Annotated in this window: 46 protein-coding genes and 2 riboswitches (1 of these 48 running past the window's edge); of the genes, 9 read left to right on the top strand and 37 right to left on the bottom strand. The window is 36.0% G+C overall.

Annotation, left to right across the window (positions count from 1 at the left end):
- Positions 1-103, bottom strand: a riboswitch (M-box (ykoK) riboswitch). This riboswitch is flagged as partial in the annotation.
- A gap of 11 nt (positions 104-114) precedes the next feature.
- The 10 genes from mgtE to rlmD form a co-directional block, all read right to left on the bottom strand.
- On the bottom strand, positions 115-1,482 hold the full coding sequence (gene mgtE / locus OWO01_RS07090; protein ID WP_268779740.1) for a magnesium transporter: 1,368 nt from the start codon (positions 1,480-1,482) through the stop codon (positions 115-117).
- 438 nt (positions 1,483-1,920) lie between these two features.
- Positions 1,921-2,092: riboswitch (M-box (ykoK) riboswitch) on the bottom strand.
- 292 nt (positions 2,093-2,384) lie between these two features.
- A complete protein-coding gene (locus OWO01_RS07085; protein ID WP_268779739.1) occupies positions 2,385-2,735 on the bottom strand; it encodes a hypothetical protein in 351 nt (116 codons plus the stop codon).
- A 596-nt stretch (positions 2,736-3,331) separates the two neighbouring features.
- Positions 3,332-3,874 (bottom strand): hypothetical protein, encoded by a 543-nt coding sequence (locus tag OWO01_RS07080; protein WP_268779738.1) that lies wholly within the window; start codon positions 3,872-3,874, stop codon positions 3,332-3,334.
- 128 nt (positions 3,875-4,002) lie between these two features.
- Entirely contained in the window at positions 4,003-4,320 is a 318-nt protein-coding gene (locus OWO01_RS07075; protein WP_268779737.1) for a hypothetical protein, read from the bottom strand.
- Positions 4,321-4,832: 512 nt separating this feature from the next.
- A complete protein-coding gene (locus OWO01_RS07070; protein WP_268779736.1) occupies positions 4,833-5,726 on the bottom strand; it encodes a DUF1186 domain-containing protein in 894 nt (297 codons plus the stop codon).
- A 24-nt stretch (positions 5,727-5,750) separates the two neighbouring features.
- Positions 5,751-6,203: a restriction endonuclease subunit S gene (locus OWO01_RS07065; RefSeq protein ID WP_268779746.1), complete on the bottom strand. Its 453-nt coding sequence runs from the start codon at positions 6,201-6,203 to the stop codon at positions 5,751-5,753.
- A gap of 33 nt (positions 6,204-6,236) precedes the next feature.
- Complete coding sequence (locus tag OWO01_RS07060) at positions 6,237-6,974, bottom strand: Fic family protein (RefSeq protein WP_272506036.1); 738 nt, start codon at positions 6,972-6,974, stop codon at positions 6,237-6,239.
- Positions 6,975-7,469: 495 nt separating this feature from the next.
- The gene (locus OWO01_RS07055) at positions 7,470-7,772 is read right to left on the bottom strand and encodes a hypothetical protein (protein ID WP_268779735.1); all 303 of its coding nucleotides are present in this window, start codon (positions 7,770-7,772) and stop codon (positions 7,470-7,472) included.
- A 113-nt stretch (positions 7,773-7,885) separates the two neighbouring features.
- On the bottom strand, positions 7,886-8,536 hold the full coding sequence (locus tag OWO01_RS07050) for a hypothetical protein (protein WP_268779734.1): 651 nt from the start codon (positions 8,534-8,536) through the stop codon (positions 7,886-7,888).
- Positions 8,537-8,817: 281 nt separating this feature from the next.
- Entirely contained in the window at positions 8,818-9,993 is a 1,176-nt protein-coding gene (gene rlmD, locus OWO01_RS07045; RefSeq protein ID WP_268779733.1) for a 23S rRNA (uracil(1939)-C(5))-methyltransferase RlmD, read from the bottom strand.
- Between the two features lie 644 nt (positions 9,994-10,637).
- Between rlmD and OWO01_RS07040 the strand changes: the two genes are divergently transcribed.
- On the top strand, positions 10,638-11,024 hold the full coding sequence (locus tag OWO01_RS07040; protein ID WP_268779732.1) for a hypothetical protein: 387 nt from the start codon (positions 10,638-10,640) through the stop codon (positions 11,022-11,024).
- Positions 11,025-11,206: 182 nt separating this feature from the next.
- Here the strand turns inward: OWO01_RS07040 and OWO01_RS07035 are convergent, their stop codons facing one another.
- The 15 genes from OWO01_RS07035 to OWO01_RS06965 all read right to left on the bottom strand — a co-directional run bounded on the left by OWO01_RS07035 (position 11,207) and on the right by OWO01_RS06965 (position 23,028).
- Positions 11,207-12,310 carry an NAD(P)/FAD-dependent oxidoreductase gene (locus tag OWO01_RS07035; RefSeq protein ID WP_268779731.1) on the bottom strand — a complete coding sequence of 368 codons (1,104 nt, stop codon included), beginning with the start codon at positions 12,308-12,310 and terminating at the stop codon, positions 11,207-11,209.
- A gap of 122 nt (positions 12,311-12,432) precedes the next feature.
- Complete coding sequence (locus tag OWO01_RS07030) at positions 12,433-13,461, bottom strand: ornithine cyclodeaminase family protein (protein ID WP_268779730.1); 1,029 nt, start codon at positions 13,459-13,461, stop codon at positions 12,433-12,435.
- 134 nt (positions 13,462-13,595) lie between these two features.
- Positions 13,596-14,198, bottom strand: a complete 603-nt coding sequence (locus OWO01_RS07025; RefSeq protein ID WP_268779729.1) for a TetR/AcrR family transcriptional regulator — start codon at positions 14,196-14,198, stop codon at positions 13,596-13,598.
- Between the two features lie 125 nt (positions 14,199-14,323).
- Positions 14,324-14,818, bottom strand: coding sequence for a DUF3278 domain-containing protein (locus OWO01_RS07020; protein ID WP_268779728.1), 495 nt, complete (start codon positions 14,816-14,818; stop codon positions 14,324-14,326).
- Positions 14,808-15,011 (bottom strand): helix-turn-helix transcriptional regulator, encoded by a 204-nt coding sequence (locus OWO01_RS07015; protein WP_268779727.1) that lies wholly within the window; start codon positions 15,009-15,011, stop codon positions 14,808-14,810. The genes OWO01_RS07020 and OWO01_RS07015 overlap by 11 nt, the downstream gene beginning before the upstream one ends.
- Positions 15,012-15,180: 169 nt before the next feature.
- Complete coding sequence (locus OWO01_RS07010; protein WP_268779726.1) at positions 15,181-16,290, bottom strand: DUF1648 domain-containing protein; 1,110 nt, start codon at positions 16,288-16,290, stop codon at positions 15,181-15,183.
- Between the two features lie 2 nt (positions 16,291-16,292).
- Positions 16,293-16,685, bottom strand: coding sequence for a GntR family transcriptional regulator (locus OWO01_RS07005; RefSeq protein ID WP_268779725.1), 393 nt, complete (start codon positions 16,683-16,685; stop codon positions 16,293-16,295).
- A gap of 363 nt (positions 16,686-17,048) precedes the next feature.
- Positions 17,049-18,656 carry an ABC-2 family transporter permease gene (locus OWO01_RS07000; protein WP_268779724.1) on the bottom strand — a complete coding sequence of 536 codons (1,608 nt, stop codon included), beginning with the start codon at positions 18,654-18,656 and terminating at the stop codon, positions 17,049-17,051.
- The gene (locus tag OWO01_RS06995) at positions 18,649-19,368 is read right to left on the bottom strand and encodes an ABC transporter ATP-binding protein (RefSeq protein WP_268779723.1); all 720 of its coding nucleotides are present in this window, start codon (positions 19,366-19,368) and stop codon (positions 18,649-18,651) included. Before OWO01_RS06995 ends, OWO01_RS07000 begins: the two co-directional genes overlap by 8 nt.
- Positions 19,369-19,984: 616 nt before the next feature.
- Positions 19,985-20,269, bottom strand: a complete 285-nt coding sequence (locus tag OWO01_RS06990) for a ribosomal protein L7/L12 (protein WP_268779722.1) — start codon at positions 20,267-20,269, stop codon at positions 19,985-19,987.
- 117 nt (positions 20,270-20,386) lie between these two features.
- Complete coding sequence (locus OWO01_RS06985; RefSeq protein ID WP_268779721.1) at positions 20,387-21,091, bottom strand: hypothetical protein; 705 nt, start codon at positions 21,089-21,091, stop codon at positions 20,387-20,389.
- Positions 21,092-21,114: 23 nt separating this feature from the next.
- Positions 21,115-21,369, bottom strand: coding sequence for a DUF6199 family natural product biosynthesis protein (locus OWO01_RS06980; protein WP_268779720.1), 255 nt, complete (start codon positions 21,367-21,369; stop codon positions 21,115-21,117).
- Positions 21,333-21,650 carry a hypothetical protein gene (locus OWO01_RS06975; RefSeq protein WP_268779719.1) on the bottom strand — a complete coding sequence of 106 codons (318 nt, stop codon included), beginning with the start codon at positions 21,648-21,650 and terminating at the stop codon, positions 21,333-21,335. Before OWO01_RS06975 ends, OWO01_RS06980 begins: the two co-directional genes overlap by 37 nt.
- Positions 21,651-21,754: 104 nt before the next feature.
- Positions 21,755-22,510, bottom strand: coding sequence for an alpha/beta hydrolase family protein (locus OWO01_RS06970; protein ID WP_268779718.1), 756 nt, complete (start codon positions 22,508-22,510; stop codon positions 21,755-21,757).
- A gap of 35 nt (positions 22,511-22,545) precedes the next feature.
- Complete coding sequence (locus OWO01_RS06965; RefSeq protein ID WP_268779717.1) at positions 22,546-23,028, bottom strand: hypothetical protein; 483 nt, start codon at positions 23,026-23,028, stop codon at positions 22,546-22,548.
- Positions 23,029-23,738: 710 nt separating this feature from the next.
- On the opposite strand from OWO01_RS06965, the gene OWO01_RS06960 reads away from it, so the two are divergent.
- Genes OWO01_RS06960 through OWO01_RS06950 form a run of 3 tightly spaced genes read left to right on the top strand, consistent with a single transcriptional unit; the run spans position 23,739 to position 25,499 of the window.
- Positions 23,739-24,047: a PadR family transcriptional regulator gene (locus tag OWO01_RS06960; protein WP_268779716.1), complete on the top strand. Its 309-nt coding sequence runs from the start codon at positions 23,739-23,741 to the stop codon at positions 24,045-24,047.
- Positions 24,048-24,066: 19 nt separating this feature from the next.
- Positions 24,067-24,711: an ABC transporter ATP-binding protein gene (locus OWO01_RS06955; RefSeq protein ID WP_268779715.1), complete on the top strand. Its 645-nt coding sequence runs from the start codon at positions 24,067-24,069 to the stop codon at positions 24,709-24,711.
- The gene (locus OWO01_RS06950; RefSeq protein ID WP_268779714.1) at positions 24,708-25,499 is read left to right on the top strand and encodes an ABC transporter permease; all 792 of its coding nucleotides are present in this window, start codon (positions 24,708-24,710) and stop codon (positions 25,497-25,499) included. Before OWO01_RS06955 ends, OWO01_RS06950 begins: the two co-directional genes overlap by 4 nt.
- 148 nt (positions 25,500-25,647) lie before the next feature.
- On the opposite strand, the gene OWO01_RS06945 is transcribed toward OWO01_RS06950, so the two are convergent.
- The 3 genes from OWO01_RS06945 to OWO01_RS06935 all read right to left on the bottom strand — a co-directional run bounded on the left by OWO01_RS06945 (position 25,648) and on the right by OWO01_RS06935 (position 28,098).
- On the bottom strand, positions 25,648-26,286 hold the full coding sequence (locus tag OWO01_RS06945) for a manganese efflux pump MntP (protein ID WP_268779744.1): 639 nt from the start codon (positions 26,284-26,286) through the stop codon (positions 25,648-25,650).
- Positions 26,287-26,368: 82 nt separating this feature from the next.
- Positions 26,369-27,310 (bottom strand): SDR family NAD(P)-dependent oxidoreductase, encoded by a 942-nt coding sequence (locus OWO01_RS06940; protein WP_268779713.1) that lies wholly within the window; start codon positions 27,308-27,310, stop codon positions 26,369-26,371.
- Positions 27,311-27,528: 218 nt separating this feature from the next.
- The gene (locus OWO01_RS06935) at positions 27,529-28,098 is read right to left on the bottom strand and encodes a TetR/AcrR family transcriptional regulator (RefSeq protein WP_268779712.1); all 570 of its coding nucleotides are present in this window, start codon (positions 28,096-28,098) and stop codon (positions 27,529-27,531) included.
- 365 nt (positions 28,099-28,463) lie between these two features.
- Here OWO01_RS06935 and OWO01_RS06930 point away from each other — a divergent pair, with 365 nt between their 5' ends.
- Positions 28,464-29,786, top strand: coding sequence for a DUF1576 domain-containing protein (locus tag OWO01_RS06930; protein ID WP_268779711.1), 1,323 nt, complete (start codon positions 28,464-28,466; stop codon positions 29,784-29,786).
- A complete protein-coding gene (locus OWO01_RS06925; protein WP_268779710.1) occupies positions 29,783-30,124 on the top strand; it encodes a hypothetical protein in 342 nt (113 codons plus the stop codon). The genes OWO01_RS06930 and OWO01_RS06925 overlap by 4 nt, the downstream gene beginning before the upstream one ends.
- 167 nt (positions 30,125-30,291) lie before the next feature.
- On the opposite strand, the gene OWO01_RS06920 is transcribed toward OWO01_RS06925, so the two are convergent.
- From OWO01_RS06920 to OWO01_RS06910, 3 genes are all read right to left on the bottom strand, one after another.
- Positions 30,292-31,260: a tRNA dihydrouridine synthase gene (locus tag OWO01_RS06920; RefSeq protein ID WP_268779709.1), complete on the bottom strand. Its 969-nt coding sequence runs from the start codon at positions 31,258-31,260 to the stop codon at positions 30,292-30,294.
- A gap of 518 nt (positions 31,261-31,778) precedes the next feature.
- Positions 31,779-32,405: a response regulator transcription factor gene (locus OWO01_RS06915; protein ID WP_268779708.1), complete on the bottom strand. Its 627-nt coding sequence runs from the start codon at positions 32,403-32,405 to the stop codon at positions 31,779-31,781.
- Positions 32,406-32,451: 46 nt separating this feature from the next.
- On the bottom strand, positions 32,452-33,513 hold the full coding sequence (locus OWO01_RS06910; RefSeq protein WP_268779707.1) for a sensor histidine kinase: 1,062 nt from the start codon (positions 33,511-33,513) through the stop codon (positions 32,452-32,454).
- 168 nt (positions 33,514-33,681) lie between these two features.
- On the opposite strand from OWO01_RS06910, the gene OWO01_RS06905 reads away from it, so the two are divergent.
- The 3 genes from OWO01_RS06905 to OWO01_RS06895 are packed head-to-tail and all read left to right on the top strand — an operon-like array spanning position 33,682 to position 36,893.
- Entirely contained in the window at positions 33,682-34,614 is a 933-nt protein-coding gene (locus OWO01_RS06905) for an ABC transporter ATP-binding protein (RefSeq protein WP_418936206.1), read from the top strand.
- 13 nt (positions 34,615-34,627) lie between these two features.
- Positions 34,628-35,743: an ABC transporter permease gene (locus OWO01_RS06900; protein WP_268779705.1), complete on the top strand. Its 1,116-nt coding sequence runs from the start codon at positions 34,628-34,630 to the stop codon at positions 35,741-35,743.
- The gene (locus OWO01_RS06895) at positions 35,730-36,893 is read left to right on the top strand and encodes an ABC transporter permease (protein ID WP_268779704.1); all 1,164 of its coding nucleotides are present in this window, start codon (positions 35,730-35,732) and stop codon (positions 36,891-36,893) included. The genes OWO01_RS06900 and OWO01_RS06895 overlap by 14 nt, the downstream gene beginning before the upstream one ends.
- A gap of 314 nt (positions 36,894-37,207) precedes the next feature.
- Here OWO01_RS06895 and OWO01_RS06890 read toward each other — a convergent pair whose 3' ends face one another.
- The 6 genes from OWO01_RS06890 to OWO01_RS06865 all read right to left on the bottom strand — a co-directional run.
- Complete coding sequence (locus tag OWO01_RS06890) at positions 37,208-38,611, bottom strand: NAD(P)(+) transhydrogenase (Re/Si-specific) subunit beta (protein WP_268779703.1); 1,404 nt, start codon at positions 38,609-38,611, stop codon at positions 37,208-37,210.
- On the bottom strand, positions 38,604-38,909 hold the full coding sequence (locus OWO01_RS06885; RefSeq protein ID WP_268779702.1) for an NAD(P) transhydrogenase subunit alpha part 2: 306 nt from the start codon (positions 38,907-38,909) through the stop codon (positions 38,604-38,606). The genes OWO01_RS06890 and OWO01_RS06885 overlap by 8 nt, the downstream gene beginning before the upstream one ends.
- Complete coding sequence (locus tag OWO01_RS06880) at positions 38,909-40,039, bottom strand: NAD(P) transhydrogenase subunit alpha (protein WP_268779701.1); 1,131 nt, start codon at positions 40,037-40,039, stop codon at positions 38,909-38,911. Before OWO01_RS06880 ends, OWO01_RS06885 begins: the two co-directional genes overlap by 1 nt.
- A 766-nt stretch (positions 40,040-40,805) precedes the next feature.
- The gene (locus OWO01_RS06875; RefSeq protein ID WP_268779700.1) at positions 40,806-44,264 is read right to left on the bottom strand and encodes a hypothetical protein; all 3,459 of its coding nucleotides are present in this window, start codon (positions 44,262-44,264) and stop codon (positions 40,806-40,808) included.
- A 459-nt stretch (positions 44,265-44,723) separates the two neighbouring features.
- Positions 44,724-45,593 carry a hypothetical protein gene (locus tag OWO01_RS06870; protein WP_268779699.1) on the bottom strand — a complete coding sequence of 290 codons (870 nt, stop codon included), beginning with the start codon at positions 45,591-45,593 and terminating at the stop codon, positions 44,724-44,726.
- 446 nt (positions 45,594-46,039) lie between these two features.
- A protein-coding gene (locus tag OWO01_RS06865) for a flavodoxin domain-containing protein (RefSeq protein WP_268779698.1) crosses the window boundary here: on the bottom strand, positions 46,040-46,405 show its 3' portion. The gene runs 186 nt beyond the window's last position; 366 of the gene's 552 nt are visible here — the last part of the coding sequence; its start codon lies off the right edge, out of view — the gene reads right to left on this strand; its stop codon occupies positions 46,040-46,042.

Genomic DNA, 46,405 nt, shown 5'->3' with positions numbered 1-46,405 from the left:
GCAGATCTTAATCCGATCGTGCCTGTTCTACCCATTGGCGTCTATAGACATTTTTGGACAGTAGCCTATGTTCATTTAGGAGCCTCACCTAACAAGTTGCTCTATTTAGTTAGTTTATAAAAGATATCCTAAAAATTGTGTTACTAAGATAAAGTAAATCAATAACCCTGAAATATCTTTAATCGTGGTAATAATTGGGTCTGCACCCGCTGCTTGATCAATACCAAGTTTAAATAATACAAATGGAATAAAGAATCCTAGAGTTGTTGCCAATGTCATCGTGATTGCCAAAGCTAAACCTACTGCAATCCCCAATTCAGGGAGCCCCTGCCAAGTAGATGCAATTACACCTGTAGCAATACCAACCAAGACACCCATACTCAATCCAACAATTGTTTCTTTTCCTAAATGTCTCATGAATTTCTTCGTGTTAATATTACCAAGGATTAATCCACGGGCAAAAATTGTCGATGACTGTGTACCTGCATTTCCACCCATATCCATAATAACTGGGATAAAGATTGCAACAGCCGCAATGGCTTCAAGTGCTTCCTCAAACGCTTCAATAACTACACCAGCCATTAAACCACCTATCATCGTAATGACTAAGAAAGGTAGTCGTACCTTCCATATTTGAAAGAGCGATCCATTTACTAATCTTTCACTACGATCAGACTCTCGACTATTTAAATCGGCCAAACCAGCTTTATTAAAAATGTCCTCTGTTGTTTCTTCTTCAAGAATATCCATTGCATCATCAAAAGTAATAATTCCAACTAATCGATTTTCTTTGTCTACAACTGGCAAAGCTAATAAATCTAATTCTTGAAGTGTACGAGCTACTTCTTCTTGGTCTGTACCAGTAGATACTTTTATAATCTTCTTATGCATGATCTCTTCCAGTTTTTGCTCTGGAGAAGCCATTACAAGCTCTTTTAAAGATAGTACCCCTTCTAATTTTCTGCTGTCGTCAGTAATGTAGATCGTATAAATTGTTTCTTTGTCTTGCGCATGCGTCCGTAGCTTTTCTACCGCTTCAGCAGCTGTATAATCTCTTTTCAACCTTACATATTCTGTTGTCATAATTCTTCCTGCAGTTTCGTCCTCATAACCCATTAAAAGCGCCGTTTCTTTTCTTTCTTCAGGTGACAAGGAAGCTACTAACTTTTTGGTTACTTTCGCAGGTAATTCATCCAATAACCTTACACGGTCATCTGGAGCTAGTTCGGAGATCATTTCGATCACTTTCTCTTCCGTAAAAGAAGCTAATAGAGTTTGCTGTAAATATAGATCTAACTGTTCAAATACGATTAACGCTTTATCCTTCGATAATAATCGGTAAACAATCGCTTGTTCTTCAACAGATAACTCCCTCATCACATCTAAAATTTCAATCGTTTCTGCTTGGCTTACTAATTTTTTTAACGCATCCATATCCTTATTATCCAGGTGAGTCCAAATGGATCTTTTAAAGTTCTCCATGATAATCCCTCCAACTTGATTGTAGTTTTTAACTTTTTCACTTCTCTTATACATTGCTTACCCGAATATGAACTATCACAATCACCTTCCATCGAACTCACCTCCTCCATTTTTAGCCAAAAAACAAAAGCGCAGAGTGCGAGTTAAAAACGTAGCAACTGGAGCGAATCAATCGAGATAAAGGAATCACGGGAAGCTTGCGAACCGATGATGACTTATCGTAGATTGCCTCGTGAAGTTGCCTAGTTTTTGGCGCTCGGAGCTGGACATGGCTTTATTCTGTTCCGAAAAATTATCCACAGCTAACGAATTTTACAATTCCCTAGACGACAAAAAAACGACTGCTAGGAGTCGTTATAGTCATGCTTCAACAAAGGTATGATTTTTTTCATACCTAAGTCGTCTATAAAAGGTTTACATATCCCTTTACAGATTTCGCCTATAAACTCCTCATCTGGGTTTTAGCACTAAGTGACGTAGATTCAAGAATTGAATCAGCTATCTTAAGCAGACCTTAATCCGATCATGCCTGTTCTACCCATTGGCGTCTCTGGACGTTTTTGGGCAATAGCCTATGTTCACTTAGGAGCCTCTCCTAACAAGTTATTTTGTTTTAAATTCATGTTTCATTATACTTAATCAAATGCCTTTGTCAACAAGAAAAAATTTTGTTGAGGTTTTTATTGTTGAATCTCCTACTCATTCTCGCTACACTAGAGAAAGGAACCTGGAAGGAATAATTGTAAAGTGTATCTATGCTTCATTCAGACCAAAGTCTTTAACCTTTCGTCAAAATTCAAGAATATAACGATGTATTCAATTTGTTTTTTCACAATTCCTCTTCTTTTCACCCGAGAGCAATCGTCAGTTACCTCCAACTTCAAAGATCGAGAGGATATATATTAATTTTGTTTTTTCACCGGGTTTCCTCTTACAATCACTAGCACGAATACAAGTGGGAAAAATGCCCTAACACCAACATAGACGACAACATCTCCGATAACAAAAGTGAGCAACAGAATTATGGAGGAGAACATACAAAGGATCCTTGCGAAAGTGATATTTTTTTTGATGGTTTTATGATAATCATATTTGTTCCAATCAAACAAACGTCCACCCAGAAAAAAACGCTTTGATTTTTCTTCGGGAAGAAATCTAAAAATGATATAGGTAAGGACAGACAACAAAAAAATGATAGACATAAATCCTAGATCAGTTGGTGTTTCCGTGAAGAATTCAACTATTTTATTCATAACAGATCTCCTCAACGTTTACTTATTCAGTGAGGGTTTTCGGTAGTCGTTTGGGAATAAAGAAACATGAGCCACTTCGTACTGACTTTTGTGTTTTGAAGCGGGAGTCTTACGGACGGTTGCTCCGGGATGAACTTAGGCCAACTTATATGGAACGAAGAGCTAAAAATGATCCTACCGCTCCGAGAATAACCCCAAAAACAAATACAGTTATTAAGACCCTCTTATTAATGGAAATAGTAAAAAATTCAACATAGTCTGTGCTTTTTGTACTTTTTGCATCACTCATCAACTAAATCTTCCTTTCTGTTATTTGCTTAAGCATACTAACGCTTGCTCCTCTACCTCTGATCCTCAACTTCTTTCCTTTATCCAAAAATTACACAATACAACTAATTCATTTTATCAAAAAAACAATCGATAATGTATTTTCCGAGAATTCCTTTGATCTTGATAAGTAATACTTTAATCGCGTTTATCCATCATTCAGCACTAAATTGTTGTATCAAATATCTCACTAACTTTATCAGTCTAAAACTTGATCAACACCTTTTTCTTTAAGGTATTTTTCAAATAATTGAACGTTTTCTGGATCTCTAACAAAGTTTAGTTTTTCCATCATTCAGACTCAACTCTATTTTATCTCTCCGAACTCCCATGGAATTAAATTCCGTTAATTTGTATTCACTAAGAGAGTTCATGTTAATTGTTTTATATCCGAAAAACATGTTATCATCGTGAATAATTAATGTTTTATCTTTTAAAATAATAAAACATGTAATTAATACACAAGCCAATAATAGATCTAACAAGTTATAATTACCGGTCATAGCATCATACAGCCATGTGTGATATAGAGCAAGCGATACAATGATCAACCCCATATTTGCGTAACCTTCTATTCTATTTTTAATTTCTTCACCATTTAAAATTTTCACAATGATCCATTTAGTTACAAGATCAGTAATTAACACAGCAATCCCAAATAAATAATAGGAGCTTATGTAAAACAACCATATTACTTCTAGCATCTTATATCCATTGTTATGCAATCGCCTAACAAGAGATGGTTGTAAAATTAATAATAAAATAAAAAGGACAATTGTTGATATTTTTAATTTGGTATTCTTTTTATCCATAACCCACAACTCCTTTGCAAGTGATAAAAAACCGGTCTGCCCCTCCCTTGAACTTTTTTATAGTCACAACTCAACACGCAGCAAGCCTACATCCAGAGTACAGCCATACTGTTCAAAGAATACAAGAGCTATTCTCCGATAGAGATTTTTTCAACATATTCTAAATTAATCAATTCAATTTGCTTACTTTTTTTCTTTACAACCTCGACTTCTAGCCATGTTTCGTTTACGGATAAAATTGTACCCATCGCAAAATGGTCCAAGGTGCTTACACTACAAGAACGTCCTATATGCTTCTTAAGTATCTCATGATTCATTGGTGTCACCCCTTTCTTTTTTCTCATGTTCATTATTTTTTTTACTTTCTTTTTATCATGAAAAAATTGATTTAAAATAGAAAAGAGCAAAGGCAAAAAAACAAGCAACAAAATATACCATTCATTCATGTACTTAGCCTTCTTTCGGTGATTTAAAAGTTTGGACACATAATCATCTTAACATTCATTTCCTCTAATTTACCATATATGAGCCGAAAAATAACTTAATAACATCTCATTTTTTTCGACTTATTTTTTATACTGGAAAACGATATTTACGTTTAACCAGTTGAGTTTAAGATTTTCCCTCAATGATTATTAGTCAAGACCCATCTTGAAGCGCTCGAAGCATTTGCTTCCGTTATTCTCACATAAACAACCCTAATTTTTCTTGTGTTTTGAAACGGTAGGGATACAAACGGTGACTCTTGTGATAAATAGATTTCCTATCATCAATTAGATCTTCAATATCTTTTCCCTCTGATTAATTTCTTTTTGACATAAAAACACCCCTTAAGACAATCATATCCAAAGGGGTAAAACGGTACTACTTTTTTAAAACACTCTTTCTTTTCATGAAAAAGAAAACCAATTTGCATGTTACGAGCACTGATTTTTTAGGCACCTAGAGTTACAGATTATTAAGAAGACCCGCAACATTTCTTATACTTTTTCCCACTACCACAATTACACGGATCATTACGACCAATTTTTAAGTCTTGGACAAATGGCTTATTTCCTGAGGGAATTTTGAGACGCTTCTTAGGAATTTCAGGCAATTTCGAAACCTCAGTTTTGTTCTGATTGAAGATATACCAACTTTGTAATTCTTTAATGGTGTTATCAATATATTTATTATGCACATCACTTCTACTATAGTCCAACCTAACCTTTTTATCTATCAGCATAATAGTTTTTACATCATCAAAATTAATTACACCATAATCTACTAGGCCTTTTTCATAAGCCCATTGAATATCTTCAAGCAAGTCTTCAAAATGCAAATCACACGCAGACACAATCACATCTGCGTACAAATACGGTGTCAGTCTCTTAGTTTTTAGTAATTGACGGTAATAATTAGAGATATCTTCTCGATCCAGCTGGCCTTGCAGTACCAATATCGTTAAAGCAGCCACAGCCTGTCCTCTTGCAAACTCATAGGATTCTTCATTTTCTAACAATTCTTTTAAAGCATCCAAATCGCCATTATAGACAGAAGCAAGTATTCTACCACTGCCTTCTGTTATAAAATCACCAAAAACTAGATTTAAGTCCTCTTCTGACCAATGTAATATTTGAAGCAACTTATGAAACAGTGCTTTTTCTCTAAATTGACCGAGTAGAAAGAACGCATAAATGTGCCCGAAATACCTTGGATTATTAGAAGCAATACTTGGATCTTCTATAAATTGATCAACAACTTGTAATAATTCAGGTATTACTTCTTCTTTATTTTCAATAATTTCTTCTAATTGTTTTTTGGGGAATTTTCCTTTTTCAATGAGACTAATGCTATCGATTACTTCTCTCATAATTACTAAACCCTTTCTTTTGGATTACGTTATTTTTTCTTGTAACACTTCCTTCAACAACGTTAACGCACTTTCTTCTGCTGGATCATTTGTGCCAAGTTCGCCGCGGAAGGCCTTGTTTAGTATGGATTGTTTTAAAATAAAAAGCTGGTTCTCTAAACCACTTATTTCTTTTAATTTTAACTCTCTTATATTCAATTCTTCAAGAATTTCAACAATTCTATCTTGTTCTTCTTTTGGTGGCAATGGAAATGCATAGTTTTCTAAATACGCCTTGGGAACTCGTTGTTGACCAACAGCTCCTGTCATCTCAGCTTTAGCTTGTAATCTGAATTGTTTAGCCCTTAATAGGTAGTAAACAAACTTAGTATTTACTAATGGATTAGCTCGCAGAACATGAAATTCAGTTGAACCAAATGCAAAGCCATTATGTAAATTTTTCGCGATCGCCGTTTTACCATTCTCCATTATACAGATAAACAGAAACCATGAATCCTTATCCTTTAACTTTTAGTCTAATACTGATAGCCAAAGTTTTTCTGACTCTACCACCAGTTCTGATACTAGCTTTATAAATGGATCATAATTCTTGGTTGTATGTGCTAGATCAATAACATCATAATATCTTGCCCGCTCCTCATTTTTTATAATGATTGGAGGGTGTCCATTTTTCATGAGTTCAAAATTCAAAAGCAACCGCGAAGTTCTACCATTTCCATCTATGAATGGGTGAATCTTTACAAACTCCCCATGCAATAATGTTGCCCTCACAACCGGGTGAAACACCTTCCATTCATTTTGATATTCCCCAATAAGTTTTTGCATCAAATCTCCAACTTCATAATGCTTAGGTGGAATATGTTTTGCTCCACTAATTACAACATTTTCATTACGATACTTCCCAGTATTATTATTATCAATTCCCTTTAAAATCAAGGCATGAATGTTTTTGATAAGCCATTCCGAAAGTGATGCTTTATTAGAGATAAGTTCTTCTACAAAGAGTATCGCTTCACGATGGTTAATTGCTTCTAGATGTTCCACCATGCTTTTTCCACCAATGGTAATTCCTTCAAGAACAACTTTGGTCTCTGTTAATGTCAGCGTATTCCCCTCTATGGCATTGCTATTATATGTCCATTCAACAATGAGTTTTTCCTGAAGCGATTTGGCAAGTCCTTTGGAAAAAGGTCTGTGTTTGTCGATTGCTTCCTTTAGTGAATCTATATTACTGAAGTCGAAATCCAATCCAACGTAGTTCTTCTTACTTATTTCCCTTGCATCCGTCGGTTTAACAGCATCTGTAGGGATAGACCAGTTTCGCCCAATTTTCACAGCACCTTCGATACGTCCCTCATTGCAAAGCACACGAATTCGACGATCACTTATTTTCCACTTCTCACTTGCTTCTTTCGAGCTCATATATTTCATAAAAAATCACCCCACAAATATATTATACCGTTATCGGAATAATATCAAGGTTGTTCCGATAACGGCACGATCAAAAATTTGTATTTATTTGTGTGTATCACTTAGAAATTACGGCCTAACTATAGATAAAGTGAAACTTCAATCAGTGGGGGTTTTTAGATATTCCCCCACTGATTGTTAGCCCTAAAGGATGACCTAAAGGCCCTTGAACCATTCGGGGTGCTAGCGTCCGTTACTCCCACTTAAACATCTTGCTTTTCCGTTGTTTTGAAGTGGGAGTCTTACGGACGGTTGCTCCGGGATAAAATGTAATTACTTCTTAATAAGAAGGCATTTTGGTTTTTCATAGCCATTAATGGTATCTAAAAAAGCTAAATCCGCTATGCTTAATTCATTAGCATTTATCGATTTAATACTCGGTGATTCATGTTCATCTAGCCATATGTTCCATATTTCAATCTCATCTGAATTTTTTAGCTGTTCATTCAAGTAATAAATAAGTTGTTTTGCTCTTACTTCTGTATAACGCCACTGTAACTCAAAAAAAAATTGTTTTTTTGAATATTCTTTTGCATATTTAGGAGAGTAATACATATCATGATTAATTTTTTTCATCAAAAATAGGAGCTTCTCTTTCTTTATTAGGATAATAGTATCCACCAGTCATTCCATATTGTAACTCCACTAGCAATGGTCCTCCTATCATTAATCTAACGTACAATTCAGACTTATATTTTCCAGTACACATTATTAGGTAATCTACGCAAATAGCCTTCACTTTTTTGTATTATTTTTCCTGTCTGAATATCTCTAACGATTACATTTTCATGATATTCTGGATTTTCACACCATTCTGATAGATATAACTTATCTTCATCACGAAATAATACCGTCTCTGTTTTTCCAATTGCAATCTTCTTTTTTTCTGGCCAAACAATTTCATAAAAGCCCTCATTTCCACTTCTTCCAAGGGTAAGTGGCGTTGTTTCAAGCATTAAATTATAGCAATCTTCAACTTCTACTAAAGACAACTCAGTAACAATTTCTAATTTTTCATTCTCTGGTATGTATTTTGTAATTCGAATTATCTTTTCCTGAAAATCAACCACTAAAAAATTTAATTCTCCGTTGTTCCATATGGGCTTTTCAACATATACATTCTCTTGAATTTGAAATGGCGAATGTACTTTACCATCAGGATAATGGACTAAGTGGTGAATAATTCCTTTAAATAATCCATCCCTATTAAATATCTCATGAGCATCATATAAATCATTACAGGGATCCGCTTCTTCTCTACAGAAATACCACTCGTTCGTTCCTTCAATTTCTTCTGGATAACTATTTGAAATCCCTTTTATTTTAGTAATATTAATCATTTATTGACGCCCCCTTTATAGTCCTAGTGCCTACTTAACATATAGCAAAATTCTACTTATGATGTGTAGGCGATTTAAAACATCTTATCACATCTATCCTATCTCCTCAACCCTCCTAATTTATCTAACATGTCAACTCGACCCTACGCTAATTTTAGTCTTTGATATGTTCCCTTAAACACTAAAAATAAGGGTTTCTAAGCGTTATCAACTCTAGAAAATCATCTAAGAAAACAAACTATGCTTGGAAACCCTTGATTTATCAATGTTTTTACTACACCTTATTTATCTGTTCTTGACATCAAGGCTATACACTCCACATGACTGGTCCCTGGAAACATATCAACCGGAACGATCCTTTGCACTTGATATCCTTTTTTCACGAGGGATTCAAGGTCACGTTTTAAGGTGACTGGATTACACGAAATATAAACCACTTTTTTCGGATTTATTGATGTTAATGCACGTAAAAACGCTTCCGTACTTCCTGCTCGGGGAGGATCCATGATAACAGCATCAACGGATTGTTTTTCTCTAGCCATTTTTATCATGAAATCTCCAGCATCTTCATTATGAAAATACACATTTTTTACGTTATTTCGTTTTGCATTATTAATCGCATCTTTCACTGCATCACGATTTAATTCTACTCCAATCACTTTCTTAACATGATCACTGGCAATTAGGCCAATTGTTCCTATTCCACAGTAAGCATCGATAATTGTTTCATTGCCTTGAAACGAAGCTAGCTCAATCGCCTTGTTATAAAGGAGATCGGTTTGAACAGGATTTACTTGATAAAAGGACTTAGGTGAAATTCGGAAAACTTTTTCACACAATGTGTCCTCGATAAAACCTTTCCCGTACAGCACTTGTTCTCTTTGTCCTAGAACCATACTTGTTTTCTTATTGTTCACATTCAAAACAACTGTCGTTATTTCAGGATGTTTTTTCATTAGGGCTTTAATAAAATTCTTTCGAGACGGAAACACGTGGGAAGCTAGCACAAGAACAACCATGATTTGCTTACTATTATATCCCGTTCGAATTAGCACGTGGCGCAACAAACCATTTCTTGTATCTTCATTATATGTTCTTATTTTGAAAGATCGAAGCATTTCCCGAATCGACACGATAATGTTGTCGGCCCGTTGATCATGTAACAAACAGCTATCCACAGAAACTACCTTGTGGGTTCCTGCCTGATAGATTCCTGAGATTGCTTTTCCTTTTCGGTCTGTATCAAATGTTGCATGGATTTTATTCCGATAATAATACGGATAATCCATCGCGATGATATCTTTCACTTTGCAGAATTTATTTAAAAGTGTCTCCACTTGCTTTTGCTTCATTTCGATTTGTTTTTGATAACTAAGATGTTGGATTTGACAACCACCGCACTCCTTAACAACTGGACATGAGCGTCGTTCAAATGTTTTACTATTTTCTGTTTGCATGGAAACTCCTTCATATTCATGTATTTACTTATTGTTTTATTATATAGAGCAACGTCGGAAATTTCCAGTTCATCATAAATGAAATTCCATTGAAGAAAAAAAGCGCAGAGCTTGATTAAAAATAGACGGAATGAATGAAACAAAAGGAATAGCTTTTTGCTTGCGAACCGATGATGACTTATCGTAAATTGCTTCGTGAAGTCACCTAGTTTTTCGCGCTCAGAGCTGGAGGTGACAATATCTATTCCGAAAAGTTATATACAATTTTGTGGTTTCCTAACCAATCAAAAAAACCATATCTAGACGATACGGTTTCTTTTTGATATGGAGTTAAAAAAAGCTTAAAATCATATTAGCAATGCTCGAGCCAAAGTCATATCCTATGTTATATATCGTTGTAAACAATGTTGGTAGTACCGAGAATATCTCTGTTACAAAGTATAATCCCACTAATCCAAAGGTAACCTTCCACTGAAAAGGAAGAGTATTCCATTCCTTTTTATAGTCCATGTAAACACCCCACTTCTTAGGAAATACGAACGTCGTTTAATATATACTAATTTTAACATATTTTTCACCAAAAGTAATATTTATCATTGTTTTTTCTAATTTTTAGTACTATATAATGATGAGTAAAAAAATTAATGTGTATTTCTATTCCTCTACTACTGCTTTTGATTTTTGCATTAACTTATCTACCTCAAAAAATTATGAGTATTGACCCTGCAAATGATTCTATGATTACATTTTTCGATGGGAGCACAGGCTTAGAAACACAAATCATCAATCAAGTAGACATTCATCATATTATTAATAATTTAAATGAATTGACTTTCCAGAAAGGCAAACCTTCCTTTCTATATATGGGATATCATTTTCGGATCAACATCTATAATGATAAACATAAATCCATTAAGGAGTTGATAATTGATTCAGACGATACGATAAGATACAAAGGGTTTTTTCGCTATTCTAGAGAACGATCCATTGACTATGATTATGTCGTACAATTGATCGATAGCCAAAAGTGAGTATAAGTGGTTGATAACGATCTCTTCACTTTATGAATACTATGTCTCAACAAAACAAATGCCTCAGAAAACCGTTGGCTTGTCTACGATTTTCTGAGACTTTTTTTATGGTATTGTATATCCACTTGAAGCAATCAAATTCTTTCCACCTTTTATTGCCTTTTGAAGTTGATGCAAAGATTTTATGTGGTCTTTCTATTTTTCATTTTAATATAGGGGCGAAGTAAATAGCTCGCGACTTTTAATGGGTTTATGGTTTTCGTTTGGAACAACTTTTCTCCCCAGTAACCTTGTAATGTATGAACTATTAGATCCAATCCTTTATTAGATAATTGTTCCATCGATCTTCTTAGTACGAGTGAGTCTTGATAGCTTTGACGAAGTGGTTTCATTAAATCCTCATATTTTCCCAAACCACACAAATCATAGGCTGCATAAACTCCACTTAATATAGATGCATACTGCCCAAAGCCCATAAAAGGCAATGTAGTTCCGAAACAATTGCCAACGTAAAAAGTATTTCCTATTCGCGCTGCGTCGCAAATCCCGATTGGATAACGAGTAATTTGAAATTGATCGGTCATTGGTAATTCCTGTTTTAATTGTGAACGCACTTTTTCGTGAAAAAACCCCCATAGATTGTTGAGGTTTACATCCGCATTTGCAGGTAAATCTGGGATAGCGATCGATATATTTGCTTCTTTTTCTGAAAACGGAATAAGAAAGCAATAACCGTAAGGCGCTAGGTCATAATCAAGCCAAGCCATTACACTATATCGATCGAAACAACCTTCAACTGTCGCACCCTTTATAGAAACGGTGAAATCTTCTCGGAAATTTCGTGTCTTCTTTGCATAATCTCCGTCTCCAGTTGCTATGACCACATGTGAATATTTACCAAGCAATTCTTCATATGTTTTTTCTGAATTAAATCTGATTTTTGATTTTGTTTGCTGTTCTAGCTGCTTTTCAAATGAACCTTGTTCCCTACCGCGAATATTCGTGAAACCTAGATGCCCCTCTATGATTGCGCTTTTATTTTTTGAAAAAAGCTCCATTTTTTGAATATTCCCAGCGGGCTTAAGATAAATCCCATATTCTTCTGACAAGGAGGCTATACAATCATGGACTGGTCTTGTAAAAATAGATAGCAGAACCTCTCCATTAACAAAACGATCTCCCACTTCACTTCGTCTTTCAAATATCGTCGGCGTTATGCCATTTTTTTTAAGAGTAATAGCACATGCTAAACCGGAAAGTCCGGCTCCCATGATAGCAATGTCCATTTCGGACTACCTCCTACATTTTTTGTATAGTAAGAGGGTTCCCTTTGGTAATTAAAATACACCATTTACTTTTTAAATGATTGGATATTGCTTTTATGGTATTCAGGTCTAATGCAAATGATCTACAATGGTAAGATTCTCCCTGCCTTTGTCTCTAGTGCACGGTCAAATAACACACGTAGCAACATCATATCCTCTACAGCCATTCCGACATTATTACAAACAATTAATTCTTGATCGGACTCACGACCTGGTTTATGTCCGCCACACACTTCACCAATTTCTCCATATACATTCGGTAAACCATGCGGATAATAATCATAACCTGCTAAAAGTTCATGTTGTGCAATGCTATCTAATGTATATTTATCTGCTCTTTTAACTGTTGCATCTTCTACTAAGGAATGGCAGTCACTTAAGAGAAGCGTTTGTCCTTTTGATACCCACTCGTCCTTGATTTGTGGATTTGGTGTTTCAGGAATGATTGTCGCCGTCGCAACTACCTCACTGCTTTTCACCACTTCCTCTATGCTCTTTGCTTTTACAATTTCACAAGGCACTTGAGGTTGCAAGTCTTTGATTAACGCATCTGTAGCCGCTTCAAACATATCGTAAACATATATCTTCTCTAGATCTGGAAACGTATTGCACACAATTCTCACGTGTTCACGTCCTTGAATTCCGCACCCAATCATACCAAATGTCTTCGTGTTTGATCTTGCCATATACTTTGCAGAAGCAAAAGCAACGCACGGTGTCCGAATTTCTGTTATATACAAACCATCCATAACCGCTAAAGGAACTCCAGATAAATAATCATTATAAATGATAAGCGCATTTGCTTGACGAGTCCCAAAATGTTGACGATTCTCTGGGTAACAAGAACCCCACTTAATCCCAACAGAACTAACCTCCTCAATCGATGCAGGCATTGCATGATAAAACGTATCACGAATGGGGTGTAATGCAATCTTTGCAGGCATATCCGTTTTCTTTTCGCTATATAAAACTAACGCACGTTCCGTTAAATCAAATATTTCTTGGTCAGATAACGGCAAGGCACGGCACTCCGCCTCACTAAGATAAAGCAAGTCTTTTCCGATCGTCATATGCTTACTAATCCAGTCTCTGTATTCTTTTCCGTTTAACATTTTTATCCCCCTCCAAAAATATGACTTAAAGTCATTGACCTATAGTCATATTTTAATATCACTGATCAATTATTTCAATACAAAAAAACACCCCTTCCGCAAATGAAGACGAAGTGAGTGTCGTATACTTGTGTTTATCGGTGAATGATCCCATGAATAAAAACCGACATGTTGGTCAGTGCAAACTCAGAAAAATCTATTTGTTCTGATGAAACACACCAACGATAATCAATACCTACCAGTTGTGTTTTAATCAATTCAACATAATGAGAGAATGGTTTATTGGTGTCTAAATCGCCAATTTTTAACCCAAATTCGACAATCTCATTAACAATTTGATAAAGAACTCGATCGTTGCTTAATACCAATGGTGAATCGTCTAACATACTATTATAATACAAGGCCCAGGGTATTTTTTTACCCATTTTATTGATTTCTTTATAAGCATGTTTAATAAACCCGAGTAAACGCTGCTCAAAAGTAGTGGTATTGTTCACTAGATCATAGGCCTCTTGATAAATTTGATCAAACTTTGTAAACGTATGATAAAGCGCATCTTTCTTTGAATGAAAATAATTATAAAAAGTCCCTTTGGCCGTACCAGCTAGATTGGTAATATCCTCAACAAGAACCTTTTCATAACCTTCTTCATTAAACAATTGGATCGCCGCTTGATATAATGCCTCTTTCGTTTCTATCGCTTTCATCTGTCGGTTTGTTAATTTTTTTTGAACCATAAATGCACGCTTCCTTATCTTATATTTACTTGATGCTTTCTTTTGATAATGAACTCAACCCAAGTGATCGTTACTTGTAACGCATTTTTTAGAAAAAAAGCAAGATCGACTCAGGAAGCTACCAATTAAAAATGTTTCTGTAACTTTGATTTCTTAGTGAAATACATGGTCATACCGAAGATTAATCCAGTAAATAGCCAAGTCAGTATACCCAACCTATCTCCTATTTGGCGATCAGATAAATATGGCAATGCATATTCCATAAACACCAACATAAAAAACGCGTAAAGACCGCCCGCAAAAAAGGATGCTTTTTTCAAATGTCTTTTCTTCTCTTCATATTCTTCTAATGAAGCACAATCTGTTTCATCTAAACGTTTTTTTCTTAACCTAATCGTAATTATTATTGCGTAAACCATATTAATAATGATCAGTGCTATTGTTGCAAACGATAGCGAATTTTGAAATACATCCATAACAAAACTGATAACCATTAATAACGTGGTTAAAAACCATAATAGTATTCCCGAGAAAGCTAATTCCTCATAGATTTGATTCCGTTGATATTCATCTCGATCGTCGAACACACCTATAAAACGATTAAGTATCTTATTCTTCATTGTTATTCTCCTTCCAAAACAAGGTATTCAGATCGGTTTTCAACTCTTTTGCTAGGGAAATACACAAAGCCAAAGAGGGGTTATATTTATCATTTTCAATTAGATTAATCGTTTGTCTTGCTACACCGACCTTTTTAGCGAGTTCAATCTGAGTGAACTTGCAATGTTTTCGATACTCTTTGACTCTGTTCAAATCAAACACCTCATCAATTGTTATCTATAAGTACATTATATATGACAAAATAACTTAATGTCAATTATATGTGACATTATTGTTTAAAGGCTCACCAAAAAAAGTTTTCGGGTTTTCGCACCTAAAAAGTAGCCATTAATTTGTCTCCGTTGTTTTTGCTGAAAACCTGTTAACGAAAAAGAGGAATAAGGGAAACCATAATTATTGCAATCGTCCCTAAGACAAGGACTATTCCTAAAGGACGTCCCCAATTAATGGTCCATCCGATTCCAAACCGTTTTTCGATAAACACAGTAGGATCATGGGGATTGTAATAAAACAACCCCCACTTCCAATGCTGATCATCATCTCTGTCTATGATCTCGTCATCAACTTCTTCTGCCACATCTACTTTTATGCGGTTTCCACTTTGGCCAGTTTTCATTGAAACATAGATTGCTCCGATTACTGGAATAGCGACACCAAAACCATAAATAAGCACGTTAACTGCAGTTGTAGGCGTTATTACCTCTAATACAGTCAATTGTATATAGGCCAAATAAAGATTAAGTACAACATTGGTAATCAATATGTATACGATCCAATATTTCTTTGCTAACTGGTTTTGTATAAAGGAAGCTAAAGGCCTTCTTGCTTGGATGCTAATTTTTGCTTTCTGTAAAATTTTATACACACCATAAAAAGTTATACTAATACCCAGTTGAGTTAAAGGTAGCAAAAAAACATTCCAAAAATTTGTCTGTCGATAGGAAACAGGATTCCCAACAATGTCAAATTGGTGTGGAATTTCTTCAGATAAGCCAGAATATTGAACGAACGTAAATAGGAAAGTAAACAGCATAATAAGCAAGGGGAGACCCCAATAGTACGATAATGAATTTTTTTCTTCCTCTGGTTTCGATGTATTAACTACTACCATCTGTTTTTTATCAATCGTCCATTTCTTTTCAGCCTTCAAAGTCTTTGCTTTCTTATGAACATCCACATAATTTATCCCGAATAAGACAATCAGTACTATTATTCCCATAAGCAATACGTCCATGCTTTGGAACATTATTGCGAAAATATTAATGACAATACTTATAAAAATGGCTGAAATACTACTGTTTCTAATATATCTTTTTCTAATCTCTACCACTTCTTCTCGATCACTTAATTCCTCAGGTATGACTACCCCAAATAGCAGCGTTTTTTTCATAAGAAGAGGCAAGAAAATACCGATCAGAACTAAGGGAATATAAATCGTAATTAAGTATAGTAAAAATACAATGAGAAACATGGTTATTTTTCCTCCCTTATTTTATAACTATCATAATTCTTCTGTATAAAATCGATAAACTCTTCTCTGGATACGCCATTCAAATAGGCCTCTGCTGTTATGTTTTTTAACAAAGTGTCTAATCCGGCAAGATAATCTGGAGATTTATTAGCTTTTAGATCCGGATTTACCATCACCCCACTTTTTCTATGAATGACGACCCAGCCTTCTAATTTGAGCTGATTATACACTTTATTAACCGTATGGAGATTTATCCCTATATCTGATGCCAATTGTCTAACTGATGGCAAGCTTTCTCCTAATGATAACTCTCCTAACGCTATCCCTCTGATAATTTGGTTTTTTACTTGTTGATATATTGGCGTTTCTGAATCAAACTGTATATGTAAAAACACATTATTTCTCCTTCCGAATGTCTGTTATACATAATATATAACAGAATGAATAAAGATACAATTTATCCAGCTATGTTTTCGTTCGTTATCGTACAGCAGGACACGTCAATCGGTAGTTAAAACAATCTCAATATCTCCAACTTATTTTCACCATTTAGGGATTAATAAAAAAACGACAAATGATCACGAATGAAATCATTTGCCGTTTTTTGTTATTATTTTCGGACACTGCTGTAATGATGCATTTTTTGGTATTCAATCGGAAACAACAACTAGAAACATGAAGGATCCAGCTTTTTATCTTCAAACACCCATTCACCCTGAATGGTCACTTTATACATTTTGGTAAAAACAATGATCGTATTATACATCGATTCGATCAAATTTTTTCGTGTAGATTCCAAAAACAATATAATGTGATATGCCATAAAGGACAAGGAAAAATAGTGTGGCGATAGTCACCCATTCATTAGCTGTGAGATGTGGAAATAGCTGATAAATATAGTATCCGCCACCTCCTAAGCCAACCCTAATGAATAATGATATGATCACATTTAAATTATTCTTTACGGCTGCTGTAGGACTGGTCCAATTTAAAGTAGGTCTTTCTATATTAATGACGATATCAATTGTAGATAAGAATAACGTTGCCACAACACTGAAAATTACTGCACGTATTACGATATCCAAACTAACCTGTAAATAGATGCCTCCTGCAATAGCTAACAATACGGTGGCAATAAAAGTAATTAGTAATGTGGCATATATTCTATACTTTAGGTTTTCTCTTGCACTAATCGGTAGGATCCTAGTTTCCCAAAAAGCTTTCCCTTCTCTAGTAATCGATGTAGCAGAAAGGTTTCCGATCATTGCTGGTGCTGTAATGATTCCAATATAAATGTACAAGATATATGGTGATAGCTCTGAAGAATGAAAGAATTCTCGGGAAGCCTCTCCAGTGAAAAGCATAATCATAAATATTAAGATCGGTAAGAACATAATTAAAACGGTATTTATTAAAAATATTGGATTGCTGAGGATGATTTGAATATGCCGCGTAATTAGTTGCGATCCTATCCTTCTTTTCCGAAAAGAAACTGTACCCTTTCGATGTATATCCTCCCCTCCACCCTGTTGGTTAAATGCTAATAACGCTTTTGTATACAAAAGTTGCGAAACCAATTTTAGGGCATAAAGGAACACAAGATTTAATAAAACAAAAAGTCCTCCATCTAGAAGTGAACCTTGAATCATCCTAGTTAGCCATATACTAGGGGGGAAATTTCTACCTAGTTGTCTTAATAAGCCATCCTCTTGAAGCAAGATATGGTAAAATGATTCTATATCCATTTCAGCTCTTGCGATAATTAGCTGTAAAAAGAGAAATACAAAGAGAAAGATCACATTTCCAACGACAACCATAAGGTTTCTTTTTCTTCCTTTCCCGACTAGTGCCATAAAAGGAATAATAATTAAAGTGGTTAAAATCATTGGTAGTAACGGCGAAATAAGCAATGCGATGATTCCCGCAATAAGACTATATAGATCCCATTCTCCAATTGTGCTATAGACAATAACTGATGTACCAAAGAAAAAACACCCAAGAACAAACAGGTACAAATAGACGGTTGCAAGTTTAGAAAATATGATCCCCTCGACCTTTACTGGTAAGGTAGTTAAGAATTGCAAATCCTTTGCGTAAAAGAAAACGGAAATGATCATAGGTATACATGCAAAAAACATCAACACAACCGTTCCTATATACATATAGGTGATTGTTAGTTCTGGAAAACCAATTTGATTAAAACCTTCGTATATGCTATTTACCAATTGATAAGCTGGTAAAATAAATAGAGCTGGTATAAATAAGCTTAGCAACCCCAACCATCGATTTTTCACATTCACATGCTCGATATATTTATTCAAAAAGTCCTTTACTTGTACTTGAGTTAACGTGATAATTTTACGCATCTCTTGTCATCTCCAAAAATACGTTTTCCAATGTTGTATCAGTGCTCTTCTTGATGTTTCCCACTACATCACATGCAATTAGCTTTCCTTTATGAATAATCGCTACTCGATCACATAAATCTTCTACCACTTCTAATCCATGAGATGAGAAAAACACCGTTCCACCTTTATTACAATGCTCCCTCATCAAATCTTTCAGAACTCTCGCCGAATGAGGGTCTAAACCTACCATTGGTTCATCTAAAATGAATAGTTTCGGATTTGATAGCATAGCTCCTGTAATAAGTAGCTTTTGTCGCATCCCGTGAGAATACGAATTAACCTTTTGCGTAAGAGCATCATCTATTTGAAATGCCTTAGAAAATTTCTCTATTCTTTTTTTTCTTTCTCGGATTGAGACATCATACATATCTGCCATAAAATTCAAATAATCAATCCCACTTATTGCATCAAATATCGTTGGTTGGTCCGGAACATAGCTAAAATTTTTTTTGGCATCGACTGGTGCTTTCATAATATCCACTCCATCAATGGAAATGGTTCCTTCGGTCGGCTGAATAATTCCCGTAATCATTTTTAGCGTGGTTGTTTTCCCTGCACCATTAGGGCCAATGAACCCAATTATCTCCCCTTTCTCTACATCTAAGGAAATTTGATTTACTGCTCTTTTTGATCTGTCGTACGTTTTTGATACATTTTTTAAAGCTAACATCATTCCACTCCTCCATTTAGATACATTTTTCCCGCATAAAGTGAAACTTCGAGGCAACGTTTTTTTATTAATCTCCCGCTGCTTGTTCTGTGAAAACTTAGGGGTGCTAGCCTCCGCTACTCCCTCATAAACAACATAGCTTTTCTGTTCTCTTGATGTGTTGATCTTACAGACGATTGATTAACAATTGAACTTCTATTTTATCTGTTATATATATAGTATAACAGATAAAACAGAAGTTCAATACTTTTTTTGGGTATTCAAATGATTACGTGGTACTTCAACATGATATTTCTTTGTTTTCTCATCCATTTCTAGCAAGTGTTTCTTGGGTAGGAAGCGCATTTTCTGTAATTTGTGTATGTCTTTTCCAAAAGAACTTTGGAACCTTTAATAAGTCCTTAAAAACTCCAACTTATTAGGATTTACAAACCAACTATTGTCATGTGGTGTTTAAGCGTGAGAGGTTCCTCCAAGTGAAAACGGCAGTTAACCGATTAAGGTTAACTGCCGTTTTCAACAAGAAGAGATAAGTTCATACCTCTATCAAATGACAATATAGTTTTTTAATTATCGATTAACTATTCAAATAAACATTCCTTTACTTTTTCATTACCTATTCTCTTATAGAAAGATCCAGTGTATCAATATATTCTTTCGATTCCTTTAACCCACACCCTGTAACTTCTCGATATCTTTTCACTGCTTTGATTTTCTTACCCTCTTTAAGTAAATCGATCAGTTCTTCTTCTATACTTTCCAAAATAGGTTCAGTTGCACCGATTTGTTTAGCGATTCTATCCAAAGTATTGTTTGTACGTTTCATCTCATTTCTCAACTGAGTGATTTCAATATAAATTAGAATAACCGCTCCAAAAATGCCTCCAAGAATAAACTCCATAACATCTTTCCTCCCTTACTCTATTAAACAGCAACAGCTCTCCTATACAAGGATACAGTGCTTAATGACAGTTCTACTTCTAATAATCTATTATAATTAATCATTTACGATCAGGTCTTACGGAATGTTCGTAACAATTTTGGGTAAGTACACATGCCACAGATCCATATTTGATCTGCCTTGGTATTTCTTGATCTTTTTAGCTATATTATCTCTATTTTCTATTGTTAATTGTACATTGTTTTCTGCAAGCTTATGATGAATATCGTACTCAAATTCACCTGGCGAATAGGTATCTTCTAGTTTCGGTGAATAAGTTGTAATGCCGTAGCTTATGTAAATTTTCTCGCCGTCATACATCTTCACCCATATATTTGACGTTCCAGTCATGTGACACTGTATAATATCTTCCAACTGATAAGATTTACTTTCCCTAAAAAGTCTATGAGAAACGAAAGTGTATGTAGTGCCATCAGTATAAATCACATCATAATATTGCGGAAGAGTGTTCATTGCCGTAATCACAATAACAACGGCACATAAGTAGATAAATAGAAATCTACTTTTACTTTTACAAGTTTTTCTCTTTCTCCTACTAAAAAGCACGAAAAGAAGTAATGTGATTCCAATGATTAACTTTATGTTTTGGTATATACCCGCGCCAATTAAAGAAGCATACCACACCTCTTCCTTTGGCGAAACTTTCGTTATATTGTTGCTCATGAGCAATAGGATAAGGATAATTTGGAGCACTCTATCCTGAGAAACTTTCTTCCCCACCGTTTTCAACTTGGCTTGAAGGCTATGCAAGATACTTTTCATCATACACCTCGATTAACTTATACTTATAGTAAGACAAACAATCCAACAATCGCAATGACAATACCTCCAACCCGATTCGCAATTAACGCCAGCTCACTAGGTTCAGCATTTCGCACTTTCCAACCGATCTCCATATACCACGCTGCTTGTGGGAATATTGCCCCAAATATTCCAAATAAAATGAGTACTAGTCCTATTGGATTGCTTGAGGAATTATTATTAGATATACCTGCCGCTCCATTTATTTGTTCATATTTACTAATAGCTTCTTCTGCCACTCCCTCTCTTCATGTGTTAAATCCAAAGAACCACCAGCACTACTAGAATTACCAGACCTCTCATAGAAGTAGCTACGACCATTTTCAAACATAACCTCGTATTCGTAACCGTTATGTTGTTCTTGAAATGATACCCTCACTGTCTCTCCATTCGATAATTCAATCGTTTGCTGTGACCTTGCTGATGCATTCATTGGGATAAAAAAACTGAAAGGCAACATTATTACAATTATTAAGATTATCAGACTCGTTAAATCAACCTTATTGTAATCAAAAATCACTGATTGCACTCCTTTCTACCTTTGGATGGATTGATTTGAATATCTCCAATTGAACCATCCACTTTGCCTTATCTTTATTATGGCAATTAGCTATTGATAGATTTTCAAACGTTTGCAATTACAAATTCATAAGTCATCTCTACTATTCTATTCGTACCCTGCTCTGAAAAACCATGACCTTCTCCTGGAAATACAACAATTTTTGAATTTGTGTAGCATTTAGAAGCTTTCTCTCCATATTTAAGTGGCACAATTTCATCTTGATCTCCGTGAAAAATCAATACTTCCTGTTGAAAATCTCCTATCTGTTCGAACACATGATAGTCGTGAATGGTCTCGAAATACTCTCTTCCCAACATTACCCCCCACAAATCAACACTATCAGGAATGCTGTCAATAGAAGGAAAGCGTTCATTCCAGTCATCCGGTATACAAAATGCAGGGTAAAGTAATAAGACCCCTTTTATTTCTCGCTTGTATTCTTCTGCAGCCAGTGCGGTTACGAGGCCACCTTGGCTTGCTCCGAACAGAAAAATATTGTCATGATCAATAGTATCCCACTGTTTTATCGTTTCAATGACAGCACAAAGATCCTCTTTTTCGGTAAATACAGACATCTCAGTCGTCTTAAGATCACTTTTCGAATTTACCGATCCCCCGCAAAAATCAAAACAATAGCTACCCACACCTTTAGTCGCAAGGTATTCACTATGCAGAATAAAATCAGCATTCGTTCCGTTAAAACCATGGCTAAAGATAACAAAAGGGCAGTTTTCCTCACCAATCGGCATATAGGAAACGCCATGAATTTTTCTACCACGATGCTCAATCTTTACAACTTCTTTATTGAATTTCCCCATGTTAAACCCTCCAATATTTTTATTTATGGGTTCTTTTATTTCGAAAATTTACTAACAAGTAGATAAGCAACCTCATATTCTTCTAACTTTTTAATGCGGTGTTCCGAATTTGTATAAAAATCTGGTGAAAATGAACTTACTCCTTCCTCCCACGAATAAGCTATACTCGCTAAAACGATCTCCTCGTTTGTAATGTTTATCTCTTCGCTAATGCTTCCCGCTACCACGAACCGATCATCTGAATCTTTATCTGAAACAAGGTCAGAGGATCTTCCAGACGCTGTTCCTTCATTATCATTAACACCGATAGTAAATACAGTTTGGTTTTCCATTGTTTCTAATTGCGAGGTTGTAAAAATAATTGAACCTTGTTCCATAACTTCCGTCGTAATGTTTCTTCCTTCATCAACCAATTCTCCATATTCATATTTTTCAATCCACAAAGAGACTTGTTTATATTCACTATCAATCGTGAAGTCAAAGACAAAGGATTGATTCGATGTAGTGGAAAGTATCACATTTTCCCTGTCTGTTAATTCGGCTTTTATTATAGTATTTGATTCTGTGTTGCTGCATGCGGTTATAGAAATTGTTATCAAGGTCATTACAGTGATAAAGTGAAACTTCAATCAGTGGGGGTTTTTAGGTATTCACCCACTGATTGTTAGTTGAACCATTCGGGGTGCTAGCGTCCGTTACTCCCTCGTGAACAACTTGATATTCTACTTGTTTTGAAGTGGGAGTCTTACGGACGGTTGCTCCGGGATAAAAATTAGTTTTTTCATTTTATCTCACCCTTCTTCTCATAAGGTGTAGGTAAAGGTATTCACTTTCATAATACCATAAATCTTACATAAAAGTGGAAGAATTATTATATCTTTCAATTTCTATCTTAATCAAAAAAAGCACTTCATATCTTTACCATTCTTAAAGATAAAGTGAAACTTCAATCAGTGGGGGTTTTTAGGTATTCCCCCACTGATTGTTAGCCCTAAAGGATGACCTAAAGGCCTTTGAACCATTCGGAGTGTTGGCGTCCGTTACTCCCACTTAAACAACTTGGTATTCTCATTGTTTTGAAGTGGGAGTCTTACGGACGGTTGCTCCGGGATAAAAAAGCTCACATCAACAACTTGTTAGAAAAATACCTGTATGTTATCATGATATCATAATCCGATATCAACTATCGATATCTATTTTCTAGAATGATATAGCAGAGGTGAATACATTGAAAGACCAAATTTTACGAAAGTTTTTCTTGGGTTTTATTCAAATTCATATCCTTCATCATGCAAAAAAAGAACCTTTCTATGGTGCTTGGATGATCGAAGAATTAAAAGAGCATGGATACAACATGAGTCCTGGAACATTATATCCGTTACTACACAGCATGGAAGCCAAAGGGGTAATCGAGAAAGAAGAAAAAACAATAGAAGGGAGGGTTAGAAAATATTATACGATCACTACATTGGGAAACGAAATTTTAGAAGAGGCTACAACGAAAGCTTATGAGTTGTTTAAAGAGATCAGCCATTAAAGAAACGGAGAGGATTTCATTGTTTTTACTAAAAGAGGTTTCATACAAAGATATTCTAACCATTAAAAACCTACACATTCCAAAACAAAAAATCACATGCATTGTAGGTGAAAGTGGTAGTGGAAAAACAACATTATTAAGGCTTTTAAATCGACTAACAAGCTATGATAGTGGAGAAATTTTTTATCAGAATCAATTGATCAAAGATATTGATCCTGTGGAATTACGAAGAAATGTTGTGATGCTCCCCCAAACTCCTGCTATCTTTAGCGGAACTATCAAGGATAACCTTCTCATTGGTCTCAAATTTTCCGAAAAAACAATGCCAACCGATCAACAGCTTGGTGACATGTTAAAATTAGTACACTTAAAAAAAGATTTAGATCAAGATGCGGAAAAATTATCTGGCGGGGAGAAACAGCGAGTTGCTTTAGGTAGAGTGATTCTAATGCAGCCAGAAGTACTATTACTTGATGAACCTTCCTCTGCGCTTGATGAGGAGACGGAACATACGATAATCGAAGCACTTGTCAATTATTCAAAAGAAAACAAGAAAACGTTAATTATGGTTACTCATTCTACTAAACTAGCAAGTGAGTTTGCTGATGAAATTATTAAGATAAAAGAGGGACAGTTTCTTCGTAAAGAGGAGGTATCAAAATGAACGGATTGATTGAGCTTCAATTATGGCAGTTAGCAGCAGCTTATATGTTTGTTGTCGTTCTTTTGTTTATCGTTCGAGTAAAAGGAATCTCAAGAGAAAAAGAGATCCTGATCTCTTCCATCAGGATGACCGTTCAGCTCGTATTAGTCGGTTATATACTTGTTTATTTGTTTGACAATGTCAATCCTTTCAGCACCGTTATCGTGATCATCATCATGGAGACATTTGCTATTCACAATATTTACAAAAGAGCAAAAGGGAAGCTTTCTAGACCGCTCAAAAAAATTATTGCGACATCAATGATTTTCGGCACGTTAACAAGCCTAACTTATTTTTTACTTATCGTGATCAATAATTCCCCTTGGTATGATCCTAGATACTTCATCCCCATTGCCGGGATGCTTATTGGTAATTCCATGACCGGTATTTCACTTGGCGTAACAAGACTTGTGGATGGAATGTATGCAGAGAGACACCTTATTGAGTCCGCGTTAATGCTCGGTGCAACACCGAAAAAAGCTGCCAAACAAATCGTAGATAGTGCATTTGACTCCGCAATTTTACCAACAATTAACTCTATGGTTGGAATGGGGATTGTATTTTTGCCTGGGATGATGACTGGTCAAATTTTATCAGGTATCTCTCCGATCAGCGCGATTGAATATCAGATCGCGATCATGCTTGGCATTCTTGGAACAGTTGCACTGACAGTGATCGTATTTGTCCAACTAGGCTATAAAACTTTCTTTAATGAGGAAAGTCAATTGAACATGGATGATTCGAAATAAGATCAGACTTCGCTGAGACCTCCCCCCCACTGATTGTTAGACCTAAAGGCATTTGAAGCCTTCAGGGTGACAACGTTCTCCACTCCCACCTAAACAATTTTTACCTAATCGATATTTTGAGGTGGGAGTCACGAACGATTGCTAGGGATCAAAGCTGTAAAACCGCAAGAAAAAACAGGAATATCGCAGCCAGAAAATCTGATGTTTCCCGAATGAACCCAATCGATAGTTTGTTTCCAAACGTAGAACCTACCCAGATAAATAAAAAACTAGTTATACCTGCTAACATGCTCGTTAAAAGGATTGGATAATAAATAAGCCCAGCAGATGCTCCCAATATAATAGAATCAATACCTAAAGCTAAACCTAAAATTACAGCTCTTTTGATAGTACCCTTCTTCACAGTACCTTCAATTACAGGTTCCTTATGTTTTGCTTTCAACCCCTGCCCTACAAACCAGGCGCCTAACAATAGAAAAACGGATGCACTGATATAGGAAGCTGTCTTTTCTGTTAGCAATTGAGATACTTGCTGTCCCAAAAGTAAGCCAACCAACATAGTAATACCTGATATAACAGCAACTACAAATGCGAACCTAGGTTGAACTTTTTCTTTTATTCCTAATGTAAATCCTACCCCCAAATCATCAAGATTTGAAGAAACTGCCAATAATATAATTTCTAGCACAGTCATTCTTTCACCTTCCAGACATTTTTCCTGCTGTTTTGATAGGCTCGCTTTACCTGCAGCTACTCCTAAGTAAGAAAAAACAGGTAAACAAAGTATATAACACTTCCATTTTAATCACAAAATCATATAGTTCTCATCGGATGAAGACTTACAGACGATTGCTTCGGAGTAAAACATTTCATTTGGATAGGACACTTTCTTCCTGTTTAATCCACTCAATCGTTTCTATTAAACCATTACGATATGAAGTAAAGGGGATTTCACCCATCTGTTTTTGTAACTTCTCACCATTCAAAATAACAGGTTCCTCAGTTAAATACATCATCTCCACTACTTCTTTCATATAAGGCTGAAAAAAGCCGATGAAGCGAATCATCGTTTTGGATATTGGTCTAATTTTTTTACGATAATCTGTTTCTTCACGTAAAATCTTTACCAGTTCCGCACCCGTAATCGAGTGTATGGCAGGAATATTCCAATTTTGGTCGTACGCATCGTCATGCTGTGATAATTGAACAATTATTTTTGCAGCGTCTGGGGTAAAAACAAATTCACGTGCAACGTTCAATGGACCAACGAAATTCGCCTTTTTATTAATCGCCACATTTTTTAATGTTTCATGGAGTATTGTGTTGTACGCATAAGGACCATAGAAATCTGGAAGGTGAACAATCAAAGATGGAACTCCACTTGCTTTTAATTTTGATTCTAAATCAAGTCTAATCTTCCCCTTTTTTGTATGTGGTTCTTTTGTTTCCTGTTCTGATACTTTTCTCGTTTGCTTACCATATGCATAGATGTTATCAATCAAAACCACTTTTGTTTTTTTGCTTTTAGCAGCATGGATCACATGTTGAAGGCAAATTGGGTGCTTTTCCATCCAGTGTTGATAGGGAAAATTTACGGCATGAAAGATCACATCAACACCTTCTGCTGCCCGCATGACATCTGCTTCCTGTAAAACATCCCCGACTACCATTTTCACCTTGTTCCCAAAATAACGTTCTAGTTTTTCTTCTCCTCTCCCAAATGCTATAACTGCAATATTTTTTTCTAATAATGCTTGAACTAAAGCATAACCAATACCACCCGTAGCTCCTAATACTAATGCCTTCTTCATTTCAAACTCACTCCCCTGAATTATTAACCACTGGTCAATTAAAAGAAAAATTTTATGGCTGCTAAAGCTTAACGCAGCCACGATAAAGTGATACATAAAATCAGTGGGAGGCGTTCACCTTTCCCCACCGATTGTTAAAATGTTAACGTCTATTACCGTAACGAACACCCTTTTGATTTGCTCACTGGTTTGAAGTTGGCGTGTTACGAACCATTGCTTTAGGAAAAATTCTTCAAAAGAAAATTCACATGCATTTCAGCCGTAACTTCTGCTTCTTCATATTTTTTTACAGATCCACGATAGTAAGAGACAAATCCGTGTAAAGCTAAAAATGATGCCCAAATATCAGCCACAGTTACTGTATGACTTGCAAGATGTTGAACTGCTTCGGCAAATTTTCGATAACTATTATTGGCAGCTTGTTGAGATAGTGCATCAACCTCTTCATTTCTAAGCATAAACATTAGTTCGTATTGACTTTGGTGGTTTAGACCAAATGCAATAAATGCTAGAAAGAGTTTTTTTAGTTTTGTTTGGTCGTCTTCTTTGTCTTGAATAGTCTCATCAATTAATTTGTTTAACTTAGAAAAATACTGTTCAATTATCGTGAAAAAAAGATCTGCTTTATTTTTAAAATGATAGTAAATTGCACCATGACTACAGCCTAAATTTTTGGCAATGTTACGCATGGAGACATCTCTAAAATTCTTTTTTTCAAATTGCAACTGCGCCTCTTGTATAATCATATCTTTAGTTAACTCTTCACTCGCTCGTTTCCGAGGTGACATTCATGTTTCTCCCTTCAATTGACCACCGGTTAATAACTATTGTAACGAAATACAAAATAAAGTGCAAGTGAAAAAAGAAGATCTTTCCTTCTTTTACTCAATCAGGTGTTATGCTTGACTGACATTTGTGCTAACGTTTATAATATTAGGATTGTGTATACAGTAATATAACCGTTATTGAATCAACTTCCTTACTTTGTTAGGCAATGATTAAAGGGGTAGCAAAGACTGCATTCCCTCTTTTTAATAAAGTCTGTTAAAGTAGATAGATAACAGGAACTAATAAACGAAAACAGGTACTCTCCCACACAGAGTTAAATTGATGCAGCCGGCGTGTAAACAAAAATACTTCAGGAGGAATTATTTTGCAGAAATCAACAGAATATAAATCATTATCTATCGCCCGTGCCTTGAAAAAGGAAGAAATCGATGTGATGAAGATTGAAGAAAGAGTCAAATATGCGATCATGACTATATTTGCTGCGATCTTAGCTGGTTCAGCGTTTATCTTTAATAATTTAAGCGAGATTATCGTTGGGATGGGAGAGATTGCGATAGCACCTAGTATACTAGTGACCGATTATATGGTTGTTGGTAATATTGGGGCATCATTATTTAATGCAGGAATTCTAATGCTTATCTCTATTTACTTGGCATATAAAAATGATGTTAACATGAATGGTCCAGTTATTGCAGCGGCTTTTACTATTGCAGGATTCGCACTTTTTGGCAAGAATTTATTTAATATTTGGCCAGTAATCCTCGGCGTATATTTCCGTTCTATTTATGAACGAGAAAAATTTAGTAAACTTCTTCTGCCCGCCTTATTCGGGACAGCGCTTGGACCTCTTGTTAGCCAAGTTTCTTTTGGATTTGGATTACATCCTGTTTTAGCGATTATTTTTGGTATTTTTGTCGGCATATTAGCCGGATTTGCATTACCACCATTAGCGAATCACTTCGTAAGATTTCATCAAGGGTTTAATCTTTACAACATTGGATTCACTGCAGGTATTACAGGGATGGTCTTTATGGCTATCTTCCGCTCATTTGGTCTAGATAATCCGAATACACTTCTTGTCGCAGAAGGATTGAATCGGCCTTTTACCATTTACTTTGTTATTTACTTCGGTTTCATGTTAATGATAGGGTTTGTATTAAATAATCGTACGTTCAACGGTTATGCTAAATTGATGAATTATTCCGGTCGACTTGTAACTGATTTCGTTTCTTTGAATGGATTTGGACTTTCGTTAATAAATATGGCATTATTGGGGTATCTTTCCATGGCATATGTTTTAATGGTAGGCGGTGAATTCAATGGTCCGATTATCGGTGGAATGTTCACCATTATTGGATTTGGTGCCTTTGGTAAACACCTGAAAAATGTATGGCCACTATTTGTAGGTGTTTACATCGCCTCTCTTCTTAAAATATGGGAAGTAAATTCAACAGCTGCATTACTCGCTGCACTATTTGGAACAACATTAGCACCAATCGCTGGTGGATATGGATGGTTTTTTGGTATTATCGCTGGACTTGTTCATATGGCGATGGTCATGAATGTCGGAGGACTTCATGGGGGAATGAACCTCTACAATAATGGCTTCTCCGGTGGATTTGTTGCAGCTATTTTAACCCCTTTATTTGATTCACTAAAACGTTTTAAAGGAGATGCTGACTATTGACAAACGAACGCATGAAAGCCATTAAAATTGTAGATGAATTGATTGCATACTTTTTCGCTCATCAACTGACTGATCTTACTATCGACTTAAATTATGGGTTAAGTCAACTAGAAATTTCCGTTCAGGGTTCCTGCGATCAAAAACCAGATGACCTTGATCAATTAAAAGAAGTACTAAACAGTGAAAGACAAGAAGAACTAGAAGAGTATTATTCCTCATTGTTAGGGGAAAGTCGTAATTATCATGAATTAAATCTCTTAGGTGCACTCGTAGATTCAGCTGACATATCTTATCAAAATCAACAACTTTCGATTACTGTCTATAGAAAACGTTCCTAACATAAAACGACAGGTGCCAGGCACCTGTCGTTAGGCACCTGTCGTTTTATTTATGGGAAAGTGACATGCTATAGCTTGTCACCATCAGCACCTTGCAAAATATAGCTTCTTATTGTTTTTAAAAGAACCGGATGAACTTTCCTGTTTTTTGTTGAAAATATTTCAATTTAAAACATGTTCTTTCTCAAAAAATCATCAAGAACTTCTCGCACCTCATTGGTTGACGTGGTGCTCATCAATTGATTTCTTAATTCACTTGCCCCTCGAAAGCCTTTCACATAGATCTTGAAAAAGCGATGCAGAGCCTTGAACGAACGTTGCTCTAATTCCGAGTATTTATCATAGAGGTCCAGATGCAATCTTAAGAGATCAAGCAATTCGTTATTGTTATGATCTTTTGGCTCTTTTTCAAAAGCAAATGGATTACTAAAGATGCCACGGCCGATCATGACCCCATCAATACCATACTGGTGAGCAAGCTTCAACCCAGTTTGACGATCAGGAATATCTCCATTGATTGTTAGTAGTGTATTAGGAGCTACTTCGTCACGAAGCTTTTTGATTTCTGGGATCAGCTCCCAATGGGCATCGACTTTGCTCATTTCCTTCCTCGTGCGCAAATGAATGGAAAGGTTAGCAATGTCTTGTTTCAATAAGTGTGTTAGCCAGGTCTTCCATTCGTCGATGTCAGTGTAACCAAGTCTTGTCTTCACACTTACAGGTAATCCTCCCGCTTTTGCAGCTTGTACTAAATCTGCTGCAACTTCTGGGCGACGGATAAGCCCACTTCCCTTCCCGTTTTGTGTCACATTAGGTACTGGACACCCCATGTTGATATCGATCCCCCGAAAACCTGCTTTAGCCATATCCATGCTCATTTCCCGAAAATATTCCGACTTATCTCCCCATATATGGGCAACTATTGGTTGTTCATCATCTGTAAACGTTAAACGACCTCTAACACTTTGAATTCCTTCAGGGTGGCAATAACTCTCCGTATTTGTAAACTCTGTAAAAAACACATCCGGTCTAGCAGCTTCACTGACAACATGACGGAAAATTACATCCGTCACATCTTCCATCGGTGCCAATATAAAAAAGGGGCGCGGTAAATCAGCCCAAAAGTTATCTTTCATATAAAATTCCAATCCTCTCATTGTACGATACATAACGAACATATTTTCTAAAAAATAAAAACGCAGAATTTCCTGTTTCTTTATACTTATACCATGATCACCTGCTTTTAATCAAACCAATTGCAGGTAGCTGTAGGTTTCTGTCAATCAAAGGATATTAGATGGATAAAAGTAAATGGTATGAATATCTATTATTTACTAGGGGGAGTGCAACAATGAAAAAGACGGTTATTATCATTTGACCTGGGATAGCAGGTTTGGCTACAGTGCTTCGTTTACTTAGTCAGGATTACGATGTGACCATTTATGAAATAGAAAAAAACAGTAGAAGGTAAAATTAGTGGCTCTACTCATGGGTATGCTAATCTTGATGCTATTCAGGTTATACCCTTATCAGGAATAAGGGACATAGGAAACTTTGAGAAAAAAATGTTCCAAAGTCTCCCATATTTTGACTTGATGGATAAAGAGATGGATGGAGAGAATCTATCAGTAGTACAGACCTTCTATATCCTTCTCTAAAGTAAATGGTTGAAATAAAAAATCGCCAATTGCGTTCGATCTCTCAACTCTAACTTTTCTAAAATAATGCTAATATAGTTTCTAACTGTTCCTTCACTCAAATATAATTCTTTAGCAATCTCCTTATTAGATAGACCTTTTGAAACGAAAGAAATAATTTGAAATTCCTTATCGATAATTCCAAAGTCTTGATAATTCTTTTTATTTACTTGATTGGACATAACCGATGGAAGCTTATTCATAATTTCTTCGCCAAAAACAACCTGACCTGAATATACTGCATTTAATGCTGGGATGATACAGTTGTAATGTTGTTTTAAAATATAACCCTTTGCACCAATCTTTAATGCCTTAATGATGTATTCATCATCTGCAAAAGTAGTTAAGAAAAGAACTTTCGCATGAGAAAATGTCTTTACGATTTCTTCGGCTGCTTGTAGACCATTCATTTTCTCCATTCTAATATCCATTAAAAGAATATCAGGTTGATGCTCATGATACAGTTTTATAGCATCTTCTCCACTATTAGCCACTGCCAAAACTTCAAAACCTTCATTAGCCTCAATGATCGTTTTTAATGATGTTGAAACAAGAATATCATCATCTACAATTATGATTTTCATTTCATGTCCCCCCTACACCCTATAGTGAGTTAATCACTCACTGTCCTTAAGATTTCATAAAAGAAATAAAAATTCTAAATCCTTTCGATTGATCGATATTAACGATGCCATTTAATGATGCCACTCGTTGCTTGATACTCTCAAGACCCATTCCTTTAAAACTTGATGCTAGTTTTTTGTTTCCATTATCAAAAATAATAAGCTGAAAAAGCTTAGGATGTTCATGTAAACTTATTGAAACGAGATCACCATTAGAGTGCTTCATAACATTGGATAATGCCTCTTTTACAATACCAATTATGGCGTACTTAGCCTTAGTAGGCATATCACCAGTTATTTCATAATTAAATATTGCTCTACAGTATGTAAAATTTTTAAGCAGTTTATTTATTTCTTCGTAAAGATCAATGGAATGATCATGTAAGTTATGAACACTTTCTCTTATCGAGCTCATCCCTTCATTCAACGTTTCTTTAACCACTTTAAGATTTTTCACGGTGCTCTCCTCTTTACTTACCGCTAGTACAGCTCCAATCTGTAAAATAGAACTGGTAAGCAGATGGCCTACATTGTCGTGGATTTCTCGTGCAATTCTATTTCTTTCATTTAATGTAGCAAGTTTAACCTCCACATCTTGTTTACTAACCAACTCATTTATTTTCCCTTCCAGAGAAATGGAAACCTCTGTTAAGTAGTCCCTTTGATTTATATAATCTTCGCGAAGTTTCTTTTCGTTTGCTTCTCTCATCTTTAAGAGGTATACAATTGCTGCAATGGCGATCAATCCACCTATGCCAAGCAAAGAAACCTTGTCGTAGTGAATGGAGAAGGGAAGTAAAGCTAATAGTATGAACTGTTGTTTGTTCGTTCTTAGTAGGTCATAGCTTATGAAAGGTAAAAAGAAAACAAACGGAACATAAAACACTGATAGAATTATATATGCTATAAATAACCATGTCATCAATTTTTCTTGGTTAAAATATTCGGATAATCCACTTACAGCTATGGCTAATGTGATGGCAATAACGCCTTCATATGGTCTGAATTCTAACAAAAGAAGACCGCATGTTCCCAAAATAATCATGAGTTTATTCAGTATATTTCCCATAACTGCTTCCCTCCCTTAAATGCCTTCCCAACTATTATAGCGTATATGAGCCTATGAATATAAGAAAATATTACAATTGTCATATGAATCTGATGACATAACACACTGATATTTTCCAAAATTTCTATTTACAATAAAGTTATCAAGTTAAAGAAAGGAATGACGGTTGTGATTGTAAAAATTGATAATTTAGTTAAAAGATATGGAGACTTAATCGCTCTTGATCATTTAAACATTGAAATAAAAGAAGGAGAAATATTTGGTTTGTTAGGACCTAATGGATCAGGAAAAACAACGGCTATAAATTGCATACTATCTTTACTGAAATTTGATAAAGGAAATATCGAAATTTTCGGAAGAGAAATGAAACCAACTGCTTATCCCATTAAACAAGATATCGGAATCGTGATGCAAAACGTAGCAGTTTTCGAAGAGTTAACTGTCTACGAAAACATTGATTACTTCTGTGGTCTTTATATAAAAGATAAGAAGAAGCGTAAAGAGTTAGTACAACAAGCAATTGAATTTGTTGCGTTAAAAGATTTTGTAAAATTCTATCCGAAAAAATTAAGCGGTGGTCTTTTACGAAGACTTAATATTGCCTGTGGAATTGCTCACAAACCGAAGTTAATTATTTTGGATGAGCCAACGGTTGCTGTTGACCCCCAAAGTCGAAATAATATTCTTGAGGGCATTAAAAGGTTAAATGAAGAAGGCGCAACGATTATTTATACCTCACATTATATGGAGGAAATCGAACAGCTTTGTTCTAGGTTAGCTATATTAGACAAAGGCAAAGTGATTGCTACGGGGACAAAGCAAGAGGTAAAAGGAATGATCTCGCTAGGTGAGAAGATTGTCATCGAAACATTTAATTTAAAGGAAGAACATATAGAAAAGATTCGAGAAATACCGAATGTAATCGACGTGGAGCTAAAAGAGAATATCTTGACCATTAAACAAAAAAGCGGTGCAAGTAATCTTGTAAATATTACAAGTTTTATTGCAAATCACGATATAAGCTACGGCAAAATTTATTCAGAGTTACCAACTCTAAACGATGTATTCCTTGAAATTACAGGAAAAGAATTGAGAGACTAAGAGGAGGTCTACGATGTCATTTCATATTTTTAAATATACATTTAAACAACTAATTAAAGATAGAATGGCTTTATTTTGGATGCTTTGCTTCCCGCTAATATTAGCAACATTATTCAATCTAGCCTTTTCAAACCTAATGTCAACGGAAAGCTTTGAACAAGTTAAGATTGCTTTATCAACAGACCATGACTTGCCAGAAGATTTGGAGAGTGCAATGAAAGAAAGCAATATTTTTAATTTATCTTACACGACGGAAACAGAGGCGAAAGAACTCTTAGCAAATCGAGAAATCTCAGGATTTATTAAAAATACAGATGAACTTGAACTTATTATTTATGATTCTGGTCTTAACCAGTCGATCGCAAAAGTTTTTTTAGACAATCATGTTCAAATTTCAACAACCATTTATAACATCATTGACGGAAATCCTCAACTAATCGAAATGGGATTTCTAGAAAATTTAAGCTTTACGGAAAGCTATACGGAAACAGTCCCTGTAAGTGAATCAATGAATATGATTGTTGTATACTATTTTGCGCTACTTGCAATGACCTGCCTGTTTTCTTCTATTGCAGGATGCTATGCTATATCGTTAGTTCAGGCAAATCAATCTGCAGTTGCAGCAAGAGTGAATGTTGCGCCGACAAAAAAATTAAAGGCTTTTCTATCAATGATTTCAGCTACTATCTGTTTTCAGTTTATATCCGCAATGATTGCCATCACGTATATAACACAGATTTTAAAAGTAGATTTTGGCGATAGAATTCTTCACATCGTCGTACTGTGCTTGTTCGGCTGTTTTACAGGAACGATGTTCGGCGCTCTATTCGGGTTGCTTGTAAAGTTAAAGTCGGAAGTCAAAGAGATGTTGTTATCAAATATTTGTATGGTGTTGTGTTTTTTATCTGGTTTGATGGTTTTACAAATGAAATACATTATCCAAGAAAAAGCTCCAATCATTGCCTATATCAACCCTGCAAATTTAATTACAGATGGCCTATATGCACTTTACTATTATGATACGTTTCATCGATATTTTCTAAACCTTACTTTACTAGGAAGCATGGGGATTGCATTTTGCGCGATCATCATATTGGTTTTAAGGAGGCAAAAATATGCAAGTATTTAAGGCTTTTCGTAAAATTGTCATGAAAAAATTTATCAGTGTGTTTATCATTTATACTGCACTATTTATTGGACTTTCCATCTTTTTTACATCAAGTGGTGGGACACAGGTGGAAGATGCTTTTGAACTTTCCGAAGTTAGGGTTTCCGTTATAAATGAAGACAATACTGCGCTAGCCAATGGGTTAGAGAACTATATTAACGGGATTGCAAGACCTGTTGAATTAGAGAATGATGAGGAAAGCATGAAAGATGCTCTTTTCTTTAGACAAACAGAGTTTATTGTTACGATTCCAAATGGATTTCAAGAGAGCTTCCATTCATCACAAAATCAGTCCATCACAACTATGTCTGTTCCCGATTCAGCAAACTCGGAATATGCAAAGACACTGATTGACCGATATTTAAATACTGCTAAACTTTATGCTACTGCATTCCCTGAAATTTCTTTTGATGAGATACATGAAAAAGTACTAGCAGATATTTCAACAGAAGTTCATGTTTCCTTTGTTGACAGAATAGCAACGAGTCATAGCTCTGAGCTTAGTACGTATTTTAACTTTTTATCTTATATATTAATAGCGATGTTTATTTCTATGGTTGGCCGTATCATGTTAATCTTTAATAATAAGGAAATTAAAATGCGGAACTATTGTGCTCCCATTAGCATCAATTATTATAATTATCAACTTATATTTGGTAACCTATCGCTCGCCTTTATTGTTTGGTTGATTTTTGTTGCATTTGCTTTTGTCATTAATACTGGTAGTTTAAACGAAACAGGTTCCTATCTATATATTGTTAATTCATTTGTTTTAGCCATTCTCTGTCTAAGCATTAGCTTTTTGGTTGCTACTTTTGCAACAAAAAATTCGATTGATCCGATAGGAAATTGTATATCACTTGGTTTATCATTTTTAGGCGGCTCTTTTGTACCACAAGCCTTTTTAAGTGATACACTTCAAACTGTTGGAACTTTTAACCCGATATTCTGGTATGTTAAAGTAAATGATACGATAGGAGAGATTACTAGTATTTCTCGGTCTACACTTGAACCAATTATCTATGGAATTCTAGTTCAGCTAGCATTCGCGGTTGCTTTCCTCGCTGTCGCATTGGTTGTCATTAAACAAAGGCGATATGCTCATCAGTAATACAATAAGATAAACTGGGGAAGTTCACCCGATCCTTTTAAAAAATAATAAGATGCTATATTTTGTAAGGGGCTGATGGTGACAAGCGAATGCTTGTCATGTCACACTATAGCGTGACACTTCCAATAAGCAAAACGACAGATGACCAGGAATGACCAGCTGTCGTTTTTTATTGGAAAGCAACCATCAGACCCTACTGTTATACTAGAGAGTTTTTTGCATCTGTTTACTAGCATCTCCATAAAGCTAATTTTTTAAAAATCTTACCTTGTAAACGAAAGGGCCTGACCTTTAAGGTCAGACCCTCAAACTTATTATTCTTTAAACTCAGCTACTAAACCTTGAGTTGATGCCTTCGCATCTCCAAATAACATTCTCGTATTATCATTAAAGAATAGCGGGTTATCAATACCAGCAAAACCAGGATTTAAGGAACGTTTCATTACAATTACTGTTCTTGCTTTATCCACATCAATAACTGGCATACCATAGATCGGTGAGGTTTCATCGGTTCTTGCTGCTGGATTGACAACATCGTTGGCACCAATAACAATGACAACATCTACCATATCGATCGTTGGGTTTACATCATCCATTTCTTTTAGCTTTTCATAAGGTACATTAGCTTCTGCCAATAAAACATTCATATGTCCTGGCATACGACCAGCTACTGGATGTATGGCAAAGTTAACCTCCGTACCGTTTTGTTCCAATTGTTCAGCTAACTCTTGAACAGCATGTTGCGCTTGAGCAACAGCCATCCCATAGCCTGGTACAATTAGTACATTGCTAGCAGCTTCTAACATAATAAAGGTGTCTTCAACCGATACTGGGCTGGCTTCCCCTTGAAAACCAGGACCTGATTGAGTCTTACCTGAACCGAAACCACTAAATAGTACATTCGTTAATTTACGATTCATCGCTTTACACATAATAGTCGTTAAAATAATTCCACTTGATCCAACCAATGCTCCCGCGACGATCAAGACATTACTTGTAATAACAAATCCTGCTGCACAGGCCGCCATACCACTTAAAGAATTTAGTAGGGAAATAACTACCGGCATGTCCCCACCACCAATTGGAATAACAAAAGAAATTCCTAAAATACAGGATAAAACAATGATACTGATCAATAGAGCATAAGAATCTATGATCACCATTTCACGTAAAGGAGCAAAGATAACCGCACCACCAATCAATAGGAGGACAATTAACACATTTACAATCTGCTGTCCTGGATATTGAATCGGTTTGCTAGGTATTTTTTCTGACAACTTTCCCCATGCAATAATGGAACCAGTAAAAGTAACACCACCAATCAGAACAGTTACCGTAATGATAAGCAATGAGAAGACACTAACATCTAAAACTTCACCGGCTGATACATAACGTTGATATTCTGACCAACCAACAAGTAAACTTGCGGCACCACCAGTACCATTAAATAACGCAACCATTTCAGGCATTGCTGTCATGGCTACCATACGGGCAGCGATTGCACCTACAATAGAGCCCGCAATCATGCCTATAGCAACCCATTGCCACTCAAGTACTTCGTTACTCACAAGTGCTGCCACAATAGCGATAAGCATACCAATGGCAGAAACTAAATTACCTTTTCTTGCTAATTTTGCATTTCCTAGCATTTTCAAACCAAAGATAAATAGAATTGCTGCTATTATATATAATAAGTTAATAATGACTTCGTTAATCATGTTTGCCCTCCTTTTTGGCAGATGTAAACATGGATAACATACGATCGGTTACCATATAACCTCCGACAACATTGATGGTAGCAAAAAATACTGCCAAGGTTCCTAGTACAATCCTTGCCGTTTCGCCTCCTGCGACAAAAGTACCAGCAAGACTAAGGATAGCACCAACCACCGTAATCCCTGATATAGCGTTAGAGCCAGACATTAGTGGCGTATGTAATTGGGACGGAACTTTTGATATTAACTCAAAACCTAAAAACGAAGCTAAAATCAACACAAACACTAACATGATCTCCATTATTTACCTCCATAAATTTCTTTTAGTCTTTCATTAACTACTTGCCCATCTTTGACCACAAGGCAACCATTCATGATTTCATCCGATTGATCTAAATCTAATACCTTGGTCTCTTTGTTATAAAAATGGGTTATTAGATTGTATAAGTTACTAGAGTACATACCCGATGCATCAAAAGCCACTTCTCCAGGGAGGTTGTCGATACCAACTATTTGAACCCCTTCACTGGTAACGGTTTCATCTACAACAGTACCTTCCACATTCCCGCCAGAACCAGCAGCCAAATCAACAACAACGGAACCGTCTCTCATTTGTTTCAAGATATCTTTCGTTACAATCACAGGAGCCTTTCTAGCAAACAACTTAGCTGTTGTAATAACCAAATCCGCATTGGCACAACTTTTTGCCATCGCTTCTTGTTGAATTTTTAATTGTTCTTCCGTTAATGCTTTGGCATAGCCATCCTTTGTTTGTCCCGTTTCGCCTAAATCCACTTTGACAAATTTAGCACCAAGAGAGACGACTTGTTCTTCTACAACGGATCTTGTATCAAAAGCTTCAACCCTTGCACCCAGTCGTTTCGCTGTAGCAATGGCCTGTAAACCAGCTACGCCGGCACCAATAACAAATACCTTTGCAGGTGGAATAGTTCCAGCAGGTGTCATCATCATCGGGAAGATACGATCTAACTTTTGAGCACCCAAAACGACAGCCACATACCCTGCTAAAGATGCTTGCGAACTAAGTGCATCCATTTTTTGAGCCAATGTGGTTCTTGGGATCATCTCCATGCTTATCGCATTAACCCCCTGTTTCATTAATCCATTAACTACCTCTGTTTGATTATATGGATCTAGAAAACTAATACTCATCGATCCCTTTTTCATTTTACCGATATCATCAAGAGACGGGGAATTCACCCACAAAAATACATCTCCCGTAGACAATAATGATTCTCGAGATTCCAAAACGCTGGCACCAGCTTTTTCATAAGCTTCATTAGGTATCATTGCCGTTAGATTTTCTTCAACTGCAACTTCAATTCCTTCTAATTGAAGCAATTTTTTGATCGAATCCGGAACTAAAGCAACCCGTGATTCGTCCTTTTCTTTCAGTGCGACTATTTTCATTCTTCACGACTCCTTTCATTAAATTAGATTGATTTCATGCTAAATCTCAATAAATTATACCACTGATATTATCCTTTTCCAATAGAAAATTACTCATTTTACTGAATATTTATACAATTATGAATAGAGTGATCTTCCGATGATAACCCACTCAAAAACTTGCTATTAGAAAAAAACGAGAACTTCATCTCCTCCTCTTGCAAAAATAAGCTATAGAGAAACTAGACCATAGTCTCGGTGACAAGTGAATGCACAGACGGTTGTCTGGGATAGTGCAGTAGGGTTAGTGGGAATGAAAATACACATTCACAAAGTTCTTCTCACCTAAATCGTCATGACTAGTATATTCAACCTCATGTATGCTACATGGAATAAAAGCGCAGAGCGCCGATTAAAAACGTAGCAACTGCAGCGAATCAATGGAGATAAAGGAATCACGTTTTGCTTGCGAACCGATGATGACTTATCGCAGATTGCTTCGTGAAGTTGCCTAGTCTTTGGCGCTCGGAGCTGGACGAGGCTACATTACGTCTAGAAAAGTTATCCATAGATAGCAGGTTTTATAATTCCATAAACAACAAAAAAGTTTACCTAGCCAGAAGAGCCAGGTAAACTTTTTTTAGCTTGAATATTTTTATGTTATTATTATAGATTACCATCATGTCAAAGCCATCACGTGTCATCCTTTAGGCTAACAATCAATGGGGTATATTTAGCCCCATTGATTGAAGTTATACTTTAACCTATATGCATATAATGACGCGGTCTATACGAGTTTACTCTGATCCAAATAAACACGAATCAGATCAATATTATGATTGCGTCCAAACATCTTTTGACTTGTTTCAGCATCTAACTCATGTCCATCAAACGTTGTTTCATTTCCAGCGACATCAGACACGACCACTTTCTCTTGATCACTTAAGATGTACGTTACTGGAACAGTAAGTGTAGTAAATCCTAACGTATCTTTAGCTAGCTTAATCGATTCAGTTGCCTCTGGATTAAGTCGCTTCGCCAATGGCCATTGATGTTCTGAAGTTAAGAACTCCTTCTTCGATAAGAGTAAAGGATTAAATTGCATGCGACCATCTGTTACTTTCACACCTAGTTCACCAAAGCGTGACAGAATATCTTCTTTTACTTGGCCAGTCATCCCTGGTTGTTGTACACCAGCAAAGCTTGGTGTATGAGAGTATGCTTCTGTCGGGAAGGCACCATACTCTACAGGAGTTTTTTCTGCACCAATACCTGCTTTAATTTCATGATAGTAAGTCATGAGTGTTTTAGCATCTTCAGTCAAACCTTCTGCGCTGTACACAGCATTAAAGTTCTCTTCGGTTGCAAGAAGCAGTTTTGATACCATGTGCCAATACACACTGCCTAAACCTTCATACTTATAGAATGTACCGGAGCGACCAGTAAACGCATGGTGGTTAAATAGTTCGGTAAATAGATCTTCCACTACTTGAATATCCGCCTGATCATAACATCCTAAATCCAACAAAGCTGCTCTTATTTCTTCACCATTTCTAAATTTACCATTGAAATGGTAGCGTCCAAAAACGTCTTTTTCAATAATGCGTGTGTGATTATTGTTCAATTCTTCTTGTAAGATAACCGACGTTTTCACATCTGGTTCTGGAATGATATTTTTCTCTAAGAACTTCGGCAACTCACGGTTTGGATACAACATGTAACTGTTTTGATCTTCCCGATAGATCGCACTGTCTCTTAAGGAAGCCAACACGTCGAGCGCTTCATTTTTATCTAATGCTTTCGAGCTTAAGACAGCAACTTGCCCTTCTAACATTTCATAAAGATAGGATAGTTGACAGCTATCTCCATTAAAACGAATTAGGTTATACGCGTGATACAATCCGTCTTCTCGTTTATTCTTACCAATCGTATCTTTCAAGTGCTTCATCGATACATCAATGAACGATTGTAATGACGCAACGGATAATTCTACTTTTTCTCCACTAAAACCATCATCATAAACTGTTTGACGATATGCTTCCCCAATCTGACCCAATGCTTTTACGATCATATAACGTGTCTGATCAGAGATTGGTTGACCTAGATCTTGTTCATGTGCAGCTAGAACTTCTAGCGTTTTATCAAACATGCGTTTCACTTCAACTGAAATCTCAACTGTATCTGAGGTCATTTCTTGGACTAGTTGCCCCATATAAACTTGGAAACGGTGCATGTAGTACAGTGTAACCATAGATAAACCATTACCTACCAGTGCGTTATTCGCATCGTTCCATTCTGGACGCTGGGTATTCATCCAAATACCGCCTTCTGGTACATAATTCGAAAATTTTGAAAGTAGTGTGACTAAAAGTTTTTCCATCAGATTAACGTGATACACCGACTCACCTGAAAATATTAATTTTCCATCAGAGCCAAGTAAAGCCGTTCTTTCTTGGATGGTATTTTCTTTCTTATCGTCATAGAGAATACTATTTCTTGGGTCTTTAACTAAATCATTGAATCCTTTAATTCGATAAGGTACATTCGCATATGTGTAAATATTTTTTTCTAACAAGGTGTGTAGCTTTTCCGGGTTATATGCTTTCGATAACTCAAGTAACTTTAGAAGATAAATGATTTGATGGTCACCCCAGTAACCAATGTTTGACCAAGGATCATCTGGATCAAGGGTTTCCCAATCAATACCTTCTTTAGTGATGCGGTACGGGTTATAACCATCCGCTGTTGACGCATTAACGAATTTTGCGATAATACTTTCCGCGAAGGCAGGATACGAAACAGATAGAGCTTCCCAGTTCTGGAAGATATCACGCCAGTTCCCCTCATAATTCAAAGCTTTTGATCCATCTTCTTTTGTTACTTCAATATTAAACTTATTCCATGGACGACTTGGATCCCCATGTCGACGACTAAAGGTCAATGGTAAGTACTCGAACGCTAACCGTTCTAAATCAGGATTATTTCGATCTTTCGCTAAGGCTAATAGGTCATTATAATGCAGTGTTTCAGGTAAGTTCGTAATGAACGCTTGCTCATTTTTATAGACAGATTGATTCCAATGAGAGACAAACTCGGTAAAGTCTGATTTGTCGATCATATAGCCATCCGCATAAATACCACCGCGCATAATGTTGTACAATGTATTAGAGAAGTGACGATAACTTACTTTTTCATTTGCCGTATACTGATAACCATCCGCATTGAAGACAAGTTGTCTTAAGTTCTCTCCACCAAGTTCGACGTCTTGTTCCACCGCATCAATGATATTCGCATTTTCCATAAGTTCTTTTCTTAGTTCTTCCACACCGAAAGCGCTTTTGTTTATTTCAGCAACGATATGCCATTGCTTTTGTTCTTTACCACCCAAGTGTACTGTATCTGTTACATAGTAAGCACCACGACGACCTTTTACATCATGTTCCGTTTGAACGGGTGCATTTTGTGAGAATGCTTTAATTTGTTGTTCAGATAAGAGATATTGAGGGTTTTGAAGTCCTCGCGACCAGACAGTCGTTGCTTTAAGGGATTCACTTGGTTCCGCTCTATCCGTTAAGATTGAGCTCATTGTGAAGATACCCAAACCAACATCCTCATGTAATTCAGATCGTTTATACCCATCCACTAATGTACTTTGTGTTGATTGGTGAACTGTTGTCACACCGTATGGTAAAATGTTGCGAATCCCGTCCAACACTCGGACATCAACAGGATGATCTGTCGTATTCTCCAATGTTGATTCTTTAACAAAGCCATAAGCCTCACTAGTTTTTAAGGTATAGCTAAACCTTAATCCAAGATCATCATTCATTTCTTCAAAGATGATTTTGTCACCTGTCGTGTTTTTGTAAAGGTTTCGTGTGATCTGGTAAACATTGCTCAGCTGTTGGGAGAACGGCTTCCATAGATAGTCTTTCTCATCTTTCGTCACAATTAATGTCGTATCCGGTCCTGTAGTTTCAATGCTATCATGGATTTTATCATCCGTAGCATACGGAAATAATGCAGATTCCGCATTTTTTCGTCCAGCAGTTAATCCCCCCGTACTTGATACAAATAGCCAATGATCTGTATCGCTAACGACGGTCATAAAAAATGGTGTCATGTGATTGTAATTAGCCATTTTAAAATATGTTTCGTTGTTACGTTCAACCGTGTCTAACGAAACCGCTTTCGATTTTCGATATAAAAAACTGTCCCCTAAATATAAATCGCGTAAATTCTCCATATAATTTTCCTTTCTGTAATTAATTTCACTTGTTGTTATTACCCGAATATGGCGGAAAACAACCTAAATAGTACGATAAGTTCTGTCTGAATGATTAGAAATCGATATTTTTCCGTGATGATCAGCGAAAACGCTATTCCATTAGTAATAAGCCCCACCTTATTTTACCAATCGATACACCTAAATTAGCACCTTTATCTTATTGGCAAGATAACCGCTTTCGTAAACGGGTAATCAATTATAAGTCTCATTGTAAACGGTTTATTATGATAATACAACCCTTTTATTTTTGAAAATAACAGAAACTTTCGTAACAAATCTAAGCTTTTCTCCAAGGTAGCTTATTTCAGCTCAGAAAAAAACGCCTTTTCATACATAAGTCCTCTTTATGCCTAATGACTGTTGAACTATCCTCCACTTATCGACCTTCGCATTCCTTTAAGATGGGGGTTTTCTGGCCTATTTTAGATAAAATTGATAGTTACGTTTCCACTTTTTTGTCTCACCTGGACCTAAATGGATATTAATGAACACCTCAGGGCTAACAACATGTTCACGTCCCCACAAAGCCATCTTTGCTGGTTTAAAATCGGACTGTCCTCTCACCCCTGCTCCTACCTTTGTGTGATAAAGGTCCCAGTTATACTTCTCTTGACTCTCTTCCATATCAATGTGGGCATAGAAATCACCTTCTGGTACTACTGGCCACGTTAATTGTTTGTTTGACACTTTGATTGTACCTACTGTCACATTTAGATCGCGTAAAGCTGGCAATGTAAGTTTATAATTTTCATCTACCGTTTGGTTATTGATCCCGATAAAGTTATGGGAATATTCATTTGTTTTAAAAGAAACCTTACCTGTATTTTTCAGTGTATAAGCAATCACTAAATGGTTGTCATCAAGTGAAATTTTTTTCTCTAACTGATACCCGTAACCACTCGGACTTTCCGCAGTTGTGTCAAAGGTTATGGACTGCTCATTTAAATTTGACTTTACTTTACATTCAGCCGGTGTCACTTCGTAGTTAGAAAAGAAATCGTATGCTTCATCTGCTTTTTTAGTTAGTAGGCCGACACCAATTTTCGGAAACTGTTCACCGACACCCGCCTCCTCATAGCCTACTGGTGCATCAATTCCAAATTCATTACTTAACCCCCTACCACCTGTTCCCACACCCGCTTCTAAACGTTCGGGTACGCAGTAAGTGATTTCTCCATCTAACGTGACTTGAGTAATAAAACCAGTCCAATCAAATCGGGAACCACTATAATCATCACCAGGTGGTGCTATTTCAATCTTCAAACGATCATTCTCTAATACATACATAACTAATCCTCCCTTTCGTCAGCGTTTACATTTTTCCATCGAATAACGAAACACCCTCATTAAGATGAAAATGTATTTTTAAAATCAATCCTATAGTGCTGAACTATTTCTTCACGCGTGCACAGATTGATTTTTACCTAAAAACCCCATCGATATCTAATGTTTTACACGCAATATCCAGGAATGTCAACTCCTTAGTTGTGTAACGTTTTTGCTTTCCGATTTGTTTGGGGGATATCCAATGTAACCAATAATGCGTTCATTCCGTCTACCGGAACCGACTAGCAATCATGATACCTAATCATTGATCTTTGACTGTCATTCTGTCATTACGGAAAGAACGAAACCTTCTTTCAGCGTTTCTCCCATCTTGCATTTTTGTATTTACAGCTTCAGCTTGCTTCGTTTTATCCACTTTTCACCCGCCCTGCAAGATAAGTTTATATTTACACTTTATTCCATTCATTATCTGCAAGTTGGTTTACATAGTCTATCATTGGTTTTATATATTCTCTACTAGAATGATCATAAGATCTTGCAATGGCTTTACTCGTTCCATCTTCTACATCGGATTTATTGTTTTTGAATTCTAGTACTTTGCGATAAATATTCATTATCATTTTTTCGAACAAACCCATTTTTTCATAATTTAATCCACTTTGAAAATAAAACAATTCCATGTCCTTTCGTTCGTGTTCCGAAAAGTTATTTGTTTTTATTTTAGTAATAATCGCTTCATCATAAGGTGCTCCACCCGTTGCAAAAATAGCAACCTTTCCATCAACTACGTCCCATGCTTTCTTTTTAAACTC

Origin of the sequence: Natronobacillus azotifigens (assembly GCF_026805325.1) — a bacterium.
GTDB classification, from domain to species: Bacteria; Bacillota; Bacilli; order Bacillales; family Amphibacillaceae; genus Natronobacillus; species Natronobacillus azotifigens.
This window is presented reverse-complemented; position numbering and strand designations above follow the sequence as displayed.

Coding starts and splice junctions, on each gene's coding strand:
- mgtE (WP_268779740.1), bottom strand. CDS start 1,482: ATGGAGAACTTTAAAAGATCCATTTGGACTCACCTGGATAATAAGGAT.
- OWO01_RS07085 (WP_268779739.1), bottom strand. CDS start 2,735: ATGAATAAAATAGTTGAATTCTTCACGGAAACACCAACTGATCTAGGA.
- OWO01_RS07080 (WP_268779738.1), bottom strand. CDS start 3,874: ATGGATAAAAAGAATACCAAATTAAAAATATCAACAATTGTCCTTTTT.
- OWO01_RS07075 (WP_268779737.1), bottom strand. CDS start 4,320: ATGAATGAATGGTATATTTTGTTGCTTGTTTTTTTGCCTTTGCTCTTT.
- OWO01_RS07070 (WP_268779736.1), bottom strand. CDS start 5,726: ATGAGAGAAGTAATCGATAGCATTAGTCTCATTGAAAAAGGAAAATTC.
- OWO01_RS07055 (WP_268779735.1), bottom strand. CDS start 7,772: ATGAAAAAAATTAATCATGATATGTATTACTCTCCTAAATATGCAAAA.
- OWO01_RS07050 (WP_268779734.1), bottom strand. CDS start 8,536: ATGATTAATATTACTAAAATAAAAGGGATTTCAAATAGTTATCCAGAA.
- rlmD (WP_268779733.1), bottom strand. CDS start 9,993: ATGCAAACAGAAAATAGTAAAACATTTGAACGACGCTCATGTCCAGTT.
- OWO01_RS07040 (WP_268779732.1), top strand. CDS start 10,638: ATGTGTATTTCTATTCCTCTACTACTGCTTTTGATTTTTGCATTAACT.
- OWO01_RS07035 (WP_268779731.1), bottom strand. CDS start 12,310: ATGGACATTGCTATCATGGGAGCCGGACTTTCCGGTTTAGCATGTGCT.
- OWO01_RS07030 (WP_268779730.1), bottom strand. CDS start 13,461: ATGTTAAACGGAAAAGAATACAGAGACTGGATTAGTAAGCATATGACG.
- OWO01_RS07025 (WP_268779729.1), bottom strand. CDS start 14,198: ATGGTTCAAAAAAAATTAACAAACCGACAGATGAAAGCGATAGAAACG.
- OWO01_RS07020 (WP_268779728.1), bottom strand. CDS start 14,818: ATGAAGAATAAGATACTTAATCGTTTTATAGGTGTGTTCGACGATCGA.
- OWO01_RS07010 (WP_268779726.1), bottom strand. CDS start 16,290: ATGTTTCTCATTGTATTTTTACTATACTTAATTACGATTTATATTCCC.
- OWO01_RS07000 (WP_268779724.1), bottom strand. CDS start 18,656: ATGCGTAAAATTATCACGTTAACTCAAGTACAAGTAAAGGACTTTTTG.
- OWO01_RS06995 (WP_268779723.1), bottom strand. CDS start 19,368: ATGTTAGCTTTAAAAAATGTATCAAAAACGTACGACAGATCAAAAAGA.
- OWO01_RS06990 (WP_268779722.1), bottom strand. CDS start 20,269: ATGGAGTTTATTCTTGGAGGCATTTTTGGAGCGGTTATTCTAATTTAT.
- OWO01_RS06985 (WP_268779721.1), bottom strand. CDS start 21,091: ATGAAAAGTATCTTGCATAGCCTTCAAGCCAAGTTGAAAACGGTGGGG.
- OWO01_RS06970 (WP_268779718.1), bottom strand. CDS start 22,510: ATGGGGAAATTCAATAAAGAAGTTGTAAAGATTGAGCATCGTGGTAGA.
- OWO01_RS06950 (WP_268779714.1), top strand. CDS start 24,708: ATGAACGGATTGATTGAGCTTCAATTATGGCAGTTAGCAGCAGCTTAT.
- OWO01_RS06940 (WP_268779713.1), bottom strand. CDS start 27,310: ATGAAGAAGGCATTAGTATTAGGAGCTACGGGTGGTATTGGTTATGCT.
- OWO01_RS06935 (WP_268779712.1), bottom strand. CDS start 28,098: ATGTCACCTCGGAAACGAGCGAGTGAAGAGTTAACTAAAGATATGATT.
- OWO01_RS06920 (WP_268779709.1), bottom strand. CDS start 31,260: ATGAAAGATAACTTTTGGGCTGATTTACCGCGCCCCTTTTTTATATTG.
- OWO01_RS06915 (WP_268779708.1), bottom strand. CDS start 32,405: ATGAAAATCATAATTGTAGATGATGATATTCTTGTTTCAACATCATTA.
- OWO01_RS06910 (WP_268779707.1), bottom strand. CDS start 33,513: ATGGGAAATATACTGAATAAACTCATGATTATTTTGGGAACATGCGGT.
- OWO01_RS06900 (WP_268779705.1), top strand. CDS start 34,628: ATGTCATTTCATATTTTTAAATATACATTTAAACAACTAATTAAAGAT.
- OWO01_RS06895 (WP_268779704.1), top strand. CDS start 35,730: ATGCAAGTATTTAAGGCTTTTCGTAAAATTGTCATGAAAAAATTTATC.
- OWO01_RS06890 (WP_268779703.1), bottom strand. CDS start 38,611: ATGATTAACGAAGTCATTATTAACTTATTATATATAATAGCAGCAATT.
- OWO01_RS06885 (WP_268779702.1), bottom strand. CDS start 38,909: ATGGAGATCATGTTAGTGTTTGTGTTGATTTTAGCTTCGTTTTTAGGT.
- OWO01_RS06880 (WP_268779701.1), bottom strand. CDS start 40,039: ATGAAAATAGTCGCACTGAAAGAAAAGGACGAATCACGGGTTGCTTTA.
- OWO01_RS06875 (WP_268779700.1), bottom strand. CDS start 44,264: ATGGAGAATTTACGCGATTTATATTTAGGGGACAGTTTTTTATATCGA.
- OWO01_RS06870 (WP_268779699.1), bottom strand. CDS start 45,593: ATGTATGTATTAGAGAATGATCGTTTGAAGATTGAAATAGCACCACCT.